We start from the raw sequence: 57,671 nt of genomic DNA, 5'->3' as shown, positions 1-57,671 counted from the left end.
GTCGGCATAGAGACTATTTCTGCAGGTCTTTCTGAGCCTAGAGACGCTATAGAAGATTTGATAGAGCCTTATATGATACAAAAGGGTTTTATTCAGCGTACGCCACGTGGAAGGCTTTTAATGCCCAGTGCTTGGAAACATCTTGGTATTTCTATTCCTTATAAAGTGCAAAATACCTTTTGTGGCAAGAAAGAGTAAATGGAGTTCGTCGTGTTTTATTTTCCTACGCAATAGATTCGTTTTGCAGGCTTCCAGTGGTAATAAAGAGTGTCGTGTCAAAAACAATTCTAGAGGGTTTGACTATGTTCACATATAGTGCATTGGGTAGAAAGAGGTTTTTGAGATCAGTAAATCTTCTTGAGAAATGAGATTTGATGTTATTAGGAATGGATTCTTCTCTTCGGAGGAAAGATTTATGGATAATTTTGGATTGGCTATTATGGATGTGAATATTTTTCCTTTTTTATGCAAATGGGATTAGCGGTTAAGTGTGTCATCATTCTATTGTTGGTTTTTTCTATTTTTAGTTGGAGCATTATCGTTCAAAAAATTGTGAACTTTATTATGATTCGTCGTAATTTTAGAGAATTCGAACAACTTTTTTGGTCTGGGCAGTCTTTGGAATCATTATGTAAATTATTAAAAGATAAGCATAATGTTGGATTAGCTGCAATATTTATGTCCGCTATGTGTGAGTGGAAAAAGAGTTATGAACAAGGCGCGCGTTCTTCTATCGGGATGCAAGACCGAATAGATCGTATGATGGATGTTGCCATCGCTCGAGAATTGGAAGATATAACAGAGAGATTGAGTTTTCTTGGCACTATGTCTTCAGTTGGTTTGCTTGTAGGTCTTTTAGGGGCTGTGTTAGGGATGGTAGGATTTTTTCAAAATATAGCAGGGCCTCATGCTAATATTATTTTTTTTATTCCTGAAATAATAGAATCTTTGATGAGCATCATTTTAGGGCTATGTGTATCTATTCCATCTTCCATAGCTTATAATAAATTTATGGAAGATGCAAAAAAATTTTCAGTGCAAATGGAAGGATTTTCGGATGAGTTTTCCGCAATCCTTTCCCGACAGACTGAAGGTCATGTGCCCTAGAATGTTGGAATGTATTTGAGGGCTTGATATCAATAGACATCTTATTATGATAGATGTAAAAGCGGATGAGGAGATTCGTGCGTAAGGAGAATATATTTTTCTCAATGAAAATCGCAAAAAATAGAATTTTTATAGGACTCTAAGTCTAGAGAATGCATCTTAATGTAAAGGTGATTGTAAAAAATATTATAGGGAAAAACAATAGATTTTTTGTTGAATATTGGGAAAAGTGGGCATCGAAAAGTTAATTTCGTTGTTCGAAATTAAAAGGATTGTCAGGCTGTGCGAGTGGAGAATGGTCTTGCTATATCATTGATATTGCATTTTATTTTCTTGTTGCTATTGTATCTTAACTTTAACGTTCAATTATTCGTTCCAGTTTCTAAGATTGAGGGATCGTCTATAAAAAATATCCACAACGACGATTTACATTCTAATAAATATAGTGGCGATAAAAATAATGAAAAAGAAGAAGTTTTTCACTCAAGAGAGATGAGTGAAAAAACTGGTGCTCATTGGTTTGAGGATCAACAAAATAATAGTAAATCTTTTGATCAGGGAAAAACACAGACTATTCCCGATGAATTAAAGAAATTTTCCGATAGTGAAGGCGAGCATGCATTAAAAGAATCGTCACCGCCCAATGTATCTTTGCGTCCCTTAGACAAAAAACAGCATATCAAAAATAAAGCACATAGTCAGCATAGTACGCCTTCTATAATAAAGAAAAATATTGCAAAGTTACCAGTACCAAAAATTGACACAAAGCAAAGTCGGAGCAACTTTTCTCAAAATGAAATAGGTATTGTACGTAGAAGAATTATGGGGAATTGGAATATTCCTCCCGATTTAAAAAAGTTTAAAAAAATACAGGTTAAAATGCATTTTTCTCTTAATAGAAATGGTTTTGTTATTGGCAATCCTGATATTACAGTAGTCGGAGGGACAGAATTGGCTCGTCGCACATTAGTAAAAAGTGCGCGAAAAGCATTTATAAAATCGCAACCATTTCGTCTACCAGCGGATAAATATAAAAATTGGCGGAACATGACCATTCATTTTATACCCTCAAAAATGTGATATTTTACTTTTTTCTATAGGTGTATTTTGTTACAAGAAAGGGATGGGAATTTGTCTTTTTTCGATATTTTCTATAATTTAAGGAATCTAATATGAATGTAAAGATTTTTCTATTATTGGTATTGGTTAGTGGTTTTTTTTCTGTTCCAGTGCAAGCTTTAGTAAAGGTTAATGTCAATAATTCTGATTATTCTCCGGTATCTATAGCTGTGACAGATTTTGTTTCTTTAGATGAATTGGGAGGTAAATTTTCAGAGGTTATATCCAAAAATTTGCAGAAATCAGACGTTTTTACTCAGATTCCCCAAGGTTCTTTTAAACAAAAAATCACTAATCCAGATATTACGCCCCGTTTTCATGATTGGCAGAGTTTAGGCGCTCAAGTTCTTGTAATGGGTCGGGTGATTAAAGAAGGTAAAGATCGTTTACGTGTAGAGTTTCGGTTGTGGGATATTAAAGATCGCAAACAGATATTGGGGAAGAAATTTTTTGCTTCTCCCGTAGATTGGAGGAGACTTGCTCACATCATTTCTGATGAGATATATCAGAATATTACTGGTGAAAAGAGTTATTTTAATACACGTCTCTTATTTGTTTCTGAAAGTATCGTTTCTGGTGTAATAAAAAATCGTTTATGTCTCATGGATCAAGATGGTTTTAATGTGCGTTATTTAACACCTAATAGTGATCGAATTTTATTCACACCACAATTTTACCCTAAACAACAGAAAGTAGCATATGCATCATATGATGATGAAGATATTCTAAAAGTTTATTTAATGGATATTAGGATTGATAGAGCTCCTAAACGAATCGGTAATTTCCGTGGCATGAACATTTCTCCTCGTTTTTCCTTAGATGGCAATCGCGTAATTATGGGCGTGCAAAAAGAAGGGGCGATAGATCTTTATAATGTAGATGTTCATTCGTATGCTTTTAAGCGTCTAACAAATACGTTATTTGCCAATATTTCCCCTTCATATTCACCGGATTCTTCTCAAATTGTCTTTGAAAGTGATAGGGAAGGAAAGCAACAGCTTTATGTTATGCAATCAGATGGATCTGATCAACGACGTATTTCGCAAGATAAAGATGCCTTTTATTTTGATCCTTCTTGGTCTCCTAACGATAATATTATAGCTTTTACCAAATTTTCTGAAGGCAAATTTGCAATTGGTGTCATGAGGGTTGATGGGTCACAAGAGCGTATCTTAGTGACGGATTTTAACCTCCAAACTCCTATATGGTCTCCTAATGGTCGTTCTTTAATATTTGCTCGCAAGAAAATGGATGATATAGGATCAAAGCTTTATTCGATCAACTTAAATGGTCGCAATGAAATGCTCATCAATACTCCTGCTTATGCTTTGGATCCACATTGGATAGCACCCGTGGATTAGGTTGTGCTGGGTGTATGTTTTTCAGCTCTGCAAAATGTATTCTTCTTCAAAAAATATAATTATGAGATAGAATCAGGAGCAATGATGCGAAAGGATTTTCTATGAAATATATTGCTTTTTTTCTTATTTTATCAGTGGCGACAATGGTGCATGCTTCTGGTATCAATAATAATACAGAATCGTATGATGCTTCTATGCAACAGCAATTTGCTCAGTCGGTTAGTGATCGTATTTTTTTTGATATTAACTCCTATTCTATTCGCCCAGAAGATATTCAAGTATTATCTAGTTTAGGATCTTGGCTTGAGAAGAATGGTTGTGATTTTATCATAGAAGGTCATACGGATGAGCAAGGTACTCGTAATAGTAGTCTTGTGTTAGGGCTTCGTCGCGCACATACAGTTTTTGATTATTTTTTAGCTAGAGGAATTAACTCATCTCGCATGAAGATTACTTCATATGGCAAAGAAATTCCTGCTGTACTTGGATATGATGAGAGTGCCTATTCGAAAAATCGTCGTACAGTCATTGTATTGCAGAAATGTACTCCTCAGGATTAAGTGAAAATATTGTCTAGAAAAATAACAATAATGTGCGTTATTAATGAGAGATGAGTTCAAATTTTAGTGAATCGACAAGTTTTTAAAAGGAAAAAGCATTGCGATTGATTGTGTGAAAGTCGTTGTTTCAAAGTTTCTTCTTGTTTATGCTTATTAAGGGAAGAGGCATACGCTTTCATGGGATTATAAAATTATTATCAATATGATCAAAAAAATGTGAAATTCTTTCTTTGGGAATGAATTTTGTATATTTTTTGTGGTTTTTCATCCTCAAAAGTAAGATGTTTTTATAACATCCACTAATTGTAAAAACTAGTTTAAAGTGAATTATCAGTGTTTTTATCTCCTGTAGAAAGTGTAAAGTCTTTTGTGCGTAGCCTTGTGTGTCCTGCGCATATTCTCGTAGCTGTTTCCGGAGGATCGGATTCCATTGGTCTTCTGATTGCTTTACATTCGATTCTTTCAGATAATTCTTTTAGAGCAATTAAAATTTCTGCTATCTCTGTAGATCATGGTATTAGAGATGAGGCAAAAGATGAGGTGAAGTATGTCTTTGATATTTGCTCACGATTAGGGATTCCTCATGCGGTGGTTGTGTGGAAAGATCAAAAGCCAAAAACGGGATTGATGGCTGCTGCTCGAAAGGCGCGTTATGCATTGATTGTTGATTATGCTATGAAAATTGGTGCTACGCTAGTTGTAACAGCACATACTTTTGATGATCAGTTGGAAACAGTTTATATGCGTTCTCAGCGTGATTATGCTGAAAAGGGTATGGGGCTTTCTGGTATTCCCGAAACTGTTCTGTATGATATGAGGTTATGGATTGCTCGTCCATTTTTGTGCTGTCGTCGAGAAGATATACGTTCTTTTTTATTGCAACGTAATATTGGTTGGTGTGAAGATCCTAGCAACGCTGATGATAGGTTTGAACGTGTTCGTGTACGGCGCTTGATTCAGGACATTGATCCTCATAAGATGTATAGAAAGATAGAGAAATTTCGTAATTTGCGTATTGCAGTCAATAATAATGTCGCTACATTAATTCCCCAATATTTAAAAGTTCATTGTCAATCCGTTATTGCTCTATCAGAGAATGTCTTGAATATTGATTTAATTCTTTTATCCTATTTATTGAAGGTTTCTATTGCGATTTGTGGTGGAAAAACTTCCTTTCCTGGATATCGTTCTATGGAGAGAGTTATTGCGTATCTTAAAAATCAAAAGCAGGGCTGTATCAGTATTGGACGGGTTGTTATAGATCGGCGCGTAAATTTTTTATGGATAACGCGTGCAGTACGAGATCTTCCTACGGTGAAGCTTCACTTTAAAGAAACTGCTGTATGGGATGGAAGATATCGGTTTACAAATTCATCTAATGAATCTATTCGGATCGGCGCTAAAGTATACAACAAGGAGATGGATTTTTCCTCTGGTATGCCGTCTATAGTTGCGCAACGTGCTTTTTCAAGCTTGCCCTCTGAAGAAGGAGGAGAGCCTGTGATAGCCCCTTTTTCTCGTTTTATTACAATTTTTGATTTGCCTGTTGCTCATGCGATTTCTATATCTTTTGACAAAGTATTTATTCCACAATCGCCGTTTTCCTATGAAAAAAAAAATATTTTCATTGATTTTATTGAATTATTGTTATTATCATCAAGATTCGGCTTGGATCATTAGTGCTTTGCTATGAGTCGATAGTGGATTTTGATATTCTGAGGGGACTGAAATGAATTCTAACATTAGGAATTTTGCTTTATGGGTTATAATAGCACTATGTTTGATAGCGTCTTTTTCTATATTTCAGGCTCCCTTTTCAGGGAAAGATGGAGTCCAAGATATCTCTTATTCTCAATTTATTAAGGATATAGATGCGGGACGTATTCGTAAAGTTTCTATTGTTGGACGGTATATATCAGGAACTTATGTTAAGGGTGAATCTTCTTTTCAAACTTATGTGCCGGTGGTAACCGATAAGATGTTGGATAAGTTACAAGCGAAAGACGTAGAGATTTTTTCAAAGCCAGTTAATGATTCTTCTCCAAGTATGATGAGTTATCTTAGTAGTTGGTTCCCTTTAATAGTAGTGGTTTTTATATGGATTTTTTTCATGAGACAAATACAAGGAGGTGGGGCTCGTGGTGCTATGGGTTTTGGAAAGTCCAAAGCTAAACTACTATCGGGAAACGGCGTTCGTATAACATTTGATGATGTAGCTGGGGTTGATGAAGCGAAAGAAGATTTGCAGGAAATAGTTGATTTTCTATGTGATCCTCAAAAATTCAAACGTTTAGGTGGGCGTATTCCTCATGGAGTTCTCCTTGTAGGTCCTCCAGGGACAGGTAAGACACTGTTAGCTCGTGCTGTAGCAGGTGAAGCTAACGTTCCATTTTTTACTATATCTGGCTCTGATTTTGTTGAATTGTTTGTTGGGGTTGGTGCCTCTCGTGTTCGTGACATGTTTGAGCAAGCTAAGAACAATTCTCCATGCATTATCTTTGTTGATGAAATAGATGCTGTTGGTCGTCATCGTGGTATAGGCTTAGGAGGGGGAAATGATGAGCGTGAGCAAACTCTAAATCAGTTGTTAGTTGAAATGGATGGTTTTGAATCTAGTGAAGGTGTTATTCTTATAGCCGCAACCAATCGCCCTGATGTTTTGGATCCTGCTTTGTTACGCCCAGGCCGTTTTGATCGCCAAATAACGGTTCCCAATCCTGATGTTGTTGGTAGAGAACGTATCCTCAAAGTACACAGTCGTAATGTTCCATTGGCTCCCAATGTTGTTTTGAAAACGATTGCTCGAGGAACGCCTGGATTTTCTGGTGCAGATTTGAGGAATTTAGTTAACGAAGCTGCCTTGGTAGCAGCCCGTCGTAATAGGCGTTTGGTTACAATGCAAGAATTCGAAGATGCAAAAGATAAGATTCTTATGGGAGCAGAACGTCGTTCTACCGTAATGACAGAAGCGGAAAAGAAAATTACTGCCTATCATGAAGCTGGGCATGCTGTGGTTGCGTGTCATGTTCCACAAGCGGATCCTCTACATAAAGCTACTATAATTCCACGTGGGAGAGCGTTGGGCATGGTAATGCAGTTGCCCGAAGCGGATCGTCATTCCAGCAGTTATACATGGATGATATCTCGTTTAGCTATCCTAATGGGCGGACGCGTTGCTGAGGAAATTATTTTCGGGAAGGAAAATGTAACTTCGGGTGCTATGTCGGATCTTGAATATGCAACAAAACTAGCACGTGTTATGGTCACGCAATTTGGTTTTTCTGATTTATTAGGAAGAGTTTTTTATGGAGAGAGTCAACAAGATATTTCGCTTGGCCATCCTATATCTCGTTCCAGAAGTATTTCTGAGGATACTGCGCATAAAATAGACAAAGAGGTTTTTCGTCTTATAGATGAGGCATATCAAAAGGCAAGATCTATTATAGAAGAAAAGAACAACGATTTTGTTGCGATTGCCGAGGGATTGTTAGAATATGAAACCCTATCAGGAAAAGAAATTGCCTCTTTAATTAAAGGGGAAAAGATAAATAGATCTTTAGAAGATGATGATAATTCTATGCGATGCGCATCTGTTCCGAAGGCAGGGATTTCAGAAGAAGAGATTCATGGTTCTGAAAAAGAAGAAGAAGAATATTCTATTGATTCTACAAAAAAATCCGATGATTCAAAAGAAGAATCTACAAATATTTAGTATATCAGATAATTGTATCATCCCGTTATATGAATTATATCTCTATATAATCAGAAGTTCTATATGATCAATCATATTTTAAAAGATTAGAGTATATGGTTCCTATGATCTATTTTGTTTTTCTGTAATATCAGTCCTTGTAAGGAGTATATATGAAGCAACGATATTTCGGTACTGATGGAATTCGTGGCAAGTCTAATATTTTTCCCATCACGCCTGATGTTATGATGCGTGTTGGTATTGTTGTAGGCTACTTACTTGGGGGGAAGAAAAGGAATCGTAGGGTTGTTATTGGTAAAGATACACGTTTATCTGGCTATATGCTTGAAAATGCATTGGTAGCAGGTTTTACTTCTGCTGGGATGAATTCTTTTATTCTTGGTCCCATTCCTTCTCCTGCTGTTGCTATGCTTACTAGATCTCTTCGTGCTGATGTTGGTGTAATGATCTCTGCTTCCCATAATCAATATCACGATAATGGGATCAAACTCTTTGGTTCGGATGGTTACAAAATATCTACTGATATAGAAGATCATATTGAGAGTCTTCTTGAAGGCGATTTAACACCGTATCTATCTTGTTATGATAGTATTGGAAATGCAAAGCGTATAGACGGTGTTCATGATCGTTATATTGAACATGTTAAGCGTACTCTACCACGTGATGTTACTTTGCAAGGTTTGCGTATTGTTGTGGATTGTGCCAATGGAGCATCTTATAAAGTTGCTCCAGCTGTATTTTGGGAATTGGGAGCAGATGTCGTTGTTATTGGAGACAAGCCCAATGGCATGAATATAAATCTCAATTGTGGTTCTACGAATGTATTATCTTTGCAGAAAAAAGTGCATGAAGTACGTGCTGATATCGGCATTGCCTTAGATGGGGATGGTGATCGTATTATAATTGTTGATGAGAAAAGCGCAGTAGTCAATGGAGATCAAATTATGGCTCTTATTGCGCGAGAATGGATGAGTAATTCCTTGTTAAAAGGGAATGGTATTGTTACTACGGTTATGTCCAATGTTGGCCTTGAGAGATTTCTTTCAGAAATTGGTTTATCCTTAAAACGCACTCAAGTTGGTGATCGTTATGTTATGGAATATATGAAAAATAATGGATTTAATGTTGGTGGCGAACAATCTGGTCATATTATTTTATCTGATTATGGCTCAACAGGAGACGGTCTTGTGGCAGCCTTACAAGTATTAAGTTATATCAAGAAATATGATAAGCCTGTTAGTACAATTTGTCATTGTTTTGAAGAATATCCGCAATTTTTGCGCAGTATTAAGGTAAAAGATAGTTTTATTTTAAATAACCCATTAGTAGTACAGGCTATTGCTGATGCAGAATCTGAATTGCGAGGAATGGATCGATTAGTTGTCCGAGCTTCGGGGACAGAACCTCTTATTCGTATTATGGCAGAAGGAGAGAGTTTTTCTAAGATTAGGCGTATTGTTGATGATTTGGCTAAGGTAATTCCAATGATTGATTCATGATTTTGAAATAATAGTGAGAAGACGTTTTTTCGATTTCTTTGATTATGTGATACGGCTTTACAATTTATATTATTTTGAATTTGCATGGCAACTGGTAGAGAGTGATGGATATGAAGAATTTTTTATTGCAAATTTTTACTTGGTGGAATGGTCAGACATTAGGGACTAGGTTTTTTACTTGGCGTTTTGGTCATGTTGTTGGTCAAGATGAATTTGGTAATACATATTATGAAGGTGGGAAAAATGCTTACGGTTTTTCGCGGCGTTGGGTTGTTTATAAAGGTTATACAGATCCTTCTTCTATTCCTCCTATATGGCATGGTTGGATTCATCATCGTAGAATAGATGCTCCTCAACCAGGAGAGGGAACTGTTTTTAATTGGCAAAAACCACATCGCGTGAATTCTACGGGTTCAGAAAATTCTTATTCTCCAGGTCAACAAAAAAATAATCCGGATAATGGAAATAAATTGACTGGTAAATATAGTGCTTGGTCTCCTGATTGCTGATCTTAATAGATTTTATTTTTTGATAACGAATTTTTTTAAGGTGGTTTATTCTTGAAACATAAAGTTTTATTTTTAGCGGTGTTGTTTTTTTTCAATACTGCTGGGATTGTAAAATCTGCTAGATTTGAAAATAAGATAGCTGAATTCGCTGGTATGGATAAGATCACGGGTCGTATTTTGAGATTTGATGTTGATATCAATCGTAGTGTCCAATTTGGATCGTTAAAAATTACGCCAATGGTTTGTTATTCGAGGGATGATAAGGAGATTCAACGCGTTGATTCTTTTGTATCAATTTCTGAAATTTCCACAGATCATACAGTGCGTTCAATCTTTTCTGGTTGGATGTTTGCTGATAGCCCAGCAATGAATGCTATTGACCACTCTATATATGATGTTTGGTTAATACAATGTAAGAATCCTATTAAAGATTCTGATAAAAATTCTACTCGCTATTCTACACCAGTACCCAAAATGACTGTAACTGAAAATCCTGATGATAATTCTATTCCTAAAGCTTCATCTCAATCAATAGAAATATCTGATGCGCATCTAGATAAAAATTATAATCAAAAATCTGAAAATAATTTAAATACTTCTGATTTAGATAGAAAAGATGATGATTACCGATAAATCGATAGATGTTATGTTTGTGCAAGGATGAGAATGTACAAATTATTGTATTTTTTCATTGAGCAATAACTTTATATTGGGAATTAAAAAGAGAATTTTCTCGCTATTCTTTTTCTATTTCACATAGATTTTATTCGAGTAGATCAATAGAAGAAAATAATTTCATATATCTTTACAGCGCTTTCATTAGATCGAATACATTTGATACAGAATAGGAAAAGATATACGCTTTATTTTCTTTATAATCAGGTTACAACTTATTCTTGAGAAGGAAGTAAAAGGGTCTTTTTTCTCTTGTTGATTACTGAATATAAAAAACTAATTGCAAAGAAAATTGCCATTAGCATTACGATTGTAGGTGCGGCTGCGCTATTTATGAAAAAACTTATATATATTCCTAAAATTGTCGATACTATAGAAATCATAATCGCAATTAATATCATTGTTGTATGATGTTTGGATAAAAGAAAAGCTGTTGCTCCAGGAAGAACTAATACAGCTGGAGGAAGAATAAGACCTATTGATTTTAAAGAGATGACAATCAGAAGAGATAGTACAATTAAAAACATATAGTGCAATAATTTGATAGGAATTTGCACAGAACGAGCATGCATAGGATCAAATATTATTAAAAGGAGATCATTCTTCTTTAAAATTAGAAAAGATAGGGAAAGAAAAGAAAAAAAAGCAGTTTCTATAATATCCGATTTAGATATGCCTAACATATCTCCTAATAATATATGGTTAAAATGAACCGCACTCTGAACCTTCAGCATTAAAATAATTCCGATAGCAAACATGCTAGAAAATACTATGCTTAAAAGGATATCTTCTTTAAAATTTATTTTTTCTTTGAGATATCCTGAGCATAATGTGCAAACGATCGCTGCAATAAATGCTCCGATTCCTAATGATATTCCAGCTATATGAGCTAGAACGATTCCAGGGAGAACTGAGTGTGCAATAGCTTCTCCCACAAAAGATTGGTTTTTCAAAATAATAAAACAAGATAGAATTGACATAGGGATCACAACTAGAAGCGAAATGAGGAAACCATTAAGAATAGCGGTGAATGTTAAGGGAAAGAGAATATAATGAATGAGGTTTTCCATGAAGAGCCTTTGTTATCAAAGAAAAAATACGTATAAGGATGAAATCTATCGTGTCTTACATTGTTTAAAATAGAGTAGCGATAGTAAAAACAAAGCAGTTTCTATTAAGACAATCATTCCTCCTGGTCCACAGTCTAGAAAATAACTTGTATACGCACCAAAGAAGCCACTGGCTGCGCCTAAGAAAGAGCTTAGAAAAAGATATGATCCAAAGGATTTAGTCAACAATCTAGCAGTAGCACCAGGCGTTATAACTGTTGCTATGACAAGTAATAGACCAACTGTTTGGAGGCCAACAACTACTGTGATGGTTAGTAAAGCAAAAAATAGATTTTTTAAAAATTTTACATTCATTCCTATGGAATGAGCATGCGCTTCATCGAAGAACAAAAGAATAAAATCTTTCCGTTTTATTAATACGATGGATAAAACTAAGAAAGCTATAAACAAGACTTGTAAGATATCGGCTTTACTCAGAAACAGGACATTTCCTAGAAAGACACTTTCTATATAAACATCGTTTGGTGATAGTGATAAAAAGAACATAGCAAAGGAATAGAATATGAGATAAACCACAGCTATGGATACATCTTCCCGTAATTTCGTTTTTTCTTTTATTTTTATCATTAAGCTAGTTGCCAACATTCCTGACACAGTAGCGCCAATAGACATGGGAATCCCTAATTTGTAGCAACCAACTATTCCAAGGAAAATTGCATGTGAAATTCCATTTCCAATGGAAGACCAACCTTTCAATATTAAATATGATGATAAGAGTCCACAGACGCATCCTATTACCATGCTAATCCAAATAGCTGTAGTCATATAATTGTATGTAAAAGGCTCTAGAAGAAGATCAAAAAGAGGGTATTGTGTTGCATAAGTAACCATTTTTCATGCCTATACTCGTTATATGTTTTTATTGATATTCTTCAACTCCAAATGTTTTTTTAATATTTTCTTTATTGAAAGTATCCGATGTCAAACCATAAGATATTATTGTTTGTTTTAAAAAAATAGTCTGATCGCAAAAAGAAGGGACGGAGTTAATATTATGCGTAGAAACCAATATCATCCTATCTTCATTGCGCAATTCTTGTAGGAGAGAAATGACTTCTCGTTCTGTCTTAAAATCAATCGCTGCAAAAGGTTCATCTAATATAATGACCCTACTTTTTTTGGCGAGAGCACGCGCAAGGAACACACGTTTTTGTTGCCCCACAGAAAGTTCGCCAATTTGTCTTTTGCGCATAAAAGTTATCCCTACGTTTTCCAACGCCTCTGTTACGATGCGATGGTCGTCAATTGAAGGTATACGCAACCAATTCATATGCCTATAACGACCCATCATTACAACGTCTTCTACGAGAATAGGAAAAGTCCAATCTATAGATTCTACTTGAGGTATATATGAGATCATATCGCCTTTAAGTGCATTTTCTACAGTATTATTAAAAATAGATATAGATCCCTTATCTATTGGAATAAAGCCCATAATAGATTGGAATAAAGTAGACTTGCCTGCTCCATTAACTCCAATTAATGCTGTGATTGTATTGTCAGGAATAGAAAAGCTAATATTTTTTAAAGCACGATAGCCATTACGATATGTAACCGACACATCTTTAACTTCTATCCCATATTTTGTGGAGGAATATTTACTCATTGTGATAAACGATCTGCAATTAGTGTTAGATTGTATTTAAGTAAGTCCAGATAAGTTGGTGCTGGTCCATTAGATTTGCTAATAGTATCTATATATAAAACTCCTCCATAAGATGCGTTAGTATCACGGGCGATTTGTTTAGCAGGTTGATCAGAATTGGTACTTTCTGAAAAAATAAATCTAATCTTGTGCTTACGTATTTGATTGATTGCATCACGGATTTTTAAAGGACTCCGTTCAAAAGCGGAATTAACGGGCCAAAGATATAGTACTTTTAAATTCAGATCTCTTGCTAAGTATACCAAGCATCCTTCGCTAGTCACAAACCAGCGTTTTTCAGGGCTAAGATTATCAATTCTATCTTTTAAAGGCAATAGTACTTCTTCTATTTTTTGTATATATTCCTTCGCGTTGCGTTCGTATTCTTCGGCATTTCCAGGATCTAACTCTTTTAATGCTTTGCTAATATTTTGGATATAAATCGCTACGTTTTTAATAGATACCCATGAGTGAGGATTGGGATCTTTGTAAGGATCATTTGCATTGTCTGACATACTAATAGGCGTTATCCCATCAGTGACTGTAATCAATTTAGTATCTTTTTTTAAATTAACAAAATATTTCATGAAACTTTCTTCAAGCTTCAAGCCATTGCACAAGATGAGATCTGCTTCTTTTATTTTGATTGCATCTGAAGCTGTGATTTGATACTCGTGAGCATCGTTCCCAGGTCCAACTATAGTAGTCGCTACAACTAAATTTTTGGCAATATTTTTTGTTATATCTGTAATAACAGAAAAGCTTGATAACACTATTTTCTTTTGTTGGGCGGTAGATGGCGATATTGGAAAAAACATAAAATATATGAAAAATAAATATGAAAAACAACGAAACATTTGCTATCCTTTAAAACAAGACTAATCCACTCATGATTGTGAATTAGCATCGTTTTCTATAATTAGTCAAGTACGTTAAAGTAATAATAAAGTATTTTGAAATGGCTTAACATAATATGTTTTTCTAGTAATATGTGCTTATGAACATGTAATTGATTGGAATTGAATGGAATTTTTTTCTTAATTTTATGTCTTAATAAACAACCTATGTAATATAAGAATAGTATGGTAATTGATCCATAATTGATAAATTTGAAATTGTTTGAAAGGAATTAAAGGTTATAGATTCTCAAAATAATTTTATGCATTGCATTTTGGGAGTTGGGCCAATCTCATAGAATAAACAATAAAGTTGAGAATGATTTAGCTATTCAGCATTTTCGTTTTTCTTGACTTCTTACTGAAAAATTATAGAACTTAAAGAAAAAACATCAGAGGAGTAGTTTATATCTTAATTATGGCTATAGTATTGACGTTTCCAGGACAAGGAAGCCAGATAGTAGGAATGGGGCGTGATCTTTGTGAATCTTTCCCCGAAGCGCGTCTTGTATTTGAAGAGGTTGATCATACTTTAAATCAACATCTCTCAGATTTGATGTGGAATGGCCCGCAAGAAGAATTAACCGTCACTTATAATGCTCAACCAGCTTTGACCGCTGTATCCATGGCGTTTATTCGTGTTATGGAAAAAAATGGCTTGTGTTTTGAGAGAGACATCAGTTACGTTGCAGGGCATTCTTTGGGGGAATACACAGCTCTTTGTGCGGCAAAAGCGTTTTCTTTGTCTGATACTATTAGATTGGTGCGTGCTCGTGGAAAATCAATGCAGGAAGCTGTGCCACCAGGGTTGGGAGGAATGGCCGCTATCATCGGGCTTGATGATCGTGCAGTTGAATTTGCATGTGAGCAAGCCTCTAAAATTGGAATATGCCAAATTGCTAACGATAATGGTGGGGGTCAAATAGTTATTTCTGGCATGCAAGATGCTGTTAAATGCGCGGTTGACTCTTGCTTGGAAAAAGGTGCAAGACGTGCTGTATTTTTGCCTGTTTCGGCTCCTTTCCACTCGTCGTTGATGGCTCCTGTTTCTAAAGTCATGCAGAATATGTTAGGTGACATACAAAAACAAGATCCAGTAGTGCCCGTGTTACCTAATGTTTGTGCAAGTCCGGTTTCTGATATTGATGAAATTTCTAAATTATTAGTGGAGCAAGTAACAGCTCGAGTACGTTGGAGAGAGACCATACAATGGTTTGCGAATCATGGTATGACGCATATTTATGAGATTGGCTCTGGAAAAGTATTAACAGGCCTTGCTAAACGCATTGATAAGTCTATCTCTGCTATTTCTGTTGATAAGATTGAGAATATAGATTTAGCGTTAGAAACTATAATTGGTTAGGATTTTTGTAAATGTTTGATTTGAATGGGAAAAAAGCGTTAGTTACAGGTGCAAGTGGGAGTATTGGTCTTGCAATTGCCAAGATCTTATATAAGCAGGGAGCTTTCGTTGGGTTGCACGGCACCTCGCAAGAAAAGTTAGAGAGAGTTGCGTGTCAGTTTGACGATAGTAGTCGTTTCCAGCTTTTCAAAGGTAATTTTTCTGATCATTCGTCCATTGAAGAATTTTCTAAAAGGGTTGGCACGGAAATGGGAACGGTTGATATCCTTGTGAATAATGCGGGTATTGTTAGAGATTCCCTCTTTATGCGCGCGCAGTATAAGGATTGGAGTGATGTTCTTTGTGTCAACTTAACATCAGCATTTATTTTAACACGTCAATTAATTCCCGCAATGATTAAAAATCGTTTTGGTCGTATTATTAATATAACATCTGTTGTGGGATTTACAGGTAATGTTGGACAAGTTAATTACTGCTCGACAAAATCTGGATTAACAGGTTTTACTAAGGCTCTTGCACAGGAAACTGGTAGGCGCAATATAACAGTAAATTGTGTTGCTCCTGGTTTTATAGAAAGTGATATGACAGCTAGTTTGAATGAAGCTCAACAGGAAAAGATTGTTTCTTCTGTTCCCATGAAGCGTATGGGAACTGTTGATGATGTGGCTTCTGCTGTTCTTTATTTATCTTCTTTAGAAGCGTCATATATAACAGGTCAGACTATTCATGTTAATGGTGGTATGGCAATGATTTGAATCATTAAGGGTTTTGATTGTATTTAAAAAATCATTCTTTGATTATATAAGAATTGTATGATGTAGAATTGATAGGAGATGTTTATCTCGTTCATATGCAAATAAGCTTTATCTTGGATGAAAGCATCGTTTTAGTTGACATTAGGATGAGGTATTGAGATATAAAGAGAGTAGTATAGTTGCCTGAAGAGTTTTTCTGTCAATTGAATTCAACAAATCAAGAAAGAGGGAATTGTTAGTAATGGCCAATGATAACGAAGATGTTTTTACAAGTATAAAGGCGATAGTTATAGATCACCTTGGGGTTAAGGAAGAACAAGTGGTGGAGAGTGCTCGTTTTATCGAAGATTTAGGGGCAGATTCTTTGGATACTGTTGAACTTGTTATGACTTTTGAAGAGAAATTCAAACTTGAAATTCCAGAAGAGGTTGCTAATACTATTTTTACTGTTGGTGATGCTGTTAAATTTATCAACAGTGCTAAAAATAAAAAATAATGTTGTGCTTTTTAATTGATTGCATTCACTTGGGTTGGGATCTAGATGTCGCCGTTTAGTTGGGATTGTTTTTTCTTTTTTATTTTTCTGATTATGAGCATAGTGTTCTTAAGTGGAAGATACAAGCATGAGGCGCGTAGTTGTAACGGGGCTGGGGATGATTACTCCACTTGGATGTGGAGTTGATATTAGTTGGTCTCGCCTTATCGCAGGTGAAGTAGGAATTCGGCGTCTAGATAAAAAATTCAGCTTGGAGGGTTTGCCTTCTAAAATAGCGGGCACTATACCAATTGGTGATGGCTCTGATGGTACGTTTAATTATGAAGATTGGATTTCTCCGCAAGAACTTCGGAGAATTGATCAGTTTATTTTGTATGGTATGGTAGCTTCAGATATGGCTCTTGCTGATTCTGGTTGGTGTCCAAAAACTGAGAAAGAGCGTGATTTTGCCGGAGTGATATTTGGATCAGGTATGGGGGGGCTTAATAGAATAGTGGAAAGTAGCGATGTTCTTCGTGACGATGGTCCTCGAAGGATTTCTCCTTTTACTGTTCCGGGAAGTATTATTAGTCTTTTATCTGGCAATATTTCTATCCGTCATAAGTTAAAAGGTCCAAATCATGCTGTAACCACAGCTTGTTCTAGTGGGGCTCATGCGATTGGAGATGCATCCCGTCTTATTGCTTTTGGTGATGCAGATATTATGGTTGCAGGTGGAGCAGAAGCGTCGATCTGTCGTTTGGGTCTTGCGGGTTTTGCTGCATGTCGGTCTTTATCGACTCGGTTCAATAATGATCCTATGAGAGCCTCTAGACCCTTTGATCGAGATAGAGATGGTTTTGTCATGGGTGAGGGAGCCGGTGCATTAGTTTTAGAAGATCTTGAGCATGCAAAGGCTCGTGGCGCTAGAATTTATTCTGAACTAATTGGATATGGTCTTTCGGGTGATGCCTACCATATTACTATGCCACCTCAAGATGGAGATGGGGCATATCGTTGTATGACTTCTGCAATTTCTCGTGCCAATTTACTGTCTAGTGAAGTGGATTACATAAATGCTCATGGCACATCTACTGTGGCGGATGGCATAGAACTTAGAGCTGTAGAAAAATTGATGGGTGATAGTTGTCATAATGTTTCTATGTCTTCAACTAAATCTTCCATGGGGCATTTGCTTGGGGCAGCAGGAGCGGTTGAGGCGGCTATTTGCAATCTTGCAATTCGTGATAGTATTGTTCCTGCAACTCTTAATCTAGACAATCCAGAAAGAGAGACTTTTATAGATCTGGTTCCGCATAAACCGCGCAAAAAGAATATTGATGTTGCTATGTCTAATTCTTTTGGTTTTGGAGGGACTAATGCTTCTTTAATATTTCGGAAGTTTCCAGATTGATAGTGTTTTAATAATTTTTTTTAATAGTAGTATAAAAAATGACTGCTTCAGTTTTTTGATGTTTTTTAGATGGATTGACATTGGGAAGATTCCTTTTTTTGAAATTTATTCGATGTAAGCTAACATTTTTTTTAAAGGTTGTGCTTGCCTTCCTAATCGTCTTGATATTTGGGATTGGTATTTATTTTTATGTAAGTAGGATCTATCATGCAAAAGGTCCTCTTCAGAATAATGTTATTTTTTTGATACGAAATGGTATGTCATTAAAAGAGACTTCAAAAAAATTATTTAATAGTAGAATAATATCGAATCCTTATATCTTTCGCTATTTGACTCAAATGCGCTTTGGGTCTCAAAGTGTTAAGGCAGGAGAATATGAGGTAGAAATCGGTTCTTCTATGTTGCAAGTTGCTGAAAAGATAATTTATGGAAAGTATTTTATGTATTCAATTTCTTTTCCTGAAGGATTTACGGTAAAACAGATTTTCAAAAGATTAAAAGAGAATCCTTTTCTGATAGGTGAATTGCCAGCAGAGTTGCCTCGTGAGGGTACTTTATATCCAAGTACTTATAAGTTTTCTTTAGGGACTCATCGTTCAGAAATTATAGAAAAGGCTATATTAGAGCAAAAAAAAATCGTTGATGATGTTTGGGAGATTCGTGATGTCAATAATTTTATAAAGAGCAAAGAGGATTTGGTTATTCTTGCTTCTATCGTTGAAAAAGAGACATCTCGTTCGGATGAGCGTCCTCATGTCGCATCTGTATTTATAAATCGTCTTTCAAACTCTATTAGGCTTCAGGCTGATTCAACAGTCATTTACGGTGCATTTGAGGGGGATTATGAGTTGGCAGAGAGACAATTAAAGCGTTCTGATTTTTATAAAAAAACACCTTATAATAGTTATCTTGTCAATGGATTACCTCCAACTGCTATTTCTAATCCGAGTCGCTTATCTTTAGAAGCCGTTGCAAAGCCGTTGCAAACTGACGATTTATATTTTGTGAGTGATGGTCGAGGAGGGCATTTTTTTTCTAAAAATTTTAAAGATCATGGCGTGAATGTGCAGAAATGGCGTAAAATATCTTCAAAATCAAAACCTTAATTTTTTTTGGAAAATGTTTATTCCTTGAGAATATGAAGGATACGGTATCATTGCAATGAAACGAAACGGATCTTAGATATTTTCTGAACAAGAAATCATTGAAGGTTTTATCAGGGAAATATTTCAATTTTTTAATATTTTGCTCTCTACGATTAATCATTGTCATATTTATGTAGTACTTCGTTGGTTAAACAACAGAAAATATCAATAACATAAAAATTATATTGATATTTTCTTATGCCTGAAGATTATCTCTATTAGGACTTCTGTTTTAAGTATTTATAGCATCTTATAATCATAAAAAATTGCATTTAAAGTCTTGCTCTTGAATGAAAAACCAGTTATTAAAATGAACTACTGGGTTTTATATTTGAGATGGTGAAATTGTTCTTGGGCCCGTAGCTCAAGGGTTAGAGCCAACGGCTCATAACCGTTTGGTTGGGGGTTCGAATCCCTCCGGGCCCACCACTTTTATTTTTTTATATTTTTGTAGTAAAAAATTAAGAGCAGTGTTCTAAGTATTAAAATTATAGCATGGTTTTTTGTATAATCATTGTAGTGCATTCACTTTTAAATACAGTAAAATATTCAGAATGTTAGTTTTTGAACAATGAGGAGGTCTCAAAAGCGATTTGAATGAATATCTCTACTCATAGTTTTAGAAAGGTAAATTTTTTATCGTGAAAAAGAAAAGGTTAAGGATAATCCTAAGTACCGTATAACGAATAAAATATTTTAGCCACGTTTTGGAGTTTTTAAGTTGTGTTAAAAGAAATCAATGTTATTCCAAGAGTGATGAGCAATATTCCTATTCCAGTTGTCCAATAAAATGGTTTGTCCCAAATAAGAGACGAAATACAGGTGACGATTATTATAATTGAAGAAGTAACAAGGGTTTGTGCTACCTGTAGAGAGAATTGTGATACAACAATAATATAGAAAAAGAAGCTAGCTGCGTAGAAGAAAAATCCAAGCCAAAAAAATTTATCATTTGAAAGGCGCATGGGATCGGTTAATGCAGTGTTCTCTCCTTGAGAAGTGGTTGATATTTTGATAAAAACACAAGATAATATGCTAAATATAATGTTCGCGAGTAAAACAATCCATTTCATTGTCTATCCTTTAATAGTTTAAAAAATTAAAGAGCATTGCCAATTCTTAAAATATTTTTTTCAACTATAGTAGCTAAAGAATTTGCTTTGTTAATTATAGATCTATAACTTTCAGATATACCGTAAAAAAGAGGGGGAATATCTTTGAATACAAAGTGCGATATCATATGATATAAAAAGCACTACGTATACTATGCTCAAGAAATAACGCCACCATTTATTAAAATGGGGGAATGAATATAAAATTTCATACTGCTAGGAAAGCATTTTTTTTATAAATTGTCAATAAATATGTATTTTATGTTAAAGTGCAACTTAAGAAGATATGGAAATTCTTATTCGTTTGTTGACTTTCTTTATTTTTTTATGCTTAAGGAAAATCAATTGGTTCTTGTCGATTTATTTAAAAATACCTTTGCTTATTTTTCCGTTCTTGCTTATGCTATTAGTAGGATTTTCGGTTATTATGAAGCCATGTTGTTAAAATCTTAATTTAAAATCTATTCCTTTTTATATAGACACATTGAAGGAAGTGATTAGATATCTTAGTGATTCTGCTTTAGAATATGCGAAGGGAAAGATTGACTAAAGATGTTCTATCTCATAGGTATATAAGTAGAGTAGGGCTGAAAAAATCTATGAAAAAAAAATCTCTTATCTTTTTCCCGGATCCTGTTTTACGAAGAGTATCTCGTTCAGTAGAGACGATAGATTCTGATATTATACACTTAATAGAGGATATGTTCGAAGTGATGTATTCTTCTGATGGTATTGGATTAGCTGCTGTTCAGATTGGAATTTTATATAGGGTGGTTGTCATTGATTTGAATACAAAGAGCCCTTTAGTATTCATTAATCCGACGATAGTATCCTCTTCAAACGATTGTTCCGTTCGTGCAGAGGGTTGTTTATCTATTCCCAATCATAGGGCTGATGTAAAGCGTGCCTCTTTTGTGACTGTAAAGTATTTAGACAGTAATGCACAACCTCAGATTATTTACGCCGATGGATTGTTAGCAACTTGTTTGCAACATGAAATTGATCATTTAAATGGAATATTATTTATAGATCACATATCACGTTTGAAGCGTGATATGATAATCAATAAGATTTTAAAATTAATAAGGAATGCGTGATTATCTTTTTATTGATAATGTTATGAAAGGGTATTGTTGAAGTTGCGGATTATTTTTATGGGTACATCAGAGTTCGCTGTCGCTACTTTGCGGGCTCTTTCTTCTTCTCATAATATATTAGCTGTTTATACGCAACCACCGCGTCCAGCTGGAAGGCGGGGTTTAAAGACTGTACCTTCTGCCGTATATCAAACGGCAAATGAATTAAATATTCAGACGCTTATTCCAGAAAAACTTAGACAAGCAGAATATGAGCAATTTCTAAATTTTAATGCTGATGTAGCGGTAGTTGTTTCATATGGATTAATTATTCCTAAACGTATTTTAGATGCGACAAAATTAGGATTTTACAATGGGCATGCATCCTTATTGCCTCGTTGGCGTGGAGCAGCTCCAATACAGCGTGCTATCATGGCTGGTGATAGTGAGACTGGAATAGCAGTTATGAAAATGGATGAGCATTTAGATACAGGTCCGATTGTGCTTGTTAAAAGGATTCCGATACCTTGTAATATGAGTGCAGGAGTGCTTCATGATGCGTTAAGTATTATGTGTGCGAGTACAATAGTGGAAGTTATGGATAGGCTTGAGAATAATAATATTTCTTTTTCCCCTCAGGTAGAAAATGGTATTACCTATGCTCAAAAGATTTTAAAAAGTGAGACTCACATTGATTTTTCTCAATCTTCAGAGGATGTACATAATCATATTAGAGCGCTATCTCCTTTGCCAGGAGCATGGTTAAACATGATGATTAGAAATAGATTGGAGCGCATTAAACTACTAGAATCTCAGTTGGTAGAAGGTAATGGACATCCTGGTGAGATAATTAACTCAAATTTTACAATAGCATGTAGTCAAGGTGCGATTCGTATCATGCGTTTGCAACGAGCAGGTGGACATGCTTTGGATATTAAAGATTTTCTTTTAGGATATCCGGCAATAGTGGGCTGTATAGTGGGTTGATGATACGTTATTGTTTGATAATTGAATATGATGGAAGTGGCTATGTTGGTTGGCAAAGACAGAAAAATGGGGTTTCTATTCAAGGTGAAATAGAAAAAGCTATTTTTTTGGTGACAGGTGAAAGTATGACGGTATATGGTGCAGGTCGTACCGATTCTGGTGTTCATGCTCTTAGGCAAGTTGCTCATTTTGATTTAGTGCGAGAATGGGTTCCGGAAAAATTATGTAAAGCGTTAAATGCGCATTTAAATATCTCTAATGATATTTCTATACTTGAATTGTGTGTGGTAGACGAAAAATTCCATGCTCGTTTTTCGGCTATTCGTCGGAGTTATCTTTATCGTATTATTACGAGACAGGCACCTCTAGCTCTTGAAAAAGGGCGTGCATGGTGGTTTCCAAAAGATTTAGATTGTGAAATGATGAGAGTGGCAGCGCAACATTTGATTGGTAAACATGATTTTACTACTTTTCGATCGGTTCAGTGTCAAGCATTATCGCCTATACGTACAATTGATCGTCTTGATATCAATCGATTGGGAGATATGATTGAGATTCGAGTCGTTGCACGGAGTTTTTTACATACCCAAATACGTTCTTTTGTTGGAAGTTTGAAATTAGTAGGTGATCGAAAATGGACATCAGACGACTTACAAAAAGCGTTAAAAGCTCAAGATCGTAAGGCATGTGGTCCTTTATCTCCCTCTGAGGGGCTTTATTTTGATTCCGTAGAATATTCTTAATGCAATTATCAGTATTTTTATGCATTTTTTAGAGAGAAGAAAGAAGTAAGTCCATATTTTGAATTGCTGCTCCTGAGGCTCCTTTCCCCAAGTTGTCAAGAACTGCTATGATATTAATATATGGTAATTGAGATGATCCGAAAAAGAAAAGTTTCATTCTGTCATTTCCCACCATCATTTCACAATCTATAGTTTCAATTTTGCTGCTTTCTTCCAGTGAAATAACGGAGATAGTATTTTCTCCAGCATAATATTCGTGAAAAATATTATGTATTTCTTTGAGGTTTGTCTTCCGAGCTAGCTGTTCTGTATCAAATGGAATTTGGACGACTATTCCCTGAGGAAAACGACCCACCGATGGTAAAAAAATAGGGTTTTGTTTTATAAGGCTGTATTTGGTGATTTCTGGCAAGTGTTTATGTAGAAGATCTAGGCTGTAAAAAAAATGATTGCTACTAATTGAATCTACCATATTTTTTTGTTCCATACGGGATATTAATTTTTTTCCTCCTCCTGTATATCCAGAAACAGCGTTTATAGTAATAGGATATTTTTCAGGTATAATTTTTGCTTTGCGTAATGGGCGTAAAATTGCGATTGCGCCTGTAGCATAACATCCAGGATTAGATATATAGTGTGCTGATCGTATTTTTTCTTTTTGGGAAGGCTCCATTTCAGGGAAACCATACATCCAACCCTGCGCAACTCGATGCGCAGTCGAAGTGTCAATAATACGGTTATTGATACCATTTTTTTTGATCAATTGTATTGTTTCTAATGATGCGGAATCCGGCAAACAAAGAATCGCAATATCTGCTGTATTTAATAGATCTTCTCGATAGTGAATATTGTGTCTTTCTCTAGATGGAAGAGATAATAATTGCAAATCTTTGCGTTGCAATAAGCGCTCGCGAATTTTTAGTCCTGTTGTACCATGCTCTCCATCTATAAAGATCTTATACATGGGATTTCCAAAAAAACAAAAGAATGCACATTATTCTAATAAAAATTCCTGGAATTTAGCATAAAATAATCCTTAATTTTGTAATTTTTTTCTACAAGATTAATTTTAGTGCAAGCTTGTTACTATATTTCTTCAGAAGATCATAATCATTGAAAATGATAATCCAGTGATATTAACGTTTAGAAAATTGGAAACTACGACGCGCTTTTGCTTTACCATATTTTTTGCGTTCAACGATACGACTATCTCGAGTTAGAAAACCACCTTTTTTAAGTTGCGGTCTCAAATCTGGTTGAAAGTATGTTAAAGCTTTTGAAATCCCATGACATATAGCGCTAGCTTGTCCAGAAAATCCTCCTCCAGATACAGTAGCGAAAACATCATACATATCATCTTGAGATACTTCTTTGATAGGTCTCTTTACATTTAATATTGGCAAGCTTTGTTTGAAATATTTTGATATATCCATACGATTGATAGTAAATTTTCCACTACCACTCTTAATCCATACGCGGGCAATAGAGGTCTTCCTCTTTCCAGTAGCGTAAGAACGTTGCCATTGATCAACTTTGCGAGAATATGTAAGAGAAGAAGAGATAGCCTTGTCTTCTGATTCTTCTGTTGCTATTTTTGCAACTGTAATCCCTTCTTTTTTTTCAATGATATCTTTGAGATTTGTGATATCTTCCTTCATTAGTTTCTCCTAGAATTTTTTATATTCATCTTTGCTACATCTATGAGCATTGGTTTTTGAGCTTCATGGGGATGATTTTCCTCAGCATAGATATGTAAATTTTTTAGTTGCTTTCTCGCAAGAGGTCCTTTCGGAAGCATTCGTTCAATTGCTTTTTTAAGAACATTAATTGGAGAAGATCCTTCAATTATTTCTCTTGCAGTAGCTTTTTTTATGCCTCCTGGATAACCGGTATGATGATAATAAACTTTTTTATCATATTTATTCCCTGAAAACACAACCTTTGCTGCATTGATAATCACCACATAGCTTCCATCATCGACACTTGGTGTATAGGTAGGCTTGTCTTTTCCACGCAAGCGTAGGGCTATTTGAGCGGCAAGTCTTCCAACAATTAATCCTTTTGCGTCAATTAATATCCACTTTTTTTCCACTTCGCTCGATTTTTGAAAGAAGCTGGGCATCACACTGATTTTCCTTATTTTATAACCTATTTCAATACTGGATATTATCACTTTGCTCTATATCAATATCCTTCTAGATAAGAGAGAGCATTATCTAGACAAACAATTATTATTGATATCGGATACTTATGCATCAGTCAATAACGTGTCATACTTCACGATTATAAAAATGACTATATTTTGACGTAAGGCGATTAATTTTATTGTTCACGTATCTTTCAATGTATTTAAAATTTACAGGGATTTCTTGCTAGAAGAGTAACTAATTAAGCATAATCTTTTTAGATGCCGAAAGTTATTGCGTCATAAATGGTCAAATTTTTTTTATACAATGTCGTTTTCGATTATTATTGGCATCATAATATTTTATCCTTAGTGAGGCAATGTAATCGAAGACATTTTTTTGGCAAGAGTAGCTATCCTATTGCTAGTATTGTAGATCAATACGTCAAGGGAATGACCTCTATTTTCCAAAAGCATAAAATGTCCGTAACGAGGAATAGCAACTCCTGTATTATAAAATTTTGTAACATGATTGTTATTATCATAGACAAACTCTTCCTCTTTACCTGGTTCTAGTCCGCTAAAAACAGCCGCTATCTTATGTCTGATTAGTAAGTCTTTAAATGCCTGTAGTTGTGAGGAACTATAAAAGTCATGCAGCTGATCGACGAAAAGAATGATAGTTTTATTCTCTTTTCGTGCTTTTCGTAAATCTTGTTCCAACCACGAAGCCGTTAACTCTCCTGGATGCATTGTTGGCTCAATTTCACAATCAAACTCGTGTGTTATTGGATAAAAATGAGAGCTATAGAACAAGCTGTTATTCAGTTGGACGAAGTGAATATTTTTATCATTCCATGTATAAGCCAGAGATCCCCGAATGTGATGGATTGTTTGAAAAAAACAATAATCTATCCATCTCTTTACATCATAATTTATTTCGGGAAGTTTGTACTTATATTCATTTATTATTCGCCAAGACAGGTCATTTAGAGCGGCAAAAGCACAGCTATAGGTGCTGAAGTTCGTTAGAACATCTCCATCTCTGCATATACCGTTATTATCCACGTAATCTCTAGTACCTATACTCCTAAATATTGGGACGTTTAAATGTCTATACACATTGTTGAACTGCTTAACCTCAGCAGTATAATAATGAGAAGGGTCGAAATTTGTCATACTCCCATTGATGATCATATACTTAATATTTTTATCCGTAATAATCGAATTTATAGCATTAACTGTTCTTCTATGTATCAAATCCCAATCTGAGTTAAACTGTCTTGCTCGGGGATTAGATAGCATAACATATGATGTGTAAGGGCAAGGTACTATTTTATTGACATTGGTTACTATTGTCAGATCTTTAGGGTAAAAAATCTTTGTAATCTTATTTAAAGGCATTTTATAAACGGATTTAATATAAAAGTGATATGATTTTACATTCGTGGAATCGTTTATCAGGGTAGTTATATCAATTTTAGAATTTTTTGCGACCAAATCTGCTTCTTGTTTGGTAAAATTATTTTTTTTAAGGCTCACAATAAGATCGTTTAATATGATTTTTGCTAAGTTATCTCTTTCAATATCATTCTGATAGCATATTAAGGACATTCCATGACTCAAAGCTTCTTCAGAAGCTGATTCTACGCTATATTTATGTAATAAGTAATTTGATGTAACCAATACAATACCCAATAAAAGCGCCAATGATGGGATCATTATTGCGCTTATCATTGCAAAGTTACCTTTTTTTGAAAAAAAAAGTAATTTATTAAAAAAATGAATTTTCAATTTATTTTTAAATATTTTCATTTTAGCACATAACTTTATTCCAACTATGTTCCTCTTCAAGTATGTTATTACTATCCTATAGAGGTTAATTTTAGTAGTATAGGAGTATGAGTTTTTATTAATATAGATAATCTTTAATGAATTTTATCTGCAATTATTATTTTTGACATTTCCACCTCCATTAACTAAGGTACATACTTCATCTCCAATATTCCAATTAACGGTATTTTCTCCGAGATTTATGATTGTCCCAGCCACTTCTAGCCCCAGTATAGGGCTAGCATTTTGGGGGAGGATATAATCCTTTTCTTTGCATAATATCTGGTCTGTTAACGCCAATGGCATTAACTTTAATGAGAATTTATTCTTTTTGAGGGATTGGAATTGGTGATTCAGTGATAGACATAACGTCTGGATTCCCATATCCAGACATTGCAATATGACGCATTTTTTTTGAATGGACATATATTGACCTTGGTTTTAATGAATTATTTTCAAACGATATTTTACAGTTAATAATATTATTATGAATAATGTTTTGCGCAAATGATAGATAGGATAATGTCAGGGTATTTAATTGGGAATCTAGATTCTTTAGTTTGTTTATGCAAAAGGGGTGGTTTCAATTCAACGTTATATCATCGGCAAAGATGTAAAATATTGATAGTAGGTTCTTTAAAATCATTTTGGTATATGTGATTTTTTTTAGTGTAATGGTAGCAAATTCCTTAGGATGGAGTATAAATTTTTTATTTTTTCAAATTATATAGGAAAAAGACTTGTTATTTTGAAAATCTATCATAGATGTCGTTCATAGCATGGATTTTAAGATGTGGTATTGGCAAGGGTATTCTTTTATTCGATGATCAAGAATTTTTGGTTAAGATCAAGGGCGATAACGATATGGGCAGTGATCTAGTTGGTAGAATGATGTAGGGCTGTGTTTTAAATCTTATTGCGTTGGTCAGGATAAGTTTCAATGGGGAATGGAGGAGTAAGGTAAAATTATGATAAAAGGTAGAAAGAAAAACAGAGATTCTGATAGTGAACATGAGAATTCTGAGGATACTTTAGTTTTTGATTTTTCAGATGATTCTTGGAAAAAAATGCTCAAAGCCGCTAAACAACGCGGCTATGTGACTGTGGAAGAATTAAACACTGTTTTCCCCTCTGAAGAGGCTAGTGTTGAGCAAATTGAAGAGACAATGGCCATGTTGTCTAACATGGGGATTAATGTTGTTGACAGTGATGATTTAGAAGATTTGGAAGAAGGATCCGAAGATTCTCTAGATCTAACGCATAGTAATGGTAATACGGCTGTATTGTCTCAAAAACGCAAAGATTTAGCTGATCGCAGTACCGATGATCCTGTTCGTATGTACTTGCGTGAGATGGGATCTATAGAGTTACTATCGCGTGAGGGTGAAATTGCCATAGCCAAAAGGATTGAAGCTGGTCGGGCTATGATGATGGCCAGTCTATGTGAAAGTCCTCTTACTTTCCAAGCACTGATCATTTGGCGTGATGAGTTAAATGATGGAACTACACTCTTGCGTGAGATTATAGATTTAGAGGCATGTATCGGGCCAGGATCAAAGGCAACTTTTTTCCAAGGATCGGAAGCAGATTCCTGTGTGAATCAAGAGGAAGGTGCTCCTCAAGAAAAAGCAGATGGTGAAGATGGTATTAAGAGCGTCTCGAAGAATAGTAAAGTTGAAAGTGATCATGTCAGTTCTTTATCAGATAATAGTGCAGCGGAGAATGGTGATGGTGAAGAAAACGGATTAGATGAAGATGAGGATGATTCTAGGCATACTCTTTCTGCTATGGAAGATCAATTGCGACCACAAGTGATGAGTGCGCTTAATGAAATTGCTGAATCTTATCAGAAATTGCGTTTGCTTCAAGAGAGTACGAGAAGACAAAATGATGAGAAATACCTTGTAAAATATAGAGAATTAAAAGGGAGATTGGTTGAATTAGTGGGATCCCTTTCACTTAATCAAAGTCGCATTGATTTGTTGGTTGAACAGCTCTATGACATTTCAAAGCGTATTATGAAAAATGAGGGTGAATTATTACGGTTGGCTCAATCCTATGGAATTAAACGAGATGTTTTCTTAGATCGATATCAAGGGCATGAATTAGATCCAGAGTGGACGAGTTCTGCAAAAGGATTTTCTGAAAAAAAATGGAAGAACTTTGTAGATTGTGAAATGGATTCTATCCTCAGAATCAGGGATGATATTAAAGGAATTGCATCTGAAACTGGGATATCAATTTCTGAATTCCGACATATTGTTTCGATGGTTCGTAAAGGTGAGTGTGAAGCAAGTATTGCTAAAAAGGAAATGGTAGAGGCTAATTTGCGTCTTGTTATTTCTGTCGCTAAAAAATATACAAATCGTGGATTACAATTTTTAGATCTGATTCAAGAGGGTAATATTGGCTTGATGAAAGCTGTCGAAAAATTTGATTGGTGTTTAGGTTATAAATTTTCGACATATGGAATGTGGTGGGTTAAACAAGCGGTTACGCGTTCTATTGCAGATCAGTCACGTACGATCAGAATTCCTGTTCATATGATTGAGACAATTAATAAAGTTGTTCGAACAGCGCGGAGGATGTCGAATACGATTAAACGTGAACCCACTCCTGATGAAATAGCTAAAAAACTCGCAATGCCTCTGGAAAGAGTACAAAAAGTTTTAAAAATAACCAAAGAACCTATTTCTTTAGAAACGCCTATAGGTGACGAGGATACTTCACATCTTGGAGATTTTATAGAGGATAAGAATGCAGTATCTCCTGTGGATTCTGCTATTCAAGCGAACTTGCGTGAAAATACTACTCGTGTTCTTGCCTCTTTGACTCCGCGAGAAGAGAGGGTATTGCGGATGCGTTTCGGTATAGGAATGAATACAGATCATACCCTTGAAGAAGTGGGCAAACAGTTTTGTGTTACGCGTGAGCGTATTCGTCAGATTGAAGCGAAGGCAATTCGTAAATTAAAACATCCTAGCCGTTCAAAGAAATTAAGAAGTTTTCTGGATAGTTGATTGCATTGATAGGGGAATTATCTAAGGATATTTTTGATTTTTAGGTTGGTGTGTAGGGGGCTGAATGTCCAAGCAATAGGACAAAGGGCATTTCTCGCTTTTTTTATTATAAATGCGATGATTTTATAATCAAATATTTTTGAGGTTTAATAATAAGGGTGGTACGTTGAGGTTTTTATTCAGGGATATCTAATGCTACTATGACGGGGGTATGGTCTGATGGTTTTACGCATCCTCGCGGTTTTTTATCTATGTAAGCTGAATGGAGAAAAGTCGTTGCTTCTGGAGATAGCATGACGTGATCAATACGCATTCCCTTATTTTTTCGCCAAGAATCTGAGAAATAATCCCAAAAAGAATAAATGTGATGTGCATCATTTGTAGCACGTATTGCATCTGTAAAACCCATGTTTTGTAATTTTTGAAAAGCTTGTCGCACTTCTAAAGTAAAACATGCATCGTTTTGCAACATTATTGAATCATGACAATCACGAGGTTGGGGAACAATATTGTAATCTCCTGCAAAGATAAGAGCCTCTTCTAATTCAAGGCGTTGGGATGCAAATTGTAAAAAGCGCTTGATCCATGAAATTTTATAATCATATTTAGTAGATGCAATAGGATTTCCATTGGGAAGATAAATATTGCCTATGCGCAGTATTTGAGAGTTAATAGTGAAGGTTGCTTCGATAAATCGGGCTTGTTCATCCAGATCATCTCCAGGAAGTTTTTTGATCATTTCGATAGGTTGGTATTTTGATAAAATAGCCACACCATTATAAGATTTTTGTCCACAAGTTTCAATATGGTAATTCAGAGATTGAATGGCTTCAAAGGGAAAGGTTTTGTCTTCGGTTTTAGTCTCTTGAAGGCAAACAATATCAGGATTATTTTCTTGTATCCATGTAATGACATTTTTTATGCGCACTCGGATGCTATTTACGTTCCAAGTAGCTATCGTTACTAAGCTCATTATTTTTTCCTTTTTTACATAGAAAAACTTGTTCCACAGCCACAACTGCTTATGGCATTGGGATTACGTATTTGAAAGGATTTGCTGAGCAGAGTATCTACAAAATCGATTTCTGAATTTGCAATATATGAAAGTGAGATTTTATCTATAAAGACTTGAGAGCCATTTTTCTCAAAAACGACATCGTCTTCACATTTTTTCGATTCTAGCTCAAATTTATAGGAAAATCCAGAACATCCGCCTCCTTCTATGGAAATACGAAGAGCTTTTTTGTCATGTTCAGACTCTAAAATGGTTTTAATTTGTTTGGCAGCTGCGTCAGTAATATTGATAATAGATGCCATTTATTCCTCCATAGAGATACTATTTTCTATGATAGTATGTCTTGTGTTACTATCAAATAATGATTCTATAATATTGGGAGAAAAGCAAGGAAATTAAAGTGATAGCAAGACGTAAATTGGGATTTGGTTATCAAAAAAAAGCTGTTTATGCTGCGAACCCTGCGCAGAGTTTGGGAAGAATTCATGAAGAAAAAAAAAGTCTGACGCGTTCTGAATTTCAACGTGATCGTGATCGAATTATTCATACAACAGCATTCCGGCGATTAAAAGATAAAACACAGGTATTTTTTGGTCGACATAGGGATCATTACCGTACTCGTTTGTTGCACACAATTGAAGTGTCACAAATAGCGAGGTCTTTAGCGCGTGCACTCAGGCTTGATGAGGATTTGGCCGAAGGAATAGCATTGGCACATGATTTTGGTCATCCGCCTTTTGGTCATACTGGGGAAAATATTTTACAGGAAGTTCTCGCTTTTTGTGGTGGATTTGATCATAATATCCAGTCTTTTCGTATCGTCACCGAATTAGAAAAAAGCTATGCAGATTTTGATGGAATCAATCTCACATGGGAAGTTCTAGAGGGGTTGCTTGGGCATAATGGGCCATTTTTACCACAAGATTCAAAGGCGTCAAAGAGTATTCCAAAGATCTTTTTTGATTATCAGCATAAGCATGGATTAACTCTTTCTAGTTTTGCAAATCTTGAAGCACAAGTAGCGGCTATTGCAGATGATATCGCATATAATGCACACGATATTGATGATAGTGTGCGTGCAGGGTTTTTGACTTTTGACATGTTAGAAGAAATATCCTTTTTGAAAAAACAAATTATAGAGGTAAAGGATCTCTATCATAATTTAGATGATAAACGTCTAGCGCATGAGCTTGTAAGGCGACAGATAACTGCGATGGTTGAAGATGTGATAACGGTATCGCAAAATAGAATAGCTCAATTAAAGCCTCGTTCAATTCATGATATTCGTTCTGCTAGTTATAGAATTGTAGATTTTTCTGATGATATGGCTATAGTAGATAAAGAAATTAAGTCTATGCTTTTCAAATACGTATATCAGCATCCTAGAATTATGATTTGTCGTGATCAGATTACAGGTATTATTCGCAATCTTTTTTCTGCGTATATGTCAGATTCACGAAAAATGCGGGGTTATGATCATTTGGAATGTGAGAAAGATATAACTGATGCAGTTAAAGGACGGAAAATTGGAGACTATCTTGCAGGGATGACAGATAGTTATGCGATTCGTGAACATAATATCCTATTTGGCTATATTCCCGATTTTGCCTTAGATAAATTCTAATTTTTATTGGAAGTGGTGGTGTGATGAATATTTTTCTATCAAGTTGTGGAGCATGGTGATGCATCTCTTTACAGACTTTAGTTCTCGTATGATAAATTATATCAAAGATATTGATTTTGAAAAAAACATAGAAAAAAAATATTTAGATTGTATTGTCGTCGAGCGTCCGCGCAATATTATGCATGGGCATTTATCAACTAATGCCGCTATGATTTTAAGTCGACCTCTTAGTCTTGATCCTATTACTATAGCAGAACTGATTATTGCACGTATAAAGATGGATCCTGATGTTGATTTTGTATCTATTGGGGGAAAAGGATTTATCAATTTATACCTATCCCCTTCCTATTTAAGTAAAATTCTGTCTTTTATTGTTGTCAGTGGAATAGAATATGGTCGCAGTTTAATTGGTAAGGGAAGGAAAGTTAATGTTGAGTATGTTTCTGCCAATCCAACGGGACCGATGCATGTAGGGCATTGTCGTTGCGCCGTTGTAGGGGATGTGCTTGCTAATCTTATGGAATTTTCTGGTTATGAAGTAACAAGGGAATATTATATTAATGATGCTGGCGCTCAGATTGATACGTTAGCTCATTCTGTTTTTTTGCGTTACCAGCAAGTACTTGATAATAATGATTTTGATCTTCCGGAAGGATTTTATCCTGGCGCTTATCTGAAAGCTATAGGAAAAGAATTGGTAGATAAATACGGCTCAGAACTTTTGAATTTTTATGAGGAAAAATGGTTGCCAATCGTCAGGGATTATGCTGTTAAGGCGATGATGGAGATCATTAAAGATGATTTAAAAGCTCTGAATATCAGGCATGATGTCTTTGTTTCAGAGAAGAATTTTCATCGAGGTGATCACTCTCCTATACGAGATATCATTGGTGATATGGGGCGTAAAGGATACATATATGAGGGCGTCCTCCCTGCTCCAAAGGCTAAAAAAAATAAAACATTTGACATCAATTGCGAACAAATATTATTTCGTTCAACAATGGTGGGAGATGATATTGATCGTCCCTTATTTAAATCAGATGGTTCATATACTTATTTTGCCGCTGATCTTGCGTATTTCAAATACAAATATGAACGTGGTTTTGATCAAATGGTATATGTTATGGGGTCTGATCATAGTGGTTATGTTAAGCGTCTTGAAGCAGTAGCTTCTGCCGTTGCAGGGGAAAAATCAAAGGTTAATGTTCTATTATGTGAATTAGTTCGATTATATAGGGATGGTATGCCTATTAAAATGTCAAAACGTGCAGGAGATTTTATAACTTTGCGGTACGTTGTTGATGAAGTTGGTTGTGATCCCGTGCGCTTTATGATGTTGTGGAGGAAAAATTCAGAGTTATTGGATTTCGATTTTTGTAAAGTCAAGGAACAATCAAAAGAAAATCCTGTGTTTTATGTACAATATGCTTATGCGCGATGTAGATCTATTTTTAGGCAGGCAAAAGATTTTTTCCCAGACATTGATTTTGATTTATTTCCTCAAAAAGCATTGTCGCAAGACTTTGCATGGGATATAGCTGAACTACAATTAGTTATGCATCTTTTAGAATATCCACGTATCGTTGAAAATGCTACTATTTTTCAAGAGCCATATAGACTTGCATTTTATTTGCATGATCTGGCTAGTGTTTTTCATAGTCATTGGAGTCATGGAAGAGAGAATCCAAGATTAAAGTTTATACAAGAAGATAATAGAGAGTTAACTATAATGAGATTGCAATTGGTATATGCTGTTGCTTCCGTTATTAATTCTGGTCTTAATATTATAGGGGTTGAATCTCCCCATGAAATGAGTTGAATATTAAGGACGATTCGTAATTGCGGAATAGATATAATAATGAAATGGTATAAATTATGAAAAAAAAGAAAGAGTGTCTTGACAAAAGAAACGATTCTTTTAAGCAGGGACAGCTTCATTCTTCAGTTTCCTCTTTGGAACCTTCCATTAAGGAGTATTCGAAACAATTAACAGATAGTTTTTTAAAGGATACACTTTTTTTTGATGGATTAGAGCGTGAATTGATTTCTTCTCTTGGTGACATTGGGAAGAGAAAAACTGTTTATTATGGCAGAAAAATTCAAAATCAGCCTTCTACTGTGGATCAATCGTTATTAAATTTACGGCATTCGAAAAATGTTTGTTCTGGATTTGGTAGCGTAGATCGTCCTTTGGGAACTCCTGATTTTTCTGCGCTTGCTAATTCAAATGAGAAGTTATCAGGCAAGGATGTCAAAAATCAATCTTGTTCTACTACAATATTAGATACTTTTGAAACCTTAGAAACAGCATCTGATATAGATTTACGCTTGCATTCAGGATCTTCTCAAAAGACATCAGAGACGAGATTTGTAGAGTATGATTCAAAGATTACGCATGATTTAAACGATAAGTTAGATGATTATTTGGATAAATCGCATCAAATAAATTCTTTTCAGTCTATTAGAGAAGAAAAACAAGATCTTATTTTGAAGAGTAAACTATCAAATAAGAAGGATAGTAGCGCTCTTCCGCTCGATTATTTGGGAAAGTTGGAAAATGATGAGACAGTTGCCTCTTTTTCGGATAAACAAAGAGGGAGAGATGTTTTTTTAGATAATTCGCAGAATATTTCTGTAAAATCAAAGAAGATTCCAAGTGTAAACATTGAATCTGTAGGAAAGTTGGAAGCAGACGATTGCTATTTGTTTCAAAAGAATTCTCATCAAAGGCGGAAAATAGAATCTGATTGTACAGTTGATGATGATCTTACATTAGATCTTGTGGGCATTGAAAAAGAACTTTTATTGATTAGTAATTCTGACAAAGTATCGAATGCTAGTATGTCTTTTGATGAGCCAGTCGATCAGCAGAAAGTTTCTTTTGATGCACAAAAAACCAAAGAAGAACATTTGTTTTTTGATCTCAAAAAGATTGTTGACATTGAGGAATATCCAAAGGAATTAGAGGATTTTCCAGTATCATCTCTTTCGTTAGTTGACGAAGAAACAACGTCTGTTGAAAATACGAATCTTTCTCTTGAAAAAGAGATGTCCGCGTTTTCTTTTGAAGAAGATAGCAAAAAATCCTTTCCACACAATAATTTTGAGGGCATAGAACAGGGATTATCTCTTAATGAAGATTATGTTTTAGGGGAAGAGACAAACGATAGGAATTTATTTTCTTCTCAAGAATCTGCTATTGATATTGATGCAGATCATCATGATCCTCTACTGACGTCATCAACTGTAGATAATCATCTTACAAAAGATCCGGATCCTCTATTGAGGTCATCAACTGTAGAGAATCATCTTAAAAAAGATCCGGTAAACAGTAGAAAATTATTGTTGATAGGATACATCGTCCTTGTAATAGGATGTGGTGCTTATTGGTTTTTTCAATTGCATCGAGAAATAGATTATGCTGGTAGAGATCCACGTATCATTAATGCAACTAAGGATCCTGTGAAGGTTCTTCCTGATTCATCAGTAGACGAAAATGATGCTTCTTTTAATAAGGGTAATGAAGTTTATGATCGGTTCTCAGGTAAAAAACCATCGTCTCCTAAACAAAAGAAGCTGCTAGATTTGCAAGAAGAGCCAATGAATATTCCGGTAGCAAACAAAGAAGATCATAGTGAGTAATCCTGGAAAGGATATGAAGAAAATAAAAACTATGAAAATTAAGGGAAACGAGGATTGATAGGGGGTAATAATCTATTGCTATCAAAGGAGAATCTCACAAATTCTTTTCTAGGATCCATGCTTTTTAAGAATAATGAGGAAGCCTATCAAGAGAAAATTTTCTCATAATAGATTTGGAAAAATTAAAATCTACTACTCCTCTGCTGCATTCTATATTATAGTAGAGTAAAAATATATTATTGATTATTGGTGATTTTTTTAGTATAAAAATGTGAATGAGGATAGCTCGTTCAGTCGAAAATAATTGTCATAATCGTATTTAAATGAGCATGAATTCGTAGTGTATTATTATAATTTTAATTATTAGGGCAGATATACAGCCTATTGTTATTTGGGTTAAGTGTGTAATTACAGTGTAGTCATTTTATTCTAAAATTAAATTATTTTTTAAAGGAAATAATTCTGGATATAAATTTGGCAGATTACTAGTTATCTTGATAGTTTTTTATAATACAAGGATTTTTATTTCATGGCTTTTCATGATTCTAAAATATTAATTATTGGTTCGGGTCCAGCTGGATATACTGCATCTATATATGCTGCACGTGCTATGCTTGAGCCAGTGATTATATCTGGATCAGAAGTAGGAGGTCAACTTTTAATCACCGAAAGTATAGAAAACTACCCAGGATTTGCATCTCCCATCCGAGGAGATTGGTTGATGGAGCAAATGCGCCTTCAAGCAGAGAGTTTTGGCGTGAAGATTATAAACGACTTGGTTGTATCAGTTAATCTAGATCAGCGTCCGTTTACGATTGAGACCGAATTAGGTGATGTTTGGCGTTCTGAAGCTGTGATTATCGCAACAGGCTCTAAAGTTAAATGGCTTGGATTAGAAAGTGAACAAACCTTTCAAGGTTTTGGTGTGTCTGCATGTGCTACTTGTGATGGTTTTTTCTATAAGGACAAAGAGGTTATCGTTGTAGGAGGGGGGAATACAGCGGCTGAAGAAGCTCTTCACCTTTCTAAAATTGCTCGCAAGGTGACATTGGTACACCGTAGTTTATCATTGCGATCAGAAAAAATTATCCAAGAAAAATTATTTGCACAGTCGAATATTGATTTTTTGTTCAATACGGAGGTTGTTGACATTATAGGTTCAATCCCAACTCCTCCCCTTTTCCCATCTGTTTCCGGAGTGCGTTTGCATAGTAAGAAGGATAAAACAGTTTTTGAAATTCCTGCTGATGGGATTTTTATTGCTATTGGTTATAAGCCCAATACAGATATTTTTCGTCATAAATTAAAGATGACTGATACAGATTATATATGGACTGCCCCAAATTCTACTGCTACTAGCGTCCCTGGAGTTTTTGCGTCTGGTGACGTTACAGATGATCATTATCGACAAGCAATTACTGCCGCTTCTATGGGATGTATGGCTGCATTAGAAGCAGAGAATTACCTTTCTATTCATCAAGGTTCTGTCTCTTAAATTTACTATACAATGTATTATAGTTCAAAAAAGGATATATCATGTCTTTTGATTGGGACAAATTGCGGGTTTTTTATGTAGTCGCTAAATTTGGTTCATTTACCAGCGCTGCAGAGCAACTCAATCTTTCTCAATCGGCTATTAGTAGACAGATCAGTGGTCTTGAAGCAGAGATAGGTAGTAAACTTTTTTATCGTCATGCGCGTGGTCTTATATTAACGGAACAAGGCAGTAAACTTCATAATGTTGCCAGTGATGTTTGTCAAAAATTAGAAAGTATTCAAATTGAATTACAGGAATCATCAGAAAAACCATCTGGAAAACTACGAATTGCGACAACAATAGATTTAGGACAAAATCTATTACAAGATAGTTTTAAAGAGTTTTTATTATTATATCCTGATATTAAAATACAATTTATTCTTGATAATAAAGATATAGATATTAGTATGTGCTATGCTGATTGTGCTATTCGCCTTCGAAAACCAAGTCAGTCTTCTTTAATACAGCGTAAATTAGTTACAATCAATATGCATGTATATGCTGCTCCTCATTATCTCAAACGTCGTGGAGAACCATTATCTATACAAGACCTAGATAATCATGATTTGCTTACTTTTGGAGATTTGATTCCAAAGTGTATGGAGGATTTTAATTGGTTGGCAACTGTCGGGCGTGCTCCTCATGAGCCACGGATTTCTTCTCTACAGATCAATAGTTATCTTTCTATTATGCAATACTGTATCTTAGGATCTGGGATAGCTCTTTTGCCAGATTATATTGTCAAAGATAATTCAAATATTGTAAGAGTAATGGAAGATGTTAGTATGCCATCTTTCGAAGTTTATTTTTGTTATCCTGAGGCATTAAAAAATACAGGAAAATTAAAAGCTTTTAGGGATTTTATTGTCCTCAAAGCTCAAAATTGGAAATTTTAAAACAAAAATCATGATGCTTTGTTATGAATTAAGATGTTTAAATATAAACAATATTTTATAGAATTTCTATTCGAAAGAATCAAAAGAATGGCTCATCTAAATTTCGACATTAGCATAAACAATAGTAAATGTTAAAGTTTTTATCATCAATAGAACACTCTTTTTGCATTTTAAATGTATAAGTTGATTATTTTGATTGACAAGATGTTTTGATATCAATTTGATTTGTTGAGATCAGTAGGTAAAATCTTTATGGTTATTGTTATGTGATTTATATTTTCATTTTAGTGTATTAGATCGATAGAACGATATAAAGAAGGATGCATATGAAGGCGTTAGCAGTAATTTTAGGTACTATACTATTTGCAGTATTAGGGGGTGTTGCGTATATAGTATATGATTCAAAGATTGAAGGTACAAATCAACAATTGAGTAGTGATGTTCGTCTGGTTACGCAGGAAGGTGTAAATATTTCACTCAGTTCTTTATATACAAGACCCTCTATTGTTTTTTTTGGATTTACACATTGTTCCAAAGTTTGTCCTACAACATTATCTAAATTAGATGGTTGGTTGAAAAAAGTTGATCCAACTGGAAAGTTGTTGAATGCATACTTTATTACAGTTGATCCTAAAAGAGATACTCCTGAAGAAATGAATAAATTTGTCAAGAAATTTTCGGATCGTATTATAGGGATATCAGGAGATCCTACAAGTGTCATGAGTGTGGTCAAGAAGTTTCGTGTTTACGTCAACAATGTTTTAATAGACCAGTCAGATCCAGAAAAAAATATTTTGTTGATCATACAACGGCTCTCTTATTATTTAATACTTCTGGCAACATTGTAGGTATTATTCCTTATAAAGAAGATTCGCAATTTGCTATTGAAAAAATCAATCGACTAATGGAACAAGAAAAGTATTTAAAATAATATAACAGGAAGAAGTGACGTTGGTTTAGTATGCATAAATTGAGGTTTTTATTGCATTATTATCATGTCAATTGTATTCATAATTCTACTTTTTAATTAATTTGGATTCTCGATAATAGATGTTTTTTTTATTACGCATTTTGTTCATTTAGTATAGAGGTTCTGTATGTGTCTTTAAAAGTGAAGATATTCTATTTTTATGGATATCAGATGATTTGTAGTTTCCTCTATCATTCAAGAATAAAAAGTTTATGTTGATATCTTTTAAAAAATATCGCCACTGACAAATATTTTTTGAGAAATCAAAATGTTTTTTGTAAAATTTCTTTTATGTAAAATTTAATTGATGTATTGAAAAGAATATAAAATATTATTTTTATTCATACTAAATTTTTTTCGTATTAATTATAATTACATTATCTAGTAATAAATTATGTGTAATTAAGACGTGTGTTCGTTATATGGAGGCGGTAATGAATAAGAGTGGCATTTCCCACATATTTTTATTTAGGAGAGGATTAAAGTTTGAGGGGATATTTTTTATTCTCAACACAACATTTTTTCAGTGTGTTTTTTAATATGAATATGTCGAATAGAAATTTTCCTACTGCTTTTCCTGTTCTTCTAGCTGACATAGGAGGAACAAATGTTCGTTTTGCGATATTGCGAGATATGGAATCTGAGATTGAGTGTTGTGGGACAGTAAAAACTGCGGATTACGAGAGTTTAGAACATGCAATACAAGAGGTCATTCTTAGCAAGATTTCCATACGATTACGTTCTGCTTTTTTAGCTCTTGCTACGTCGATTGGTGATCAAAAAAAATTTATGCTTACTAATTATCAATGGATTATTGATCCAGAAGCATTGATTTCTCAAATGAATTTTGAAGATGTTTTGTTGATTAATGATTTCGAAGCGCAGGCATTGGCTGTTTGTTTTTTATCTGATTCTCATTATGTTTCTGTGGGTCCTGATATAAAAAGAAATAATTGTTCTTTTTCGTCACGAGTTATTGTTGGTCCTGGCACAGGATTGGGAGTTTCGGGTGTAATACGATTAAAAAATTCGTGGATTCCAATTTCTGGAGAAGGAGGACATATGAATATAGGTCCTAGTTCGAAACGTGATTTTGAGATTTTCCCTTATTTAATAGAGAATGAACGACTTTCTGCCGAAATGTTGCTTTCTGGTAGGGGGCTTGTTAATATTTATAAAGCGATTTGTAAGGCCGATGGTTTTGAAAATGAAACATCATTATCTGCACAAGATATTGTTTGCCAGGAAGCACACCCCATTGCGCTTGAAGCAATCAATCTTTTTTGTGATTATCTTGGGCGTATTGCAGGTGATCTTGCTTTGATTTTTATGTCGAGGGGCGGGGTGTATATTTCTGGAGGTATTCCGAATAAAATTATACATTTATTGCGTAATTCTAGTTTTCGGGCTTCTTTTGAAAATAAAGCGCCTCATAAAGAACTTATGCGTAAAATACCTACATACGTTATAACAAACCCTTATATTGCGATTTCAGGTATGCTTTCTTATATCAAAATGACAGATAACTTTAATCTTATCACCGATGAAGGCATAAGGAGTCGTTGGATAAAGCCTTAATGTATGCATACGTATGTCATTTTCTATTTTATATTGATTGAAAGAAGATGAGTGGATGAGATCTTTAAAAAAGATATTTTAGGTGAAGACAAAAGTCGATCTCTAACCAATCGAAAAATCACAATTCTTTTAAAGGGCAAAATATGCAGAAATCGCCAATGAGAATAGTCATTTTAGGTGGAGGGCGTATGGGAAGATCTTTAATTAATGAGATCCATAACAATCCTTCTTTTATATTAACATCTGTTGTCGTACGACAAGGTTCTCCGTTAGTAGGGCAAGATGTTGGGGATGTTGTCGGTATATCAACAATTGGTGTAAAGTTTTCTGATGATCTTGTAACAGCAATGCAATCTGTAGATGGAATTATTGATTTTTCCTCTCCTGTGTTGACGTTGCAGTCTTTAGATATTTCCTCTCAACGAAATCTTGTACATGTGATTGGAACTACAGGTTTTTCTATTAAAGAAAATGAGATGATTGCTTCTTTTGCAAAAAATTGTCGGATTGTTAAATCAGGTAATATGAGTTTGGGAATCAATTTTTTAAGATTTTTAGTTAAAACTGCTTCAGAATACTTTCCATCAAAAGATTGGGATTTTGAAATTTTAGAAATGCATCATCGTCGTAAATTGGATTCTCCTTCAGGAACGGCGTTTTTGCTGGGAGAGGCGATAGCAGAGGGTCGTAAGGTGAATTTTGCCGATCATGTTGTGTTAAATCGTAATAAACAACAACGTGTTCGTGAAGAAGGATCTATCGGCATTTCTTCATTGCGTGGAGGATCTATCGTTGGAGAGCATTCTGTCGTTGTGGCCGGAGAAGGTGAATCTATTACCTTATCCCATAGTGCACATGATCGTTGTGTTTTTGCGCGAGGAGCTTTGACTGCTGCATTATGGGCAGAATTTAAAAATTTTGGTTTATATTCCATGTATGATGTTTTGGACGTGGAATTGATAAGGAAAAAGTAAATGAAAAGAACGCTTGTTTTAGTCCGTCATGGTCAAAGTGAGTGGAATGTGAAGAATCTCTTTACTGGACTGCGCAATCCTCCATTAAGCCCCTTAGGAATAGATGAAGCAGTGAATATTGGTAAAAAATTTTCTGAACAGGGTATGGTTTTTGATGTAGCTTTTAGTTCTTCTTTAAATCGCGCTCAAGAAACTTGTCGGATAATTTTGCAGGAGCTTAACCAAGAGCATATTGAGCCTATTTATAATAATGCTCTTAATGAACGGGATTATGGAAACATTTCTGGCATGAATAAAGACGATGCTTGTAAAAAATGGAGTGCTGAGCAAGTGCATATCTGGCGTCGTTCTTATCACATAGCTCCGCCAGGAGGGGAAAGTCTTAGAGATACAGTCGCCCGTGTTGTGCCGTATTATGTTCAATCCATATTACCAATGGTTCTCCAGAATAAATTAGTTCTTGTGGCTGCTCATGGAAATTCTTTGCGTTCTTTAATTATGGTTTTAGATAGAATAACGATAGACAGTATTTCTGATGTGACGATAGATACAGGAGAGGCTATTGTTTATCAATTAGGTGCAGACGCAACTATTGTTTCAAAGAATATTATCCATAAAAAGCATTGTTCTTCTCAATCTCATATTAAAAAATAGAGGGAAATGTTTGTTTGACATCATTGGCATAGTAATAATTCATTTTATAGATACTCAATTTTTCCAAGTCAATTGAATTGAGTGATATTGGAAATCGTCTTTTTAATGTACTCTTTCCCAATTATCGGACACTTTTATATCTACTTTTAGTGGGACTCTTAAATTAATTTTAGGTAAGCATGCATTTTCCATTGATTCGGTAATAATATTAGTAACTTGTTCAATTTCTTCTTCAGGGGCTTCAAAAACAAGTTCGTCGTGAATTTGCAACAACATTTTTGTTGAGAGCTTATGACATTCAATTGATTTATGTACTAAAATCATAGCTCTTCGCGTAATGTCAGCTGCAGATCCTTGGATAGGAGCATTAATAGCAGCACGCTCGTTGAGATTTCGAATTGAAACTTTAGGAGAATTTATTTCATCATAATATATACGACGTCCAAAGATAGTTTCTACGTAGCTATTTTTTCGAGCAAAATTTTTTGTTTTTTCAATGTACTCATGTATCCCAGGGAAACGATCGAAATAACGTTGAATATAATCAGTAGCTTCGGAACGTTTGATTTTAAGTTGATTGGCAAGTCTAAAAGGTGAAATGCCGTAAATGATGCTAAAATTTATAGTTTTGGCATGTTGTCGCATGTGAGAAGATACTTCTTCTATCTTAACACCAAAAATTTCTGATGCTACAAGCGTGTGAATATCTAATGAGTTTTTAAAAGCTTGATATAACGGATTTATTTGAGCTACATGTGCTAAAATCCGTAATTCAATCTGGCTGTAATCTGCAGAAATGAGTTTTTTGGTAGGGGGTGCAATAAATGCTCTGCGAATTTTTTTCCCTAAATTGGTTTTTACAGGAATATTTTGCAGATTTGGCTCTAGAGATGCAAGGCGTCCAGTCATTGTAGAGGCGAGAGAATAAAAAGTATGTACGCGCTGTGTTCGCTGATTGATATGATTGGGGAGAGAATCAGCGTATGTAGATTTTATCTTTGAGAATCGACGCCATTCAAGGATATGTTCTATAAGAATATTGTCCTGGCAGTTTATTTGTTCAAGATCTTGAGCTGTCGTTTTCCATTGTCCTTTTTTTGTTTTAGTCCCACCTGGAAATTTGAGTTTCGTAAATAAAATATCACCGAGTTGTTTGGGGGAGCTAATATTAAATTTCTCACCGGCAAGGTTATGTATTTTTTCTTCTAGACATAATAGATCTTTGGATATCTCAGATGATACTTGTGCAAGAAGTTGTCGATCTATTTGAATCCCTGTTGTTTCCATTTGCGCTACAATATCAATCATTGGTTTATCCAATCGCTCATAGACATGGAGCAATTTTTCAGCAATTAATTTTGCTCTAAGAAGTAACCACAATTGTAGAATAACGTTGCTTTTTTCTACTACATATTCTTGAATTCGTGAATTAGATATTTGATCAATAGATATAGATCTTTTGCCTGTTTTTAGCATTTCTTTTCGCGTAATAAGGTCATAAAATAGCCATTTTTTTGCAATATTTGCTATATCGTGAGAATAACGTCCAGAATCCAATACATAGGACATGAGCATAATATCTTCAAAGCCACGTATAATGATTCCATAACGTTGTAAAACAAGTTTATCATACTTAATGTTATGACCTATTTTGAGCAAATGTTCATTTTCAAAGATTTTTTTTAAATAGGAGAGAATTTCTTCTGTTGAAATGCTTTTTTCTGGAGACATGTTCTCTTCTAGAGAACTATCTATAATTAGGGGAAGATCAATGACGATGGTTTCTATCTTTAAAAGAGAAGCATCTTCTTGATTCAGTATGCTGAACGCAATACCAATTGGCTTGGAATTAAAAGCATCTACTGTGTCTGTTATAATTGTAAAGGAAGCGCTGCCAGTATTTTCTAGTATTTGGAGCCATTTTTTAAGATCTTTTATATTGCGTATTCTGATATAAGAATGATTTTTAATTTGAGATTGGGTTAAAAGTTTTGTACGTTCTAAAAAAAAATGTTGAGGAGAATTTTTCGAAATTATATTTTCGGATAGTGTCGCAGATTGATTCTCCTTAGGGCTTTTGGGTTGACTTGTTTCTATGTCTATTTTTGAATCTAGATCTGCGGATTCAATATTCTCTGCATCACAATTGCAAAATGCAGCAACACGTTTTGTAAGTCTTGTAAATTCAAGTGCTTTAAGGAAAGTAATGAGTTGAGGTCCGTTGCAATCTTCTAATATAAGATGATCAAGTGGAATAGTTATAGGAACATCAGTGCGCAGTTTCACAAGGTCGCGGGAAAGACGAGCGGTATCGGCATATTCTAAAATGTTTTCACGTCTTTTTTTTGTTTTATTTGGTTGGCGTTGTTAAGAATATTGTCAAGATTTCCATATTCTTGGAGAAGTGATGCTGCAGTCTTATAGCCTATACCAGGAATACCAGGAATATTATCGATAGAATCTCCTGATAACGCCTGTAAGCATACCATTTTTTCTGGGGGGACTCCCCACTTTTTTATAACATTTTCAATGTCTATTTTTTCTTCTTTAATGCTATCGTATAAACAAGTAGTAGGACTGACTAATTGCATTAAATCTTTATCTGTAGATACGATGGTAACGGAAAAACCTCTTTTTTCTGCAATGCTTGCATAAGTTGCGATAATATCATCTGCTTCGAAGCCTTGTATTTCAATAGAAGGTATCCCAAATGCTTGGGTTGCAAGACGAACCAATGGTAATTGAGGGAGTAACATTTCGGGAATTTGAGGACGATTAGCTTTGTAATCAGGATAAATTTCATTACGAAAAGTTTTGTCAGGATAATCAAAAATAACAGAAAAATGTGAAGCTATATTTTCACTTCGAGAATTTTGTAATAATTTCCACAGCATATTACAAAATCCGGCAATAGCATTGACAGGCAATCCATCTCGTTTGCGAGAAAGAGCGGGGGTAGCGTAAAAGGCTCTGTATATAAAACTAGATCCATCAACGAGGAAAAGATGCTTTTCTTTTTGCATAAAGGGCACTGCTCTTAAGATTGTTCTTGTCTTACAATGTATTGTATGAATCAATCTCCTGTGGAAAGAGATAATTATTCAAAATGGATTTAAACTCCTCTTTTTTTATTAATAGTTGTTCGTATGTGTATCCGTCAATAGTTTTAACTATAGGTATTTTATAGTCCTAGATGGGGCGAATATTTTTTAGAATTAAGGCTTAATTAAAATGACTGTATATGAGTCTTTTATTTTAAAAAATGATATGAGCAACATATTACAATATGGACTATTGGTTGTTTTTTATTATTAATCAAGGGTATATTTACGATTTTTTCTACACGAATCTCATGAAGAATAATAGGATTGAAGTCATTATAAATTAATTTTATTTCAATGGATTGTTTATAATATCTTGTAAAAATGAAATTATTTCAACCGCTTATATGTGGCTTATAAAAGTTATTTGTAGTTATTAGAAGAACTTAAATATAAAAGAACCTTTTCCATTAACAGTTACTTTGAAATACAAGATAAGATATTACAATATCGATCTAATATGGAAAAGTATATTTTCTATATGTTTCCTAACAAATCGTTTACCCTATATTAATATAGAAAAATATGCTTTATATCAAAGTGTTCTAGATGAATTTTATACATTATACCATTTTTGTTAATTTTGGCATTATCTAAAGATAATCTCTATGGGGGTATTTTATGTTTCAAGGATCTATTCCTGCTTTGATTACGCCGTTTACAAAGGATAATTTAATTGATGAAGATTCTTTTGTAGATCATATTGAATGGCAAATATCCGAGGGGTCTAGTGGGCTTGTCCCTGCTGGGACAACAGGTGAATCTTCTACTTTATCATATGAAGAACATTGCCGAGTTGTTGAATTATGTGTTAAAACAGCTGCTGGTCGTGTGCCTGTGATGGCTGGAGCAGGTTCTAATAATACGAAGGAATCAATTGAATTGGCTCAATATGCTCAAAATACTGGTGCTGATGCTTTGTTGGTTGTCGTTCCTTATTATAATAAACCTAATAAAAAAGGGCTTTTGGCTCATTTTGGATCAATAGCCAACGCGGTGAGTTTGCCAATTTATATTTATAATAATCCAAGTCGTACGGTTATCGAAATGGATGTTGATACGATGGCAGAATTAGTAAAAACCTATTCCAATATAGTGGGTGTCAAAGATGCTACAGGAAGAATTGAATTGGCATCAGGGCAACGTATTGCTTGTGGTCCTGATTTTATTCAATTATCAGGAGATGATTCCTCTGCTTTGGGATTTAATGCTCACGGAGGTGTGGGTTGTATTTCCGTTACAGCCAATGTAGCGCCAAGGATTTGTGCTGAATTCCAAAAAGCAATAAGTGAGGGGAATTATCGTCAAGCGCTTGAGTATCAAGATAAACTATTTCCTCTACATCAAGCTCTATTTATAGAGCCTTCTATATCTAGCGTGAAATATGCATTGTCTCGTTTGGGAAGAAATGTATCTTTGTTAGTGCGCGCGCCTATGGTGTCAATTCTTGAAAAAGAGACTATGTTTGCTATCGATCAAGCGCTTGATCATATAGGGCTTTGCGCTGGATGATTGAGAATGTTAGAAAGCATGTACTGGAAATATAGATGATCTTTTTTGATATGGTATATTTATAAGGAGAGGATATGAGTTCTAAATCTCGAAGCGACCTATCCCTAAAAGTGATATCTGAAAATCGGAAAGCGCGATACAATTACCATATTTTGCGTTCATACGAGGCAGGTATTGTCTTAACGGGAACCGAGGTTAAGTCGTTGCGAGTATCCAAAGTCAATATTTCCGAATCTTATGCTACTGTTGAGAATGATGAAATTTGGTTAACAAACACCTATATTCCTGAATATCTTCAAGCTAATCGTTTTAATCATTCTCCGCGAAGAAATCGCAAGCTCTTGCTTTCTAAAAAAGAAATTCGTCGTTTGCATGCAGCTGTGCGCCGCGATGGTATGACTCTTGTTCCAATGAAGATCTATTTTAATGCAAAGGGACTAGCAAAAATTGATCTTGCTCTTGCCCAAGGTAAGAAAAATTATGATAAACGTGAAACTGAAAAAAAACGCGATTGGGATCGTCAAAAAAGTCGGATTATGCGAGAAAGAGGCTGATTCCTTCCTTTCAATAAATAACAAAAGGAAGGGATGGTTTGAATGTGTTTTCTTTTCTCATTGTAGATTAATTGGCTGGAAGTTTAATTTACCATAAAATATTTTTGCTATTATTTGTTAGGCGTTAATTATTGGAATAATGTCTAGCATATAGTTCTACTTTTTAATTTTTAGGGATTGTGTCTTCAATTATTACCATAATCTTAAAAAAATTAAGGGGGAATTTTCTGGGTAAAGAAAAACCATCTTGCAAAAAATTTAAGTTTTTTGCTTATGTTTGTATGTATGAGCATTATATTGGTGAGCGCGCTGGGATTCGAACCCAGGACCTACCGGTTAAAAGCCGACCGCTCTACCAGCTGAGCTACGCGCTCTCGGAGTTATCCAATATAAGAAATTTTCCCCGATCCGACAAACATATGCAGATCTATGCAGATGGTCAACTTAAAAATGATCCTATATACATTTTATTTGTTAATTGTGTGATTATATTGTGAATATTTCCACGGATAAGAGTATTATATCTATTAAAAAAAACAGATATTTTATCAGAGCTATTTTTGATATTGAGATATGAGGGGTGTGACCTTCGGTAGGTATGACTTTACTATCCAATTCCGCAATTTTTTAATTGCTTGAGGAGGAGTGGTGTTGCGCGGGTCATTAGGGAAAATAGGAGGGAATGTCATCAAAGAAATATCATAAAATTCTTCGTTATGTAATCTTTCTGCTAGCTTATATATTTGAGAATGATCTTCAATTTTGATGAGGGGGTTTCCTCCGCTAACAAGACAAAAAGGTATGGATCTAGAGAGTGTATTGAAAGAGCCTTGGGCATTTATATCTGTTGCCATTGACATCAATTCTAACCATACTGATATAGGTGTGTTGAGAGAGTAGTTATTGTTTATTATGTGGTCTTTGGAATCTATGTTTAGAGTGAGGTTGCCCAGCAAATGTTTCCAATTTTTATTATTGCGAATCCAGATGTTTTCGGTCATATAACGCATGAATCGGCTTGGAGTATCGGATCCCTTGAAAAACTTTTCTATTTTTAAAAATGAATCCATAATAAGACAATTATATTTCTCAAAGCACAAATCAAGATTCCATAGGGCAATGCCGGAAAATTTCTTTGGATATTTTATGAGGGTAGATAGAGCAATAACTGTGCCAAGCGAATATCCGAAGAGAAGAACGGGTGTATTGCCATGATTTTCAGCAATTAATGAGCGTAATTTCATTACCTCTTGTATGATGGGTGTTGAGTTATTCTCTTTTTCAGAATATCCTGGGAGACTATTATTAGCTGTTTTTATGGTATTGCGATGGCTATAAATGTAAGCGGCTATATTTTCTTCTGCAAGGTATGTGCAGAAATCATTGTAATCTTCAATGTTCTCTTCTATGCTTTGGCAAACAAGTATAGCAGCACGAGGAGTTTTTCGTGTTTGATTGCATGGATAAGCTATTTTATTTTTTGTTGCGTCTTCAATTTGAAGCGTTTCTTGTGGCATGCAGTTGATCCTATTCTTCGTAGATACCAAGGAGGGTAATACTGTCTCCAATAGAAAAATAATTTGGTTCATTGAATTCTCAGTCATTATTTAGTAGCATAATTAGCCTAAAACTCAATTAAAAAGTAGAGGTGTTTTTTTTATGGCACGTAAGTTTATTTATCACATGTCAGGTCTTGATAAGGTTTTTGGAAACAAGAAGATTTTAGATGATATTAATCTTTCTTTTTATCCAGACGCAAAGATAGGTATTCTCGGACCTAATGGCGCTGGAAAATCAACTATTTTGCGGATTATGGCTGGTATTGACAAAGAATATAATGGAGAGGCTTGGTTGGCTGCTGGCTTTACAGTTGGTTATTTACCACAAGAGCCACAGCTAGATCCTTCTAAAACAGTTAGGGAAAACATTGTGGAGGGAATCGCTCACAAACAATGTATCCTTGATCGTTATAATGATCTTATAATGAATTATTCTGAAGAAACGGCAGAAGAAATTGCTAAATTACAAGATATTATTGATAGTAAAGGATTATGGAATCTTGATACTGAATTGAAGGTGGCCATAGAATCTCTTCGTTGTCCTGATGGCGATTCTAATGTTGTTTCTCTTTCAGGGGGAGAAAAGCGACGTGTTGCCCTTTGTAGGTTGTTGCTTTCGCGTCCAGATCTTTTGTTACTTGATGAACCCACGAATCATCTTGATGCAGAAACTATTGCGTGGATGGAAAAATATTTGCGGGAATATTCTGGTGCGGTTCTGATGGTTACCCATGATCGTTATTTCTTAGATAATGTGACAAATTGGATTTTGGAAGTTGATCGTGGGAAAGGAATTCCTTATCAGGGAAATTATTCTGCATATTTGCAAATGAAGGCTAAACGCATGGAGCAGGATAGTCGTGAGGAAATATCCCGTCAAAAAGCCATAGAGCGTGAGCGAGAGTGGATTGTGTCTTCCCCAAAAGCACGGCAGTCCAAATCAAAGGCTCGTATCCGTTCTTATGAAGAATTAGTGGAATCGGCCTCTAATCGTCATCCTGGAAATGCGCAGATTATTATTCCTGTTGGAAGGCGTTTGGGTAATGTTGTTATTGAAGCTAAAAATATTTCGAAATCTTATAATGGCTGTCCATTGATTAACAATCTTTCTTTCAAGTTGCCTCCAGGGGGGATTGTGGGCGTCATTGGGCCTAATGGAGCGGGGAAAACGACGTTGTTTCGTATTCTGACTGGAGCTGAGCCCCTTGATTCTGGTGAGATCCATATTGGGGAGACAGTATGTCTGAGTTATGTTGATCAAAGCCGAGATTCTTTGGATGCCGAAAAAACGGTTTGGGAAGAGATTTCGGGCGGAGATGATATCGTAAAACTCAATGGACATGAAATAAATTCGCGTGCTTATTGCGGTGCTTTTAATTTTAAAGGTGGGGACCAACAACAGCGAATTGGTTTGCTTTCGGGGGGGCAAAGAGGTCGTGTTCATTTGGCAAAAATTTTAAAAAGTGGTGGCAATGTCATTTTGCTTGATGAGCCTACGAATGATTTGGATACAGAAACATTATCTTCGCTTGAGGATGCATTAGAAAATTTTGCAGGATGCGCTGTTATTATTAGTCATGATCGTATGTTTTTAGACCGTTTGGCAACGCATATTTTGGCTTTTGAAGGGAATGGTCATGTTGAGTGGTTTGAAGGTAATTTTGAAGACTATGAAAAAGACAAGCTATCTCGTTAGGGTTAATATTTATCTGGAAAGTAAGTGAGTTTGAGGTTTGTGATTATGATATTAAGGATGTTTTAGTGTTGTCACAAACATTGTTTTATGTCTTTAATTTTGAATGTCATTTATGGTTAGTGTGAAAATTTTGCAAAAAAAGAGATATCTAATGTATAGTGTTGATGAGATTGTTGATAATGGGAATTATTATCCATTTGCGCATTAGTGTATTGAGGGGTAAAAATAATTCTACTTTCTTTGGATTGAGTATCATGCTCATAGCCGTTTTATTTGGTTTTGGTGATATTTTATTCAAATAAACGTACTCTAGTCTTTGATTTTATGGCATTATTACCATGGTAGAAAATATTTATTTTAAATTATAGCCTCTATTTTTATTTGTTGTATCAACATAGTAATGCATGGATGAATCACATTATAGCTTTGAATAAAGTGATATAGTTATTGTAACATCTTTTGCTTCCGTTATAATTGCGTGAGGATAGAAGTTAATGATTTTTTGTTTTTGTTTTTGTCTTTTCGCGAAAATAGTTTGTTTTTTCTCAATTACGTTAATATTTTGTAGGTATTTATATGGGAGTTTTGGTTTTGAATTGTGCGGATGATTCAAAAAATTGATTGCTACACTGGATCGTTATTTGGGAAATAGAATTTTGAGTATATATGAATATCTGATAAGGAGTCTTTAGGAGTGATTTTTGAAGAATATGCGAGAGAGGGATTCAATGATACTTCTTTAGGCCTTGTTCCAATGGTTGTGGAACAGACCAATCGGGGGGAGCGTTCTTACGATATATATTCCCGTCTTCTTAAAGAACGGATTGTTTTTATCACTGGTCAGATTGAAGATCATATGGCAGCGCTTATATGTGCTCAGCTATTATTTCTTGAGGCGGAAAATCCGCAAAAGGAAATATCTCTCTATATCAATTCTCCGGGGGGAGTGGTGACTGCTGGTATGGCAATTTATGATACTATGCAGTTTATTAAACCTCCTGTTTCTACTCTTTGTATAGGACAGGCAGCTTCTATGGGTTCTTTGCTTTTAGCCGCAGGAAAGAAGGGTATGCGTTTTGCGTTGCCTAATGCACGTATCATGCTCCATCAGCCATCTGGAGGTTTTTCAGGTCAGGCTTCCGACATTGAACGTCATGCTCGCGATATTATTAAAATCAAGCATCGTTTGAATAATATATATGTCAAGCATTGTGGTAGGGTATATGAGGAAGTAGAACAGACATTAGATCGTGATTGTTTTATGTCTGCTGAAGATGCGCATGCTTGGGGTTTGATTGACAAGGTATTGATGTCTCGTGTTGATATTGAAGAAGGGGGTAAATGAGGTGGTTTCCAGATTTTGTGTATAGTAATTTTTGGAAGAATGATCCAATTTTTTTGGTCGTGTACTTTTTTGATACCTACGTAGATATTTAAAATTGTGTATAAATGCTAAGGAATAAATGTTTTTGTAAAGGAAAGCGTATTTTATGGTAATAGAGAATTATACATTTAAGTAAAAAGAGAATGCTAGATGTATTCTAATCTATTTAAAATATTTTTTTGTGTAGCGTGATAATTAAGGGGGGATTCTATGAGTAAGGCCGGTAGTAATGGTAGTGTCTCAAAGAACGCGCTTTATTGTTCCTTTTGTGGTAAAAGTCAGCACGAAGTGCGGAAATTAATCGCAGGTCCCACGGTATTTATATGTGATGAATGTGTTGAATTATGTATGGATATTATTCGTGAAGAGAACAAATCTTCTATTTCTAAGTCGCATGAAGGTGTCCCGACTCCTCAAGATATTCTTCAGGTTCTTGACGAATACGTCATCGGGCAAGGGCAGGCAAAAAAAGTTTTAGCAGTTGCTGTTCATAATCACTACAAACGTTTAGCGCACTCTTCAAAGAATAGTAGCGTAGAACTTGCAAAGTCTAATATTCTTTTAGTAGGTCCTACGGGATGTGGTAAAACTTATCTTGCCCAAACGTTAGCGCGTATCATTGATGTTCCTTTTACAATGGCCGACGCTACAACTTTGACAGAAGCTGGTTATGTTGGTGAAGATGTTGAAAATATTATTCTTAAATTATTGCAAGCCGCAGATTATAACGTAGAACGTGCTCAGCGTGGCATAGTATATATTGATGAAGTAGATAAGATTTCTAGAAAATCGGACAATCCTTCTATCACACGTGATGTTTCAGGAGAAGGGGTTCAGCAAGCGCTTTTGAAAATTATGGAAGGGACTATTGCTTCTGTTCCGCCACAAGGGGGAAGAAAGCATCCTCAGCAAGAATTTTTACAAGTAGATACGACCAATATTTTGTTTATTTGTGGAGGCGCATTCGCAGGTTTAGATCGAATAATTTCTGCGCGGGGAGAAAAAGCGTCTATAGGTTTTTCCGCTGTTGTCAAGAATTCAGATGATCGTCCTGTCGGAGAAGTTTTGCGCAATATTGAGTCAGAAGATCTTGTGAAATTTGGATTAATCCCAGAATTTATAGGGCGTTTACCTGTATTAGCCACCCTTGAAGATCTTGATGAAGATTCTCTTATTAGAATTCTTTCCGAGCCTAAAAATGCTTTAGTAAAACAGTATCAATGTCTTTTTGAAATGGAAGATATAGAGCTTGTTTTCCATGAGGATGCTTTAAGAGAAATTGCTAGACGTGCGATTATTCATAAAACGGGAGCGCGTGGTTTACGCTCTATAATGGAGAAAATACTTCTTGATACTATGTTTGAATTACCTGTTCTTAAAGGGGTTAATGGTATTATCATTTCTGATGATGTTGTGAAAGGTAAAGCGCGTCCTTTGAATATATATGTCGATAGGGGGGAGGAAAAGGCGAACGTTTCCGCTTAGATTTCCTATAGATAATAGAAATAATTTGGATTGGTTGTTGGGGAGATGGAAAAGTTTGGGTTATGTATGTGTGATATAGTGATTTAATGATGTTCTAGTTATTAACTAAAATCATCCTTAAGTTCCCGGTTGATATATCTTTTTATTGATTATTCAGATATATTGCAGGATTGAAGATTGAAATTGCATTTATAAATCTCGCAGTCTGCGATGTTAAATGTTATAATTTATTTGTATTTTGGTGGGCGGTTTTGAATCAAGACGATGAAAAAAAAATAGGTATTACCTCTGAGAGTGCAGATAAAGATCGTTGTGCCGTTGATAATGTAATTTATCCACTTTTACCGTTACGTGATATTGTGGTTTTCCCACATATGATTGTCCCATTGTTCGTGGGACGTGAAAAGTCTATTCGTGCTCTTGACGAGGCGATGGCCTCTCATAAGAAGATTGTCCTTGTTACTCAACTGAACTCAGATGAAGAAAATCCGATTGCCTCTTCTGTTTATAGAATTGGGACCATAGTTGATATATTGCAAATTCTCAGGTTGCCCGATGATACTGTAAAAATTTTGGTTGAGGGAAGTGTCCGAGCACGTATTATTGAATACATAGAGCGAGAAGATTTTGTAGAAGCTATAACTCAAGTATGTCTGGATCCTGTTGAGGATGCAATTGAAATTGAAGCTCTTAGTCGTTCTGTTATCTCAGAATTTAGTAATTATATAAAATTTAACAAAAAGATTTCTCCTGAAGTTATGGGAACAACTACTCAGATTGAAGATTTTTCAAAATTGTCTGATGTTGTTGCTGCTAATTTATCGATTAAAGTGATTGATCGGCAAAAGATATTAGAAGCTATTTCTGTAAAAGAACGTCTTGAAATATTACTTGTATTAATGGAAGGCGAAATATCTATTTTACAGATTGAAAAGCGTATACGTTCTCGCGTAAAGCGTCAAATGGAGAAAACGCAACGTGAATATTATTTAAATGAGCAAATGAAGGCAATCCAGAAGGAGCTTGACGACGGAGAAGAAGGTTGTGATGAAATAAGAGACTTTGAAGTACGTATTTCTAGAACAAAGCTTTCGAAGGAAGCACGTGAAAAAGCTTTGTCTGAATTACAAAAGTTACGGCAAATGAATCCTCTATCTGCTGAATCTTCTGTTGTACGCAATTACTTGGATTGGCTTTTGGGCGTTCCATGGGATAAAAAATCAAAGACTAAAAAAGATCTTGATTTTGCTACCCATATTCTTGATCAAGATCATTTTGGTCTTGAAAAAGTTAAAGAGCGCATTATCGAGTATTTGGCAGTTCAGATGCGGGTAGCTAAGAATAAGGGATTAATTCTTTGTTTTGTAGGGCCTCCAGGTGTTGGAAAAACATCATTGGCGCAATCTATTGCAAGGGCAACAGGACGTCAATATGTGCGTATTTCTCTTGGTGGTGTTTACGATGAATCAGATATTCGAGGACATCGTAGAACTTATATAGGCTCTATGCCTGGTAGGATTATACAGTCACTTAAAAAAGCTAAAAAGAGCAATCCTTTGCTTTTACTGGACGAGGTAGATAAAATGGGGTCAGACCTTCGAGGGGATCCTTCTGCGGCGTTATTAGAAGTGTTAGATCCAGCTCAAAATTCTACATTTGTTGATCATTATTTAGAAGTTGAGTATGATCTTTCTGATGTTATGTTTATTATGACGGCTAATACGTTAAATATTCCTCTTCCGTTGATGGATCGTATGGAAATCATCCGTATTGCTGGGTATACAGAAGAAGAGAAATTACAAATAGCCAAAAACCATCTTCTCAAAAAAGTTTTAAGGGAAAATGCTCTTCGGGCAGAAGAGTTTTCTGTTAATGATGCTGTTTTATTGGATATAATTCGTTCTTTTACGCGTGAAGCTGGAGTTCGTAATTTGGAACGATCATTAATGAAATTGGCACGTAAGGCTGTTACTAAGATTGTCAAGGGTAGTGAACAGATGGTATCTGTAAACGAAGATAACTTGCAAGATTACTTGGGAATTCCACGTTATCAATATGGTAAAATGGAAGGAGAGAATCAAGTCGGTATTGTTACTGGATTGGCTTGGACTGAGGTAGGAGGTGAGATATTAACGGTAGAAGGTGTCATTATGCCTGGAAAAGGAAAAATTACAATTACAGGAAATCTTAAGGAAATAATGAAAGAATCTATCCTAGCAGCATCTTCTTATGTTAGGTCAAGGGCGATGACTTTTGGTATTTCTCCTTCCGCATTTAACGATACTAATATACATGTTCATGTTCCGGAAGCTGCTACGCCGAAAGATGGTCCGTCCGCAGGAATTGCTATGGCGACAGCAGTGGTTTCTGTTATGACGTCTATCCCAGTTTATAAAAATGTTGCCATGACAGGCGAATTGACTCTTCGTGGGCGCATTTTGCCAATAGGAGGGCTAAAAGAAAAGCTTCTTGCTGCCTTAAGAGCAGGTATCACAAAAGTTTTGATTCCTGAAGAAAATGTTAAAGATTTGATGGAAATGCCTGAAAATATCAAGAATAGATTAGAAATCATACCTGTGTCTTTTATGGAAGAAGTTCTAAGACATGCATTATTGAGGATGCCAGATCCTATTGAAAGCGAAGATATAAATCCACTTCCTTTATCTGTGGAAGAGGACGTGATGGGTAAGAGTGAGCAGACAATAGCTCATTGAATAGATAGAATTTAAATTGTGTTTTCTCATGACGAATAGCCTGTTTATTCGGAACAAAATGGTAGGTTTTCTAGAAAAAGATATGTTATAGAATAGCATTCTGATTTTAACGATTGGCAAAAGATACTTCTGAATGTTTTAATGCATTTTGAAGGATTCTTGCGTACTTGTTATGAGATATTTCTATAGTTCCGAATTGTCGCAAATGATTGGTGATAAATTGTGTGTCTAGTAGTAAAAATTGACGTTTTTTAAGGTGTTCTACTAGATGAGTTAGGCAAATTTTTGATGCATTATCCATGCGAGAAAACATACTTTCCCCAAAAAATATAGCTCCGAGGGATATGCCATATAGTCCTCCTACTAGCTTTTTTTCTTTCCATGCTTCTATGCTGTGAGCATATCCCATATGGAATAGATCAACATATAATTTTTGGATTGTAGGGTTTATCCATGTGTTTGGACGATCTTGTGTTTTTTGCGCACAAGAAGAAATAACTTCTTCAAACGCATAG

General features: G+C 35.0%; 49 protein-coding genes, 2 tRNA genes and 1 pseudogene (2 of these 52 cut by a window edge). 36 read left to right on the top strand and 16 right to left on the bottom strand.

Translation table 11 applies throughout. From position 1 onward, the window contains the following. The 10 genes from ruvB to CKC_RS05445 all read left to right on the top strand — a co-directional run. A protein-coding gene (ruvB, locus tag CKC_RS05490; protein WP_013462534.1) for a Holliday junction branch migration DNA helicase RuvB crosses the window boundary here: on the top strand, positions 1 to 198 show its end. It extends 837 nt beyond the left edge of the window; only the last 198 of its 1,035 coding nucleotides appear in the window; its start codon lies beyond the left edge, outside the window; the stop codon is at positions 196 to 198. 267 nt (positions 199 to 465) lie between these two features. After that, positions 466 to 1,107 carry a MotA/TolQ/ExbB proton channel family protein gene (locus tag CKC_RS05485; RefSeq protein WP_013462533.1) on the top strand — a complete coding sequence of 214 codons (642 nt, stop codon included), beginning with the start codon at positions 466 to 468 and terminating at the stop codon, positions 1,105 to 1,107. Between the two features lie 282 nt (positions 1,108 to 1,389). After that, positions 1,390 to 2,187, top strand: a complete 798-nt coding sequence (locus tag CKC_RS05480; protein ID WP_013462532.1) for a hypothetical protein — start codon at positions 1,390 to 1,392, stop codon at positions 2,185 to 2,187. Between the two features lie 92 nt (positions 2,188 to 2,279). Beyond that, a complete protein-coding gene (tolB, locus tag CKC_RS05475) occupies positions 2,280 to 3,587 on the top strand; it encodes a Tol-Pal system beta propeller repeat protein TolB (protein ID WP_013462531.1) in 1,308 nt (435 codons plus the stop codon). 101 nt (positions 3,588 to 3,688) lie between these two features. Next, positions 3,689 to 4,147, top strand: coding sequence for an OmpA family protein (locus CKC_RS05470; RefSeq protein ID WP_013462530.1), 459 nt, complete (start codon positions 3,689 to 3,691; stop codon positions 4,145 to 4,147). A gap of 333 nt (positions 4,148 to 4,480) precedes the next feature. Beyond that, the gene (gene tilS, locus CKC_RS05465; RefSeq protein WP_013462529.1) at positions 4,481 to 5,827 is read left to right on the top strand and encodes a tRNA lysidine(34) synthetase TilS; all 1,347 of its coding nucleotides are present in this window, start codon (positions 4,481 to 4,483) and stop codon (positions 5,825 to 5,827) included. A 49-nt stretch (positions 5,828 to 5,876) separates the two neighbouring features. Beyond that, positions 5,877 to 7,859: an ATP-dependent zinc metalloprotease FtsH gene (gene ftsH / locus CKC_RS05460; protein WP_013462528.1), complete on the top strand. Its 1,983-nt coding sequence runs from the start codon at positions 5,877 to 5,879 to the stop codon at positions 7,857 to 7,859. 152 nt (positions 7,860 to 8,011) lie between these two features. Continuing rightward, positions 8,012 to 9,358 carry a phosphoglucosamine mutase gene (gene glmM / locus CKC_RS05455; protein WP_013462527.1) on the top strand — a complete coding sequence of 449 codons (1,347 nt, stop codon included), beginning with the start codon at positions 8,012 to 8,014 and terminating at the stop codon, positions 9,356 to 9,358. 110 nt (positions 9,359 to 9,468) lie between these two features. Then, entirely contained in the window at positions 9,469 to 9,867 is a 399-nt protein-coding gene (locus CKC_RS05450; protein WP_013462526.1) for an NADH:ubiquinone oxidoreductase subunit NDUFA12, read from the top strand. Between the two features lie 51 nt (positions 9,868 to 9,918). Continuing rightward, the gene (locus tag CKC_RS05445) at positions 9,919 to 10,500 is read left to right on the top strand and encodes a DUF2155 domain-containing protein (RefSeq protein WP_013462525.1); all 582 of its coding nucleotides are present in this window, start codon (positions 9,919 to 9,921) and stop codon (positions 10,498 to 10,500) included. 257 nt (positions 10,501 to 10,757) lie between these two features. Here the strand turns inward: CKC_RS05445 and CKC_RS05440 are convergent, their stop codons facing one another. From CKC_RS05440 to CKC_RS05425, 4 genes are read right to left on the bottom strand one after another with little or no spacing between them, the layout of a single operon-like run. Next, the gene (locus CKC_RS05440; RefSeq protein ID WP_013462524.1) at positions 10,758 to 11,612 is read right to left on the bottom strand and encodes a metal ABC transporter permease; all 855 of its coding nucleotides are present in this window, start codon (positions 11,610 to 11,612) and stop codon (positions 10,758 to 10,760) included. 45 nt (positions 11,613 to 11,657) lie between these two features. After that, positions 11,658 to 12,503, bottom strand: coding sequence for a metal ABC transporter permease (locus tag CKC_RS05435; protein WP_013462523.1), 846 nt, complete (start codon positions 12,501 to 12,503; stop codon positions 11,658 to 11,660). 28 nt (positions 12,504 to 12,531) lie between these two features. Beyond that, positions 12,532 to 13,278: a metal ABC transporter ATP-binding protein gene (locus tag CKC_RS05430; RefSeq protein WP_013462522.1), complete on the bottom strand. Its 747-nt coding sequence runs from the start codon at positions 13,276 to 13,278 to the stop codon at positions 12,532 to 12,534. Further along, a complete protein-coding gene (locus tag CKC_RS05425; RefSeq protein WP_013462521.1) occupies positions 13,275 to 14,174 on the bottom strand; it encodes a metal ABC transporter solute-binding protein, Zn/Mn family in 900 nt (299 codons plus the stop codon). The genes CKC_RS05430 and CKC_RS05425 overlap by 4 nt, the downstream gene beginning before the upstream one ends. A gap of 457 nt (positions 14,175 to 14,631) precedes the next feature. On the opposite strand from CKC_RS05425, the gene fabD reads away from it, so the two are divergent. The 6 genes from fabD (at position 14,632) to CKC_RS05395 (ending at position 19,794) form a co-directional block, all read left to right on the top strand. Beyond that, a complete protein-coding gene (gene fabD, locus CKC_RS05420; RefSeq protein WP_013462520.1) occupies positions 14,632 to 15,576 on the top strand; it encodes an ACP S-malonyltransferase in 945 nt (314 codons plus the stop codon). 11 nt (positions 15,577 to 15,587) lie between these two features. Then, a complete protein-coding gene (gene fabG, locus CKC_RS05415; protein ID WP_013462519.1) occupies positions 15,588 to 16,331 on the top strand; it encodes a 3-oxoacyl-[acyl-carrier-protein] reductase in 744 nt (247 codons plus the stop codon). Between the two features lie 241 nt (positions 16,332 to 16,572). After that, positions 16,573 to 16,827: an acyl carrier protein gene (locus CKC_RS05410; RefSeq protein WP_013462518.1), complete on the top strand. Its 255-nt coding sequence runs from the start codon at positions 16,573 to 16,575 to the stop codon at positions 16,825 to 16,827. Between the two features lie 127 nt (positions 16,828 to 16,954). Further along, positions 16,955 to 18,220: a beta-ketoacyl-ACP synthase II gene (gene fabF, locus CKC_RS05405; protein WP_013462517.1), complete on the top strand. Its 1,266-nt coding sequence runs from the start codon at positions 16,955 to 16,957 to the stop codon at positions 18,218 to 18,220. A 257-nt stretch (positions 18,221 to 18,477) separates the two neighbouring features. Then, the gene (gene mltG, locus CKC_RS05400; RefSeq protein ID WP_244391955.1) at positions 18,478 to 19,326 is read left to right on the top strand and encodes an endolytic transglycosylase MltG; all 849 of its coding nucleotides are present in this window, start codon (positions 18,478 to 18,480) and stop codon (positions 19,324 to 19,326) included. A gap of 392 nt (positions 19,327 to 19,718) precedes the next feature. Further along, positions 19,719 to 19,794: transfer RNA gene (locus CKC_RS05395), tRNA-Ile, on the top strand. Positions 19,795 to 20,081: 287 nt separating this feature from the next. Here the strand turns inward: CKC_RS05395 and CKC_RS05390 are convergent. Continuing rightward, on the bottom strand, positions 20,082 to 20,438 hold the full coding sequence (locus tag CKC_RS05390) for a hypothetical protein (protein WP_013462515.1): 357 nt from the start codon (positions 20,436 to 20,438) through the stop codon (positions 20,082 to 20,084). 638 nt (positions 20,439 to 21,076) lie between these two features. Here CKC_RS05390 and def point away from each other — a divergent pair. The 3 genes from def to truA are packed head-to-tail and all read left to right on the top strand — an operon-like array spanning position 21,077 to position 23,283. Continuing rightward, the gene (gene def / locus CKC_RS05380) at positions 21,077 to 21,574 is read left to right on the top strand and encodes a peptide deformylase (protein ID WP_013462513.1); all 498 of its coding nucleotides are present in this window, start codon (positions 21,077 to 21,079) and stop codon (positions 21,572 to 21,574) included. A gap of 36 nt (positions 21,575 to 21,610) precedes the next feature. Next, the gene (fmt, locus tag CKC_RS05375; protein WP_044054154.1) at positions 21,611 to 22,540 is read left to right on the top strand and encodes a methionyl-tRNA formyltransferase; all 930 of its coding nucleotides are present in this window, start codon (positions 21,611 to 21,613) and stop codon (positions 22,538 to 22,540) included. Then, the gene (gene truA, locus CKC_RS05370) at positions 22,540 to 23,283 is read left to right on the top strand and encodes a tRNA pseudouridine(38-40) synthase TruA (protein ID WP_013462511.1); all 744 of its coding nucleotides are present in this window, start codon (positions 22,540 to 22,542) and stop codon (positions 23,281 to 23,283) included. The genes fmt and truA overlap by 1 nt, the downstream gene beginning before the upstream one ends. 28 nt (positions 23,284 to 23,311) lie before the next feature. Here the strand turns inward: truA and argC are convergent, their stop codons facing one another. The 5 genes from argC to CKC_RS05345 form a co-directional block, all read right to left on the bottom strand. Continuing rightward, on the bottom strand, positions 23,312 to 24,247 hold the full coding sequence (argC, locus tag CKC_RS05365) for an N-acetyl-gamma-glutamyl-phosphate reductase (RefSeq protein ID WP_013462510.1): 936 nt from the start codon (positions 24,245 to 24,247) through the stop codon (positions 23,312 to 23,314). Between the two features lie 172 nt (positions 24,248 to 24,419). Then, complete coding sequence (gene rpsI, locus CKC_RS05360) at positions 24,420 to 24,941, bottom strand: 30S ribosomal protein S9 (protein WP_013462509.1); 522 nt, start codon at positions 24,939 to 24,941, stop codon at positions 24,420 to 24,422. Beyond that, a complete protein-coding gene (rplM, locus tag CKC_RS05355) occupies positions 24,941 to 25,405 on the bottom strand; it encodes a 50S ribosomal protein L13 (protein WP_013462508.1) in 465 nt (154 codons plus the stop codon). The genes rpsI and rplM overlap by 1 nt, the downstream gene beginning before the upstream one ends. Positions 25,406 to 25,777: 372 nt before the next feature. Beyond that, on the bottom strand, positions 25,778 to 27,223 hold the full coding sequence (locus CKC_RS05350) for a hypothetical protein (protein WP_044054152.1): 1,446 nt from the start codon (positions 27,221 to 27,223) through the stop codon (positions 25,778 to 25,780). Positions 27,224 to 27,346: 123 nt separating this feature from the next. Beyond that, complete coding sequence (locus CKC_RS05345) at positions 27,347 to 27,541, bottom strand: alcohol dehydrogenase catalytic domain-containing protein (RefSeq protein WP_407059600.1); 195 nt, start codon at positions 27,539 to 27,541, stop codon at positions 27,347 to 27,349. A gap of 465 nt (positions 27,542 to 28,006) precedes the next feature. On the opposite strand from CKC_RS05345, the gene CKC_RS06410 reads away from it, so the two are divergent. Together CKC_RS06410 and rpoD are read left to right on the top strand one after the other, a co-directional pair. Then, positions 28,007 to 28,138 (top strand): hypothetical protein, encoded by a 132-nt coding sequence (locus CKC_RS06410; RefSeq protein ID WP_013462505.1) that lies wholly within the window; start codon positions 28,007 to 28,009, stop codon positions 28,136 to 28,138. Between the two features lie 71 nt (positions 28,139 to 28,209). Further along, complete coding sequence (gene rpoD, locus CKC_RS05340) at positions 28,210 to 30,261, top strand: RNA polymerase sigma factor RpoD (protein ID WP_013462504.1); 2,052 nt, start codon at positions 28,210 to 28,212, stop codon at positions 30,259 to 30,261. Positions 30,262 to 30,436: 175 nt separating this feature from the next. Here rpoD and xth read toward each other — a convergent pair whose 3' ends face one another. Beyond that, complete coding sequence (xth, locus tag CKC_RS05335; protein WP_013462503.1) at positions 30,437 to 31,234, bottom strand: exodeoxyribonuclease III; 798 nt, start codon at positions 31,232 to 31,234, stop codon at positions 30,437 to 30,439. Between the two features lie 14 nt (positions 31,235 to 31,248). Next, the gene (gene erpA, locus CKC_RS05330) at positions 31,249 to 31,578 is read right to left on the bottom strand and encodes an iron-sulfur cluster insertion protein ErpA (RefSeq protein WP_013462502.1); all 330 of its coding nucleotides are present in this window, start codon (positions 31,576 to 31,578) and stop codon (positions 31,249 to 31,251) included. A 98-nt stretch (positions 31,579 to 31,676) separates the two neighbouring features. On the opposite strand from erpA, the gene CKC_RS05325 reads away from it, so the two are divergent. The 9 genes from CKC_RS05325 to CKC_RS05285 all read left to right on the top strand — a co-directional run bounded on the left by CKC_RS05325 (position 31,677) and on the right by CKC_RS05285 (position 43,151). Next, a complete protein-coding gene (locus CKC_RS05325) occupies positions 31,677 to 32,900 on the top strand; it encodes a deoxyguanosinetriphosphate triphosphohydrolase (protein WP_013462501.1) in 1,224 nt (407 codons plus the stop codon). A gap of 58 nt (positions 32,901 to 32,958) precedes the next feature. Beyond that, positions 32,959 to 34,719 (top strand): arginine--tRNA ligase, encoded by a 1,761-nt coding sequence (gene argS / locus CKC_RS05320; protein WP_013462500.1) that lies wholly within the window; start codon positions 32,959 to 32,961, stop codon positions 34,717 to 34,719. A 56-nt stretch (positions 34,720 to 34,775) separates the two neighbouring features. Then, the gene (locus CKC_RS05315) at positions 34,776 to 36,542 is read left to right on the top strand and encodes a hypothetical protein (protein WP_013462499.1); all 1,767 of its coding nucleotides are present in this window, start codon (positions 34,776 to 34,778) and stop codon (positions 36,540 to 36,542) included. Between the two features lie 529 nt (positions 36,543 to 37,071). Continuing rightward, entirely contained in the window at positions 37,072 to 38,037 is a 966-nt protein-coding gene (gene trxB / locus CKC_RS05310) for a thioredoxin-disulfide reductase (RefSeq protein WP_013462498.1), read from the top strand. A 41-nt stretch (positions 38,038 to 38,078) separates the two neighbouring features. Further along, entirely contained in the window at positions 38,079 to 38,975 is an 897-nt protein-coding gene (locus tag CKC_RS05305) for a LysR family transcriptional regulator (RefSeq protein WP_013462497.1), read from the top strand. Positions 38,976 to 39,301: 326 nt separating this feature from the next. Further along, complete coding sequence (locus CKC_RS05300) at positions 39,302 to 39,823, top strand: SCO family protein (protein ID WP_013462496.1); 522 nt, start codon at positions 39,302 to 39,304, stop codon at positions 39,821 to 39,823. 662 nt (positions 39,824 to 40,485) lie between these two features. Further along, complete coding sequence (locus CKC_RS05295) at positions 40,486 to 41,523, top strand: glucokinase (RefSeq protein ID WP_050780929.1); 1,038 nt, start codon at positions 40,486 to 40,488, stop codon at positions 41,521 to 41,523. Positions 41,524 to 41,666: 143 nt separating this feature from the next. Next, complete coding sequence (gene dapB, locus CKC_RS05290; protein ID WP_013462494.1) at positions 41,667 to 42,497, top strand: 4-hydroxy-tetrahydrodipicolinate reductase; 831 nt, start codon at positions 41,667 to 41,669, stop codon at positions 42,495 to 42,497. After that, entirely contained in the window at positions 42,498 to 43,151 is a 654-nt protein-coding gene (locus CKC_RS05285) for a 2,3-bisphosphoglycerate-dependent phosphoglycerate mutase (RefSeq protein ID WP_013462493.1), read from the top strand. 102 nt (positions 43,152 to 43,253) lie between these two features. Here CKC_RS05285 and polA read toward each other — a convergent pair. Beyond that, a pseudogene (gene polA, locus CKC_RS05280) lies at positions 43,254 to 46,174 on the bottom strand (DNA polymerase I). Between the two features lie 699 nt (positions 46,175 to 46,873). Between polA and dapA the strand changes: the two are divergent. Next, positions 46,874 to 47,764: a 4-hydroxy-tetrahydrodipicolinate synthase gene (gene dapA / locus CKC_RS05275; RefSeq protein ID WP_013462490.1), complete on the top strand. Its 891-nt coding sequence runs from the start codon at positions 46,874 to 46,876 to the stop codon at positions 47,762 to 47,764. A 74-nt stretch (positions 47,765 to 47,838) separates the two neighbouring features. After that, entirely contained in the window at positions 47,839 to 48,318 is a 480-nt protein-coding gene (gene smpB / locus CKC_RS05270; protein ID WP_013462489.1) for an SsrA-binding protein SmpB, read from the top strand. A 298-nt stretch (positions 48,319 to 48,616) separates the two neighbouring features. Here the strand turns inward: smpB and CKC_RS05265 are convergent. Further along, a tRNA-Lys gene (locus CKC_RS05265) sits at positions 48,617 to 48,692 on the bottom strand. 180 nt (positions 48,693 to 48,872) lie between these two features. Further along, complete coding sequence (locus CKC_RS05260) at positions 48,873 to 49,835, bottom strand: alpha/beta hydrolase (RefSeq protein WP_013462488.1); 963 nt, start codon at positions 49,833 to 49,835, stop codon at positions 48,873 to 48,875. A gap of 142 nt (positions 49,836 to 49,977) precedes the next feature. Between CKC_RS05260 and ettA the strand changes: the two genes are divergently transcribed. From ettA to lon, 4 genes are all read left to right on the top strand, one after another. After that, positions 49,978 to 51,573, top strand: a complete 1,596-nt coding sequence (gene ettA, locus CKC_RS05255; protein ID WP_013462487.1) for an energy-dependent translational throttle protein EttA — start codon at positions 49,978 to 49,980, stop codon at positions 51,571 to 51,573. Between the two features lie 694 nt (positions 51,574 to 52,267). Then, a complete protein-coding gene (gene clpP / locus CKC_RS05250) occupies positions 52,268 to 52,918 on the top strand; it encodes an ATP-dependent Clp endopeptidase proteolytic subunit ClpP (protein WP_013462485.1) in 651 nt (216 codons plus the stop codon). Positions 52,919 to 53,167: 249 nt separating this feature from the next. Continuing rightward, positions 53,168 to 54,442 carry an ATP-dependent Clp protease ATP-binding subunit ClpX gene (clpX, locus tag CKC_RS05245; RefSeq protein WP_013462484.1) on the top strand — a complete coding sequence of 425 codons (1,275 nt, stop codon included), beginning with the start codon at positions 53,168 to 53,170 and terminating at the stop codon, positions 54,440 to 54,442. Positions 54,443 to 54,723: 281 nt separating this feature from the next. Continuing rightward, on the top strand, positions 54,724 to 57,156 hold the full coding sequence (lon, locus tag CKC_RS05240; RefSeq protein WP_044054403.1) for an endopeptidase La: 2,433 nt from the start codon (positions 54,724 to 54,726) through the stop codon (positions 57,154 to 57,156). A 106-nt stretch (positions 57,157 to 57,262) separates the two neighbouring features. Here the strand turns inward: lon and aat are convergent, their stop codons facing one another. Continuing rightward, positions 57,263 to 57,671, bottom strand: partial view of a leucyl/phenylalanyl-tRNA--protein transferase gene (aat, locus tag CKC_RS05235; protein ID WP_013462482.1) — the 3' portion only. Its footprint extends 137 nt past the window's final position; only the last 409 of its 546 coding nucleotides appear in the window; the start codon falls outside the window, past its right edge; its stop codon occupies positions 57,263 to 57,265.

The sequence above is a fragment of the Candidatus Liberibacter solanacearum CLso-ZC1 genome, from assembly GCF_000183665.1.
Classification (GTDB): Bacteria; Pseudomonadota; Alphaproteobacteria; order Rhizobiales; family Rhizobiaceae; genus Liberibacter; species Liberibacter solanacearum.
This window is presented reverse-complemented; position numbering and strand designations above follow the sequence as displayed.

What these genes read in the sequence shown, in the direction of transcription:
- CKC_RS05485 (WP_013462533.1), top strand. Translation starts at nt 466, where the DNA reads ATGCAAATGGGATTAGCGGTTAAGTGTGTCATCATTCTATTGTTGGTT.
- tolB (WP_013462531.1), top strand. Translation starts at nt 2,280, where the DNA reads ATGAATGTAAAGATTTTTCTATTATTGGTATTGGTTAGTGGTTTTTTT.
- CKC_RS05470 (WP_013462530.1), top strand. Translation starts at nt 3,689, where the DNA reads ATGAAATATATTGCTTTTTTTCTTATTTTATCAGTGGCGACAATGGTG.
- ftsH (WP_013462528.1), top strand. Translation starts at nt 5,877, where the DNA reads ATGAATTCTAACATTAGGAATTTTGCTTTATGGGTTATAATAGCACTA.
- glmM (WP_013462527.1), top strand. Translation starts at nt 8,012, where the DNA reads ATGAAGCAACGATATTTCGGTACTGATGGAATTCGTGGCAAGTCTAAT.
- CKC_RS05450 (WP_013462526.1), top strand. Translation starts at nt 9,469, where the DNA reads ATGAAGAATTTTTTATTGCAAATTTTTACTTGGTGGAATGGTCAGACA.
- CKC_RS05440 (WP_013462524.1), bottom strand. Translation starts at nt 11,612, where the DNA reads ATGGAAAACCTCATTCATTATATTCTCTTTCCCTTAACATTCACCGCT.
- CKC_RS05435 (WP_013462523.1), bottom strand. Translation starts at nt 12,503, where the DNA reads ATGGTTACTTATGCAACACAATACCCTCTTTTTGATCTTCTTCTAGAG.
- CKC_RS05430 (WP_013462522.1), bottom strand. Translation starts at nt 13,278, where the DNA reads ATGAGTAAATATTCCTCCACAAAATATGGGATAGAAGTTAAAGATGTG.
- CKC_RS05425 (WP_013462521.1), bottom strand. Translation starts at nt 14,174, where the DNA reads ATGTTTCGTTGTTTTTCATATTTATTTTTCATATATTTTATGTTTTTT.
- fabD (WP_013462520.1), top strand. Translation starts at nt 14,632, where the DNA reads ATGGCTATAGTATTGACGTTTCCAGGACAAGGAAGCCAGATAGTAGGA.
- fabG (WP_013462519.1), top strand. Translation starts at nt 15,588, where the DNA reads ATGTTTGATTTGAATGGGAAAAAAGCGTTAGTTACAGGTGCAAGTGGG.
- CKC_RS05410 (WP_013462518.1), top strand. Translation starts at nt 16,573, where the DNA reads ATGGCCAATGATAACGAAGATGTTTTTACAAGTATAAAGGCGATAGTT.
- fabF (WP_013462517.1), top strand. Translation starts at nt 16,955, where the DNA reads ATGAGGCGCGTAGTTGTAACGGGGCTGGGGATGATTACTCCACTTGGA.
- mltG (WP_244391955.1), top strand. Translation starts at nt 18,478, where the DNA reads ATGTCATTAAAAGAGACTTCAAAAAAATTATTTAATAGTAGAATAATA.
- CKC_RS05390 (WP_013462515.1), bottom strand. Translation starts at nt 20,438, where the DNA reads ATGAAATGGATTGTTTTACTCGCGAACATTATATTTAGCATATTATCT.
- def (WP_013462513.1), top strand. Translation starts at nt 21,077, where the DNA reads ATGAAAAAAAAATCTCTTATCTTTTTCCCGGATCCTGTTTTACGAAGA.
- truA (WP_013462511.1), top strand. Translation starts at nt 22,540, where the DNA reads ATGATACGTTATTGTTTGATAATTGAATATGATGGAAGTGGCTATGTT.
- argC (WP_013462510.1), bottom strand. Translation starts at nt 24,247, where the DNA reads ATGTATAAGATCTTTATAGATGGAGAGCATGGTACAACAGGACTAAAA.
- rpsI (WP_013462509.1), bottom strand. Translation starts at nt 24,941, where the DNA reads ATGAAGGAAGATATCACAAATCTCAAAGATATCATTGAAAAAAAAGAA.
- rplM (WP_013462508.1), bottom strand. Translation starts at nt 25,405, where the DNA reads ATGCCCAGCTTCTTTCAAAAATCGAGCGAAGTGGAAAAAAAGTGGATA.
- CKC_RS05350 (WP_044054152.1), bottom strand. Translation starts at nt 27,223, where the DNA reads ATGAAAATATTTAAAAATAAATTGAAAATTCATTTTTTTAATAAATTA.
- CKC_RS06410 (WP_013462505.1), top strand. Translation starts at nt 28,007, where the DNA reads ATGTCGTTCATAGCATGGATTTTAAGATGTGGTATTGGCAAGGGTATT.
- rpoD (WP_013462504.1), top strand. Translation starts at nt 28,210, where the DNA reads ATGATAAAAGGTAGAAAGAAAAACAGAGATTCTGATAGTGAACATGAG.
- xth (WP_013462503.1), bottom strand. Translation starts at nt 31,234, where the DNA reads ATGAGCTTAGTAACGATAGCTACTTGGAACGTAAATAGCATCCGAGTG.
- erpA (WP_013462502.1), bottom strand. Translation starts at nt 31,578, where the DNA reads ATGGCATCTATTATCAATATTACTGACGCAGCTGCCAAACAAATTAAA.
- argS (WP_013462500.1), top strand. Translation starts at nt 32,959, where the DNA reads ATGCATCTCTTTACAGACTTTAGTTCTCGTATGATAAATTATATCAAA.
- CKC_RS05315 (WP_013462499.1), top strand. Translation starts at nt 34,776, where the DNA reads ATGAAAAAAAAGAAAGAGTGTCTTGACAAAAGAAACGATTCTTTTAAG.
- trxB (WP_013462498.1), top strand. Translation starts at nt 37,072, where the DNA reads ATGGCTTTTCATGATTCTAAAATATTAATTATTGGTTCGGGTCCAGCT.
- CKC_RS05305 (WP_013462497.1), top strand. Translation starts at nt 38,079, where the DNA reads ATGTCTTTTGATTGGGACAAATTGCGGGTTTTTTATGTAGTCGCTAAA.
- CKC_RS05300 (WP_013462496.1), top strand. Translation starts at nt 39,302, where the DNA reads ATGAAGGCGTTAGCAGTAATTTTAGGTACTATACTATTTGCAGTATTA.
- CKC_RS05295 (WP_050780929.1), top strand. Translation starts at nt 40,486, where the DNA reads ATGAATATGTCGAATAGAAATTTTCCTACTGCTTTTCCTGTTCTTCTA.
- dapB (WP_013462494.1), top strand. Translation starts at nt 41,667, where the DNA reads ATGCAGAAATCGCCAATGAGAATAGTCATTTTAGGTGGAGGGCGTATG.
- CKC_RS05285 (WP_013462493.1), top strand. Translation starts at nt 42,498, where the DNA reads ATGAAAAGAACGCTTGTTTTAGTCCGTCATGGTCAAAGTGAGTGGAAT.
- dapA (WP_013462490.1), top strand. Translation starts at nt 46,874, where the DNA reads ATGTTTCAAGGATCTATTCCTGCTTTGATTACGCCGTTTACAAAGGAT.
- smpB (WP_013462489.1), top strand. Translation starts at nt 47,839, where the DNA reads ATGAGTTCTAAATCTCGAAGCGACCTATCCCTAAAAGTGATATCTGAA.
- CKC_RS05260 (WP_013462488.1), bottom strand. Translation starts at nt 49,835, where the DNA reads ATGCCACAAGAAACGCTTCAAATTGAAGACGCAACAAAAAATAAAATA.
- ettA (WP_013462487.1), top strand. Translation starts at nt 49,978, where the DNA reads ATGGCACGTAAGTTTATTTATCACATGTCAGGTCTTGATAAGGTTTTT.
- clpX (WP_013462484.1), top strand. Translation starts at nt 53,168, where the DNA reads ATGAGTAAGGCCGGTAGTAATGGTAGTGTCTCAAAGAACGCGCTTTAT.